Genomic DNA, 48995 nt, shown 5'->3' with positions numbered 1-48995 from the left:
CCGTACTGCTGATCGAGCCCACGACTCTCCCGTCGACCCATTTGGTCGGGGAAAGCGATGGCACTGTGCGCAAGTAATGAATCGTTTCCTGCCCAATCCCCGCCACGACCGTGACGCGGATGTTGCGCTCGTAAATCAGCGACATCGTGCTGTTGAGCAGATCCATATAATGATTTTTGACAACCATGCTGTCGTATGGAACAAAGCTCTCCGCCCCGTTTTTCTTCTCCAGCAAGTAATCTCCGTAGTCAGCGGCCGGCACCAGGTCAAGCAGGCTTGGAAAATGTCTCTGGATCGCCTGGACACGCTTGAACGGCCTGCCCTGCTCCAAATAGGCGAGGTATACATTCATGTAAATTTCCAGCACATTTCTTTTGCCCGGAACCGAGCGCGGGAGCTTCCCGCCTGCCCAGTAGCAGTAGCTGATCGGCGAGCCTGCGTTCGGCGTGGCAAAAACAAGCAGTTGGTCCACGTCGTTTTGGTACGAATCGCCTTGCACGTACGCTCTGGCTACCAGACCGCCCATGCTGTGGCAGACGAGATTGACACGGCTTGCACCCGCCACCTGCTTCGCCCATTGAATGACGGGCAGAAGAGACTGCTCCGCGGAAATGCCAATCGGCCTGCGCCAGTCATAAAAAGCGATGAACAACAGTTCATTCCGTCGGTACCCCATCTTTTCCAGCATGTGAACAAACGGCTCGTATGCGGTTCGCGCAAGACCAAAACTCCATTCCCCCGTCCCCGGTATAATCTGATCGTTCATCGACCCAAACAGCCCCGGTACAAACACAATCGGCACCTTTTGCAGAAAAGAACTCATGCAGCAATTCCTCTCCCTGAAAATGGCCTATGTCTTTGCCTATTCCCCGTCGGCTTGTGTGGTTCCAATTAACCTTTTTTGTTCAAATGAACGAAAATCGTGTTCATTCTCCTCCCACGCCGCCGTAACAAACGATATAATAAGACGTCTAACGATTAGCGAGAGTTTTGCAGCAAATAATACGTGTCGGAGGATTCCCAAAATGAAGTTACGCAAGTGGTTTATGCTGTTGCTGATGTTCGTGCTGTGCATGCCAGCGATGGGGACATCTGTGCAGGCTGCGCAGACAACTCCTGCGATCAGCATTTTTCTGGACGGGCAACAAGTCAGAAGCGACGTCGCTCCGTACATCATCCCCAAAGTCAATGTCACGATGGTCCCGCTTCGGGTCATCAGCGAAAATCTCGGTGCAGAAGTGTACTGGGATCAAAATTTGCAGACGGCTACCATCTTGAAAGACGATACCGTGCTGTCCATGACGGTGAACCAGTCTTACGCGCTCGTAAACGACAGCACCGTGCCGCTCGATGCTTCTGTTCAGAACAAGCAAGGCCGGGTCATGGTTCCGCTGCGGTTTGTTTCCGAGCAGCTTGGCCTGCAAGTGGGCTGGACACAGGAAACGAGAACGATCACGCTGTCGACGGGAAGCCCCGTAGCCGTCACACCGCCTCCACAGGACATTCCAGGTGAAAACAACAGCTCGCAGCCTGCTGTGCCAACAGCTCCCGTTTCCAGCAACGGTTCGCTGCGCGGCGTATGGGTATCGACCGTGTACAATCTGGACTGGCCTTCGACCGGCTCCTACGGCAACCAGGCCAAACAGCAGCAGGAATACATACAGCTTTTGGACGAGCTGCAAGCGATGGGCATGAATGCCGTGTTCGTGCAGGTGCGCCCTTCGGCAGATGCCTTGTACCCGTCCTCGCTCGTGCCGTGGTCCAAATATTTGACGGGCACCCAGGGAAAAAATCCCGGTTACGACCCGCTCGCCTTCATGGTCGCAGAAACACATCGACGCGGCATGCAGTTCCACGCCTGGTTCAATCCGTTCCGCGCCAACGTGGATGCGAAAACGGACCAACTGGCGGCCAATCACGTCGTGAAAAAGCATCCGGAATGGATCGTCAATTCCAGCAACAAGCTGTACATCAATCCGGGCATCCCGCAAGCCCGCCAGCAAATCATTGCCGAGATCATGGAAGTCGTGCAACGTTACGACATCGACGGCGTACATCTGGACGATTACTTCTATCCGTCCAACGGCACCTTTAACGACGATGCGACCTTCAAAAGCTACAACAGCAAAAAAATCGCAACAAAAGCAGACTGGCGACGCGACAATATCAACCAGTTCGTGCAGCAGCTCAACCAGGCGATCAAAAGCGCCAAGCCGCATGTCCAGTTCGGCATCAGCCCGTTTGGCGTCTGGCGCAACATCGCCGTCGATCCGACCGGGTCTGATACAAAAGCAGGCGTAACGGCTTATGACCATATGTACGCCGATGTCCGCACCTGGATCAAGCAAGGCTGGATGGACTATGTCACTCCGCAAATTTACTGGAGTCTCTCCTTTGCCCCTGCCCAGTACGACAAGCTCGTTACCTGGTGGGCCAACGAGGTGCGCGGCACCAACGTCAAACTGTTCATCGGCCATTCGCCTTACAAGCTAGGCACAGCCGAAGCAGGGTGGCAAAGTTCTCAGGAAATTATCAATCAACTGAATTTCAATGCGACGATCCCTGAAGTCCAGGGCAGCGTCTTCTTCAGCGCCAAAGATTTGCGCAAAAACCCGCTGGGCCTGCTGCAAGCACTCAGCAGCTACTACAGCCGTTAGGCAACAGCAAAAACCCCCGAGCCAAAAGCAGCGTACAATCGCCGTTTTGCTCGGGGGTTTTCCCTTGCATGAGCTTAGTTTTGCGTCAGTTTTTCTACAATGAAATCGAGCTGGGCCTCCAGGGAGACCGGATCGTTAAAGTAAGAGCCGTCGCGGTCGATGCGGAACACCTTGTTGTTTTTCACGGCCGGAAGTCCCTTCCAGACTGCGGAGCCGTACACACTCTCCGGATCGGCATCATCGCCGCTCCAGGCGCTTGTGAAAATGTAATCGCCAGCGAAGTCCGGCAATGTTTCCAGCGAGACTTGCGCCCAGCCGGTGCCGCTGTCGATGGCAGCCTTTTGCAGAGCAGCAGGCGCCTTCAACTGAAATTCGCCGTAAATGATTTCGCCGCCGCGGCCGTAGTTGTGCCCGAATGCGTAAATGCCTTTGGCGTAAGGCTGCAAAATGGCAACGGTTTTGTCCCCTACTGCCGCCTGTACTTTTGGCTTCACCTCAGCGATCTTTTTGTCCCAGGCAGCAATCCACTCTTTGGCTTTGTCTTCCCTGCCCGTCATTTTGCCAAACTCCAACAATTGCTCACGGAATGTTTTCTTGCCGTACGGAATCGCAACAGTCGGCGCGATTTTGGAGAATTCCGCGAGATTTTTGTCACCATCGAACACAACGATCAAGTCTGGATTCATCGAGAGCACCTTCTCCACGGAAGAGCCGTCGCCAACGCTTTCAATGCCGTCCAGCTTGCCTTTCATGTACGGGTTCTTCATTACATGATCGGTAATCCCGATCGGCTTGATGCCCAAAGCGAGAAAATCGCCGACGTAGCTGTCTGCCAGCACGACCACTCGTTTTAGGTCATTCGGAATTTTCACCTCTCCGTTAACGGCCTGATAGGTGATAAATTCGTCGCTGCTCTCGGTTTGGGCTGGAGCAGCCGATTGCTCTTGCGCCGGTTGGGCGGCATTATTGGCCGGAGCTTGTCCGCATGCCGCCAAAGCCCCGACGAGAACCAGCATCACTGCCAGTAAGATGACTTTCAAAGATCCTGCCTGGTGCAAAATGAATCTCCCCCAAAACTTCAACAATGATAATCATTATCGACTAATTTTATCACAAATTCCCGATGCCGCAAACCAGCGTCTGCGACATTTCCCTTGCTTTTTCCCTATGTTTGGGGCAAATCCGGCTTCGCCTGATAGTGGAAGTTCGGCGACTCCATCTTGTTGTCGTACATCCTGTGAAAAATGTGTGTGGCCGCAGGAGAAATCGGCGGAATCAGCCACGTCCAGTCCCCTGTGATCTTCCGGCCACTTTTGGCCTCTCTTTCCTCAAAGCGTTTGAACTGTTGACTGGCTGTGTGATGGTCGACAATCGAAACGCCTTTTTCCTTGAAGGAGTGCAGCACGGCCACGTTCAGCTCCACCAGCGCCTTGTCTTTCCAGAGCGTCGCTTCCCGGCTCGTGTCCAGGCCCATGACCTCCGCGACTTTTGGCAGCATGTTGTAGCGCTGTTCGTCTGCCAGATTGCGCGCCCCGATCTCAGTCCCCATGTACCACCCGTTAAAAGGAGCCGCCACATAATCCAGGCCGCCGATTTCCAGGCGCATGTCCGCGACGATTGGCACGCCGTACCATTGCAGGCCAAGGTCTGCGAAGCCCGCGATTTCCGGGTGCGTGATCGGCACTTCGATGACCAGCTCCTTTGGTATCTCGAAAAATTGCGGCTTGCGATCCCCAATTTGCACGACGAGCGGCAAGATGTCGTAGGGCGTGCCAGCCCCTTGCCACCCCAGGCTCAAACAAAGCTTCGTCAGCTCAAGTGAAGCCGGATCGCCCAGGATGCCGTACTCCGTCTCGTACCCGGCGTAGCGAATTAACTGATGGTTCCAGATGCGCATCTGCGGCTGCCCCGGTATGGCAGGGGCAAAAACGGTAATGGTCGGACGCACTTTCCCACCGTTCGTCGCAAACTCAATGTGCCGCAGCAACGCCTGGGCCATCTCCTCCTCTGTCCGGACACCACGCTCATCCATCACAATGAGCGATTCCCAGAAAAAACGTCCGATGCATCGATTGCTGTTGCGCCAGGCCATCCTCGCCCCGTGGCGCAGTTCTTCCTCTGTGTGCTCGTAATAGCCTTGTGACTCGATCTGGTACCGGACTTCCTGCAAACGCTGCTCTGTCTCGGCCGCAGTCTTGTTCAGCTCGCTGTAGCAGATGCGGATAAAGCGATAAGCTGCTTCCATCAATTGATTTTGTTTCATAGTACCCTCTTTCCCGCTGAAAGGCGCTTGCCCGCATTGTATGTAGCTTCATTATAATTTTCCCCAACCTGCATTACCAATCTCCCGGGCGTTTCGCCACATAACTGTAAAACCTCGTGCCATCTTTGTGACAACAACAGCCAGCGCCACCTGATGTGACCCTGGCTGTTTCCCCTGATTCGGCAGCCTTTTTCCGCCCGCCCCTGCCCCGCTTGCAAAATGAACCAGCGGCAAAGATTCAAAAATAGATTGCAAATCGCAAGAGAAAGGTTTACATTCTTTTTGAATGATAATGATTTTTATTATCAACTAATAATAATCTACTTATATGGTAAGTAAGGGGATGTGTTTTTACATGATGAAAAAATGGGGTTATCCGCTGTCCGCCGTTGTGCTCGGATCTTCTCTCTTGCTGTCTGCTTGCGGCAGCGCGGAGACGGCAAAGGAAGAGAAAAAGCCTGAGGCCGCCCAACCGGACAAGCCAGCCGCTACCGAAACCACCGCGAACACCGCTGCCGTAGACCTGCAAGCTCCAATCGATGCCTACCGCAAATGGGTCATTGAACAGACAGACCAGCTGGTAAAAGCGACGGAAAGCTTTACGGCCGCCGTCAAGGCTGGCGACATGGAAAAAGCGAAAAGCGAGTACGCGCCGGCTCGCGCCTACTTTGAACGAATCGAGCCGATCGCTGAATCGCTCGGCGACTTCGACCCGTGGATTGATGCCCGCGAAGGCGATGTACCCGATAACGAATGGCGCGGCTATCACAAATTGGAAAAAGCGCTCTGGGAAACCAAATCTGTCGCTGACCAAGGCCCGGTGGCAGACCAGCTTCTGCAAGACGTCAAGCAGCTGCGCGTGAAGGTCGAAAGCGTGGAGATCGACGTGAAAATGCTCGTAACAGGCGCAGTAGAGCTTTTGAACGAAGTTTCGACCAGCAAGGTGACAGGCGAGGAAGAGCGCTACTCCCATACCGACCTGTACGATTTCGCAGCAAACGTAGAAGGCGCACACGAGATTTTCAAAGTGCTCAAGCCTGCTCTCGACGCCAAGGACGAAGCGTTGTCCAAAGAGATCGAAACCCGTTTTGCCGAGCTTGACGCAGCACTCGCGCCTTACCGCAAGGGCAACGGCTACGTGCTGTACACCGAATTGAAGGAAGACCAGGTGAAAAAACTGAGCCAGTCTCTCGATGCCCTGGCTGAACCACTCTCCAAAATGGGCACGATCATTGGAGGCTAACCTGATGGAAAACAAGCATCCCGCAAGCGACAACACGAAGCTGACACGTCGCGAGGCGCTGAAGCTGGCAGGTGTCGGCGGACTCGGGCTGATTCTCGGCGCTACTGGCATGAAATCGCTGCTGCCGTCCGCTTCCACCAGCGAAAAAGCCGCTGCAACGCCTGTGCTTGCCGACGGCATCATTCCTTTTTACGGCAAGCATCAGGCCGGGATCATTACACCTATGCAGGATTTTATCTGCATGGGTGCTTTTGATTTGACGACGACCTCGCTCGACGATGTGCGCAAGCTGTTCCAGAGCTGGACCGCCGCTGCAGCCCGTTTGACCGCCGGACAAACCGTGGACGAAGAAAGCGGCAGCCCTCACCTCCCGCCTGCCGATACAGGCGAGAGCGCGGGGCTGAATCCGATGCGCCTGACGATTACGTTTGGACTCGGCTCTTCCTTTTTCGACGGACGCTTCGGACTGGCTGGCAAACGCCCTGCTGCTCTCGTCGACCTGCCCCGCTTCAACAGTGACGAAATACGCAAGGAATGGTCTGACGGCGACATCGTCGTCCAGGTGTGTGCCAACGATCCGCAGGTGGCTTTTCACGCGCTGCGCAACCTGGCCCGCATCGCGCGCGGCAAAGCGGTCCTCCACTGGGTTCAGGAGGGCTTCCAGCGCACAGGCGCGGCCGATCCGAGCGGTTCCACGCCCCGCAATTTGATGGGCTTCAAGGACGGCACCAACAACCCGCAGGTCAGCGACCCGGCTGTAGCGAATGAAATCGTCTGGGTACAGCCTTCGGACGAGCCGGCCTGGATGGCTGGCGGCAGCTACATGGTCATGCGCAGAATCCGCATGCGGATTGAGGTCTGGGACCGCTCTGCCCTGGACGACCAGGAAAATACGTTTGGCCGACACCGCGACTCCGGTGCGCCGCTCGGAAAAACAAACGAGTTCGACGATCTGGAGCTGGATCGCAAGGACGCTAACGGCAATCCGGTCATTCCGGCCAACTCCCACGTCGCTCTCGCCCACATGGACGGCAAAGTCAAAATACTGCGCCGCGGCTACTCTTATTCCAGCGGACTGGATGCGCGAACCGGGCAGTTGGACGCCGGACTGCTGTTCATCTGCTTTAACCGCGACCCGCGCAAGCAGTTTATCCCGATGCAGCAAAAGCTCGCATCTGTCGATTTGCTCAACGAATACATCACCCACGTCGGCAGCGGTCTGTACGCCTGTCTGCCCGGGGCCAGCGAAGGCGGCTACATCGGAGACACACTGTTTTAACCAACTAGCAAGGATGGAGTGAACCCTTTGAAACGATACCTTTTTTCTGTTTTCCTCTGCCTGCTGCTGCTTTTCTCCGGGCTGTCGGCTGCCTTCGCAGCGCCACTTGCTTCCGAACAGCTCAAACAGTTGATCGCTCTCTCCAGCGACGCGCTCATCAGCAGCGGCGATAAAAACTGGGACGAAGCGACAAAAGCCGTTGCCAGCATGAAGACGATCTGGGCTGCGAACGCAGCGGATTCTTCCGCAGACGCACAGGCGCTGTCGGCGGCCATCGCGCAAGCCGAGCAAGCCCTCGCCCAGGCACAAGCCAAGCCGGAGGACGCAGCCGCAGCCATCTCCAACCTGGCCAAAGCTGCCGATCGCTACGTCACGGCCCAGGAAGCACCGGCACAGCCAAAAGAAAAGGCGCACAAGCAAATCGCTGCCCTGCTGCCTTTTCTGGAAAAAAGCCTGGCTGCTGTCGAAAAAAGCGACTGGACACAAGCCAAGCAGCAGTACAACAGCTTCGTTGAAGGCTGGTACAAGGCCGAAAGCCTCGTTCGCTCGGAAAACGCCGCTATTTACGGCGATATGGAAGTGAAAATAAGCGGCGCGCGCATCGCCCTGAACACCGAGCCGCCCCATCCGCAAAAAAGTACGGAAAAACTGCAAACACTGCTGCAGGCGGTCCAAGACTACGTGGCGGGAAAAGCCGGACAGCAGGCTGCGGGGGCGGCAGGCTCGGCAGAGCAGCCGTCCATCTCCTCCCTGCTGGGACTCATCGGCGCTGTGGAGGCGGACATCGCCAGCCAGAACGCGGAGGAAGCGGCCGGAAAGATGGATACCTTTATCGCCACCTGGCCTCTGGTGGAAGGCGTGGTCATGACCAAATCGCCCGCGACCTACAGCAGCATAGAAGCGAAAATGGTCGCCGTACCGACGCTGATCTTGTCCAGTCCGCCACAGTGGGACAAAGCAGCCGCCCTGCTCGCCGAGATGAAGGCAGAGCTGGAGCCGTTTTCCACTGCTTCCTCCTACACCGCCTGGGATGCGGGACTGATTTTGTTCCGCGAAGGATTGGAAGCGATTCTGATTATCGTCTCGCTGCTTACCTTCCTGCAAAAATCAGGAAATGCGGACAAGCGCAAATGGATCTGGTCTGGCGCGGCGCTCGGAGTAGCGGCTTCGGCAATCCTCGCCGTCGTGCTCAGCATCGTCTTTTCCAACCTCGCGACAGGCAGCTCCCGCGAGACAATCGAAGGCATTACCGGACTGATTGCCGTATTCTTCATGCTGACCATCGGCGCCTGGCTGCATAAAAAGTCGAACTTGCAGGCGTGGAACGATTTTGTGCAAAAATCAATCGGTACCTCGCTGGCAAAAGGCGCGCTCTGGTCGCTTGCCTTTACTGCGTTTCTCGCTGTCGTCCGCGAAGGCGCAGAAACGATCATTTTTTACATGGGGATGGCCGCGACGATTTCCATGACCGACCTGATGCTCGGCATCGTCGGAGCGCTAGTCGTGCTCGCCGTCATCAGCTTCGGCTTCATCCGGCTTAGTGCGCGGATTCCGGTCCGTCCGTTCTTTCTCATCGCCAGCCTGCTGCTTTACTACATGGCCTTCAAGTTTATCGGGGTCAGCATCCACGCGCTGCAGGTCACAGGCACTCTGCCTGCGCACGGCGAGGACTTCCTGCTCCACCTGCCGGACCTTGGCATTTATGCGAACTGGGAGACGACGATTCCGCAGCTTGTCATTCTGGCCGTCATTTTGCTTAACCTGTCGATTTACTCGTGGAAACGGCCAACCAAAGCGGTCAACGCGTAAACTGGCCGAACGAAAGACAAACGCAGCTTTCTGGCACTACACTCTGCCAGAAGCTGCGTTTTTATTTGCCCCGCCGTCTCCAACCGGAAAATCCAGACCTTTACACAATCGACAAAATATATTCAATTATTACAAATTTTGATGAAAAAGGAACATCATATACAATAGGTGTAACCTTCCATTTACATTTTTCGTCATTAGGAGGATAGAAATATTTTTGGATTGGAGAGAAACATGGAGGTAACATCTAATTCTGTAAAAGTTGACGTGAAAACGGCTCCCCGCGTCCGGCAAAATATCGTCCGTCTGCTGATTCTTCAATTGCGGCCGCACCAGTGGACGAAAAATTTGCTCGTCTTCGCGGCACTGCTGTTTTCCTTGCACAAAGTGAGTACCGATGTCATTAGCAAATCGCTGTTCGCGTTTTTGTTGTTCTGCTTCGTATCCGGCTGCGTCTACATCCTGAACGACTTCGTGGACATCAAAAACGACCGGAACCACCCGGAAAAGCAATTTCGGCCCATGGCCTCCGGCGCCCTGCCGCCTGCGCTCGCCCTGACGTTTGGTGCGTTGCTGTTGGCTGGCTCGCTTTTTTCCGCTTTTTACTTTGATCGGTTGTTCGGAGTTGTCCTCGCTGTTTATTTTGTGCTCAATGTCGCCTATTCGCTCAAGCTCAAGCACGTCGTCATTCTCGACGTGATGATTATTTCCGCAGGCTTTGTCCTGCGGGCGATCGGCGGCAGCCTGATGATTAACACGCCGTTCACGCCGTGGTTTTTGCTCTGCACCATGCTGCTTGCCCTGTTTTTGGCGATCAGCAAGCGCCGTCATGAGCTGCTGCTGCTGCAAGCAGACAAAGGGACGCATCGCAAAGTATTGGACAGCTATTCGTCCGAATTGTTGAATCAGTTGAATACGATTGTCACTACGGCGACGATTATCAGCTACAGCTTGTTCACCTTTACTTCGGGACGCACGATTCATCTGATGTGGACGATCCCTTTTGTGATTTTCGGCATTTTCCGCTACCTGTACCTGATTACGATTACCGACAAAGGCGGCAGTCCGGAAAAAGTGCTGGTGCAGGACAAGCCGATTCTCATCACCGTCGTCCTCTACGCCATCACCGTAGCGGGCATCATTTACACCTTTGAATTTTAATTACACAGACAGGTTGTGGATCACCTTATGCCATCTATCGTTCTGATTCTCATCTCGGTGCTGCTTGGCGCATGCGGTCAGATTGCCATGAAAATGGGGGCGTCTTCGCTGTCCAGCAGCAATGACATGCTGCTGTTGAAGTTTCTGCATTATTTCACCAACCTGCCGATCATGGTGGGGCTTGCGCTTTACGGGCTGTCTGCGTTCATCTGGATCGCTGCGCTGGAAAAGGTGCAGCTTTCCTACGCGTATCCGATGGCGGCTCTCGGGTACGTGCTGGTAGCGGGACTGTCCTTTTTGATCTTTCACGAGCCGCTTTCGCTCACACGTATCGTCGGGCTTGCGATCATCGTCGTTGGCGTGGTTGTCATTTCCCAATCGTAATCACCATGAAAGAGGAGCTTGCCCATGTTGTATGCCATCGCGCCATTTATTGGCTGGTTTGTGTCTGGAGTAACCAAATTTCTCATCAACTACCTTCGCTTTGGACCGGAAGCGAAAAGGATGGTCGGAAACGGCGGCTTTCCCAGCACGCACACGACCGTCATGGTCACTACCGTGTTTTTGATCGGCTTGCAGGAGGGCTTCACTCATCCTGTTTTCGGTCTGGGGGTGGCGGTGACGTTTATTGTCATCATTGACGCCACAGGGCTGCGCCGAGCTGTAGGCAAGCACGCCGCCGCACTCAACGAGCTGGCAAAGGAGCACCCTGACAAGCCCTTGCCCACACCGCTGCGCGAGAGCATGGGCCATACCAGATGGGAAATTGCCGGAGGGCTGGTGCTGGGAATCATGCTCGCCACGCTGTTGCACCTGTTGGCTGGTGCCTTCCCTGTCCTTTCGTAGATTGCAAAACAGGAGACATACAGATGAATAACCGTACTGCAACGTATTCGTTTTTGCTCGGGGCTACTTTGCTGTTTTTTATGACCGCAATCATGCTTTGCACCTCGATTTACTTTTTGTTGGGCATCCCGGTCACTGCATTCAGCTTCTGGCTTGCTGTCTTCGTCGCTTTGACCTGCATGCTCGCCATGATCGCCGTATTTGTGCCGCGGCACCGTCGTATCTGGCTGCTCGCCCTGCTCGCGGGACTCGGGCTCGTCGTCGGAAGCAGCTGGGTCATCAGCGCCAATACGTTCGACCTTTCCTTTGACGGGCAAACCTATCATCAGGAAGCGATCATTTTGCTGAAAAACGGCTGGAATCCGGTCCACGATGCGCCCGTGTCGAAGCCGCTCCCCCAAACAATCGAGACAATGGACAGCAAGGAGATTTTGTCTGCGTTCCACCTTTGGATCAATCATTACGCTAAAGGGCCGTGGATGCTGGATGCTGTCATGTACAAGCTGACAGACCAGATTGAAGTCGGGAAAATATTCAACTTGCTGCTCATCGCCGCTTCCTTTTTCTTCAGTCTGGCCGCCCTGCGCGTCGCCTTTCCCGCGAAAAAACGGCTGGGGATCGTCCTGGCGCTGCTTTTGGCCGGCAATCCGGTCAGCGTCACGCAGGCTACGTCCTACTACATTGACGGACAGCTTGGCTCGCTCGTACTCATCATCTGCGCGCTCGGGTACTTGCTGCTCAAGCGCTATCACATCTGGATCGTGCTGGCTCTCTGCTCGGCTCTCATGCTCCTGGCCCAGATTAAATTCACGGCGCTGGTGTACGCTGTGCTGCTCGGCTGTGCCTTGCTTGTGCTTTTCTTTTTCTACGATCGGCAAAAACGCTGGAAAAGCCTTCTGGCGTGGCTCGCGGCGAGTCTGGTCGTCACCGTCCTGGTCGTGGGTTACAATCCTTACGTCACCAACACGCTTGGCAAAGGGCATCCGTTTTATCCGCTGGCGGGCAAGGGAGCGGTCGATATTATGACCTCGAACAGCCCGCGTGATTTCAAAGACATAGGCTCGCTGAGCAAGCTTGCGATTTCGCTGTTCGCCAAGTCGGAAAACATCGCCAGGCCAAACGAAACGACGTTGAAATGGCCTTTTACCGTCTCACTTTCTGAGTTGGCAGCATTTGTCTCACCCGACGTCCGCGTAGCAGGCTTCGGGCCGTGGTTCGGGGGAGCTGTGCTGATCGCCCTCCTGCTCGCACTCGGCTTGCTTGTTGGCGCGGAGCGGAAGAAAGCCGTGCCGTTTTTTATCGCGAGCGGCATCCTGCTCGTCACGGTGCTCGTCAACCCGGAAAGCTGGTGGGCGCGGTATGTGCCCCAGCTCTGGCTGATTCCCGTGATCGTGGCATTGGCAGGCTGGGAGACACGCTCTACCTGGTTGCGCCGCGGAAGCACCATTCTGATCGGCGTCCTGTTCGTCAACATGCTGCTGGTTGGCAGTGCGCATCTGCTGTCGCAAGCATTCATCAATGCCATGGCGCGACAGCAGTTGCAAGACATCCAAGCCACAGACAAGACGATGGTCGTCGATTTCCGCCACTTCAACGCCAACCGCGTGCGGCTGCAGGAAGCCGGAATTTTGTTCGTGGAGAAAAAAATTGCTGACGGGCAAAATGTCGAAACCATTGTCGGCTCACGGGCGGTTTACTACTTGCAGTAGCCAACCTGCTTGGTGATTCGCCGCCCGCTCTGTATGCCCGAACGGAATGGCTCAAAGCAGCCAGGGGCGTCTCAAAGTCGAAAGCACGACTTTTGAGACGCCCCTTTTTCGCATAGCGCTGCATCACAACTACAGCTTGATCGCAATCAGCTTCAACTCTGTCATCTCTTCGACAGCGTACTTGATGCCTTCGCGGCCAAAGCCGCTGTCCTTCACGCCGCCGTACGGCATGTTGTCAACACGGAAGGTCGGGATGTCGTTAATCATCACGCCGCCCACTTCCAGCTCATCTGCCGCGCGCATGGCTGCGTGAATATCGTTGGTGTAAATCCCTGCCTGCAGGCCGTAGCGGGAGTCGTTTACTGCCGCAATCGCCTCGTCCATCGTCGCAAACGGCGTGACGACAACGATTGGCCCAAACACCTCCTGGCAAGACACGGAGCTGTGGCTGCTCACATCGGTCAGGATCGTAGGAGCAAAAAGTCGGTCGCTCACAGCTTTGCCGCCTGTCACGACGCGCGCTCCGGCGTCAACCGCTTCCTGTACCCACGCTCCCATCCGCTCATGATCTTTGGCGGAAATGACGGAGGACATGTCGGTTTCTTCCTGCAACGGATCACCCAACACCAGCTTCTCTGTCGCCGCCTTGAACTTTTCCAAAAACTCCTCGTACTTGCTCTGGTGAACGTAGACGCGCTGCAGCGAGATGCACACCTGGCCGCTAAAGGAGAACGCCCCTGTCACGCAGCGATCCACCAACGCTGGCGTGATCTCTACGTTATGGTCGATAATGACCGCGGAGTTGGAGCCAAGCTCCAATGTCACGCGTTTCAGACCTGCCTTGTTTTTCATGGCAATCCCGACTGCCGGGCTGCCCGTAAACGTAATCGCGGCGATCCGATTGTCGCTGACGAGCTTTTCGCCAACGACGGCGCCTTTTCCCGGCAAAATGTTCAGCGCTCCGGCTGGCAACCCCGCCTCGGCAAAAATATCAGCCAAAACCAGCGAGCTGAGCGGAGTCTGACTGGCTGGCTTCAGCACGACCGTATTTCCTGCCGCAATCGCCGGGCCTACTTTGTGGGCCACCAGGTTAAACGGAAAGTTGAATGGCGTAATCGCCCCGACCACGCCAATCGGCTTGCGCACGGTAAAGGCGAGTCGTCCCTCGCCGCCCGGAGCCGCATCGAGCGGTACGGTTTCCCCGTGAATCCGCTTGGCTTCCTCTGCCGCGAATTTGTACGTCTGAATCGTGCGGGCGATCTCGACCCGTCCCGTGCGCAGCGGCTTAGCAGCTTCCTTGGCGAGAATAACTGCCAGCTCCTCCTTGCGCGCTTCCATAATCGCCACCGCTTTTTCCAAAATCAGCGCCCGCTGGCTCGCTGGCAGCTTCGCCATCACTTTTGCTGCGGCGCTGGCCGCGCGGATGGCCTCATCGACATCCGCCTCGTTCGCCTGGGCGACTTCTGCCAGCAGCTCGCCGGAATAGGGCGAGTACAGCGGCGCGTATTCTGTTGCTTCTTTCCATTGACCGTTGATATACAGATGCTTTTTCATGCGTACCTCCCCGATGAGTTAGTGGGTCACGTATTGGCTTTTCAGCACATCGGTCATGATGTCCAGCGCTTCTTGCAGCTGCTCGTCGGTAATGACCAGCGGCGACAGGAAACGCAGCACGTTGCTGTGCACGCCTGCGGAAAGCACAATGACGCCAAACTCGTAGCAGCCTTTGGTCAACGCCGCCACAAGCTCCTTGGCAGGCTGCTTCGTTTGCGGGTCGACGAACTCTACCGCGCACATTGCCCCCAGTCCGCGAACTTCCGCAATGACAGGGAACTCGGCTTGCAGCGCCTGGAAATGCGCCTTGATTGCCTTGCCAATCTCATTTGCACGCCCAGGCAAGTTTTCGCGCTCCATTTTTTCAATAACAGCGAGCGCCGCCACGCATCCGAGCGGGCTTCCGCCGTAAGTGCCGCCGATTTCCCCCGGATTGGGCGCGTCCATGATCTCTGCACGACCTGTCACAGCAGAGATGGGCAAGCCAGCCGCAAGCGACTTCGACATCGTTATGAGATCAGGCTCGATTCCGAAGTGGGTCGACGCGAACATCGCCCCGGTTCGGCCGAAGCCTGTTTGAATTTCATCGGAAATGAACAGGATATTGTGCTTTTTGCAAATCTGGAAAACGCCTTGTACGAATGCTACCGGCGGTACGATGAAGCCGCCTTCGCCCTGAACCGGTTCCATAATGACAGCCGCTACTTCTTCCGGCGCGACTTCTGTCAGGAGGAAGTCTTCAAATTGGCGCAGGCAAAATTGTGCGTACTCATCCTCTGTCATGGAAGCCGGCTTGTGCAGCGGATACGGGAATTGCGCCTTGTAGGTAGCTGGCGCGAACGGCCCCATCTCGAATTTGTACGGCTTTACCTTGGAGGTTAGCGACATGCCGAGCAGTGTGCGACCATGGAAGCCGCGGCTAAACGATACGATGCCGGGACGTCCGGTGTATTTGCGGGCGATCTTCACGGCGTTTTCCACCGCTTCTGCTCCGCTGTTGGCAAACATCGTTTTCTTTTCGAAGCTGCCTGGGGTGATTGCGGCGAGCTTTTCGGCCAGCGCCACATACGGCTCGTACATGCCGACATGGAAGCAAGGATGAATGTATTTGTCCAGTTGCTCTTTGACCGCGTCGACGACCTCCTGCGGACAATGCCCGGCGTTAAGCGTACCGATTGCGCCTGCCAAATCAATGAACGTGTTGCCGTCTACGTCTGTCACGAGCGCTCCGGAAGCTGTCTCTACAAAAACCGGGGTGTTGTTCCCGACGCCTTTTGGCACGTACTGCTTTCTTTTCTCAATCAGGGCGGCCCCCTTCGGACCAGGGACACCAGCGGCTACATTGACGAATTTGCGTTGTTTGGACATATCGTGATCTCTCCTTGTATGAGATGGATAACAGCAAGGTGATGCTTTCGCTGACGATATGTAGCAATACTCGTGCCAAACAAAAAAGCTTGCCGCAAGCGCATTTGCCAAACGCGTACAGTGTACATTTATGCAAAAGTGAATCAAATATCCCAATATTGCCGATTCATTTTTGAATCAAAAATTCATTTTTGAATCAAGTGGCGCGGATGCGGTATTTTTTCAGCTTGCGCACCACGGACGGCTGGCTGATGCCCAAAAACTCTGCCATCTCCGCTGTCGTCCGGCAGCGCTCTGCTGCATGGCGCAGCCATTTTTCCTCCACCTGCTCCAGCGCATCCCGCAGCGACATTTTAGATGCTGTCACCCCCGGCTCCATCGCTGCCTGGTCCTCTCCGACCGCCCGGATTTCCGCAGGCAGGTGCTGCGGCGTAATCACGTCTTCGTCGGCCGTCACGACCATCCGCTCCAGCACGTTTTCCAGCTCCCGCACGTTCCCCGGCCAGGCGTACTGCATCAAGGCATGTGTCGCCGCCGGGTCCAGCCGCTTGTTCATGCCGTACCGCTCATTGAGCGAGCGCACAACGAGCTTCAACAGCGCGGCAATATCCTCTGGCCGATTGCGCAAGGCGGGCACATGAATCGGCACGACGTTCAGCCGGAAATACAGGTCCTGGCGAAACTTCCCTTCCCTGACCATCTTCTCCAGGTCGCGGTTGGTCGCGGCAATCAGGCGAAAATCCACGTCCCGGTACTGCATGCTGCCCACGCGCTGCAGCCGTTTTTCCTGAATTACCTTCAACAGCTTGGCCTGCAACGTCAGCGGCAGTTCTCCCAGCTCATCCAACAGCAGCGTTCCCTGGTTCGCCAGCTCGATAATCCCTTGCTTGCCCTGCTTGCCTGCGCCCGTGAACGCGCCCGCCTCGTAGCCGAACAGCTCCGACTCCAGCAGCCCCTCCGGAATCGACCCGCAGTTGATTTCCACAAACTGTCCGCCTGCGCGACGGCTGTTGCGGTGAATTTCGCGCGCGATTACGTTTTTCCCGACGCCCGATTCCCCCAAAATGAGCACAGTGGAGTCGACCATCGCGACCTTTTTGATGAGGCGGTCAATGTCGCGCATCGGCTGACTGACCGCGACAAAGCCATCCTGGTTTTTCTCGCGCAGCTCCTCGATTTCTGATTCAAACTGCTTCAATTGCTCCGTCAGACTCTCATAGCGCCGCTTCAATTCCAAAATTTCCGTCAAATCGTGCGAATAGCTGATAACCGAATGCATGCTGCCATCTGCATTCCACAACGGATAGGCCGTCACCATCAGCTTGCGGCCACCGGGAATTTCCTGCATCATCGTCTGCGGCGTCTTCGTATCCATCACCTTGCGCGTGACGGAAGGCGAAAATACTTTTTCTTTTTCCAGCTCGATGACGTTTTTGCCCAAGAGCTCGTCTTTGCTGATCCCGTACATCTCGTAGGACGAATCCCCGACCAGTTGAATGTAGCCTTCCGGGTCGGTGATGAGCAAATGATCGCGCGACGTCTCCACGATGCCTTCCAGCACGCGGCTCATCCAGCGTTCCCGGCTCTCTGCATTCTTCATTCGTCCGCCTCCTTTTGGCTTCAGGCTGGTGTCGCCGCTTCTGCTTGCGATCCTGTTTTTTACTTTCATTATAGAAAATCAAGCTTGCCAGAACAACGAATGTCCAGGAAGCTGCACAGCCTCTCACGCTGTCTTTTTCTCACGCGTACGAATCCCAGTCTCTCCAGTTAAAATACTGCTTCGCCAGCTCCTTGAACCTCGCGCTGTCGATGCTTTCTTTTGTCACGACGCCATCGACCCATTGGGTAAAAGACGTATTCGTCAGCGTGACGCTTCCATTTGCCGTAAGCTGTGTGAGCAGCGGAGTTTTGTTGAAGGGAGACTCCTCGTGGGAAACGATGATCGTCTGAATCTCGTCGCATGCGGACAGGTCTGCGATCGGTTTGTTTTCATAAAAAGCATAGCCGATACGCCAGTCGGTATCCTTGTGCTTCAATTTCATCTCGAATACATGATCGCCGTATTCGCTGTTTTCCTTGCGTATCCGAAACTCGCCGTTAGAAGAGCTTACCACCTCGCCGTTGAGCGGAACAGGCTTCATCGGCAGATTGCCGCCAAACCCGGTATCCACCAGGTACGTCTGCCCCGCATGGACAAGCAGGATCGTCAGGTGTGTCTCGCCGATTGCCAAATACTGCTGCTCCGCAGGTTTATAGACGACACCTCGGGTCAGCACGGCGTCAAAGCCGTTTTCGATCAGGAAAAAGTAGAGCAGGGAATTCAACTCGTAGCACAGCCCGCCTTCCTGATGAAGCAAAATTTTGTCGACGACGTTTTCCTTGGTGATTGCTTTTGTCTTCCCCTCAATCACGCGCAAGTTTTCAAACGGGATGCGCAGTGCCGCCTTTTCCAGCAAGGTGTCCAGCTTGTCAAACGTAATCGCTTCGTGTTCGGACATACCGATTCTTTTTCGAAACAACGCATTCAACTCGCTCATGCTTTTTCCTCCAGACCGTTTTCTTTCAAATTTTCCAAGTACCAGCGCCCTGGCCGCGCTATCAAAACTAACTGTGCGACAGGCTCTCTATTTTGTTATCATTGGAAATTCTTGCTTTCACAATCGTAACGCTTCATGATTGCCACTTTTGATCTCCCCGGGTTTTAAACGGGCTACATTTCCTGTATATACTCCACCTACAATATGTATGCGTTTAAATTTGCTTCCAAGGTAAGTTAAGAGTGTTGACAAGAGTATTGTACTGATAATGAGTGCAAGCAATCCCATTGTACCGCGCCAATGATTCGGAAAAGCCAATACCAACCAACTGATGATGAGTGGATGAATCAAGTAAATAAAGAATGAATGGGTAGAGTACCAAAGGAAAAGAGCGGACATCTTAGGCCTGGCGTAAGCTACGTAACGAAGTCCTTTAAAAAGGAACACGAGACTCGACAGCGTATACAGGATCGTACTTGGTTTGGTAGAAGAAGCAAAAGTATTTGTATACTTGCTATCCAAAAGTAACAGCACGAACGTTAACAACCATACGAATGTCATTTGGGCGAAGGTTATCTTTTCGGTCAATCTTATGAAACGTTCCCTTTCCATAGAGACGTATATCCCTAACACAAAATAAAAGACCCAAACAGGAGAAAGTATGACATACGGAACGCCTAAACTTGGCAGCACGATCACACCAACTGCATGTAAATATATAGCCGCGTGCATGCATAACGAAATAAAAAATGAGCCAACAAGCGTATGGTACCGCTTTTCTATAAGCCACTTTTGAAGTACAGGAAACACCAGATACAACTGAATCATGATAATCAAAAAGTAAAGATGTACATAAGCAGTTCCAGTGTATAATTGCTTGATGAACAAGGAAAAAAGCTCTGTAACATCTGCATCTGTGGAGCCAATTCGGTATCGATTGGAAAAAACAAAATAGAAGATGCTCCATAAAAAGTACGGAAGCAGTATCTTGTTGTACCTTTTCTTTAGAAACTCGAGATAAGTGGTGTTCTTTTTCCTCTCCGAAAAACCAAGCCCAAATCCGGAAAGTAAAATAAACAACGGAACCGCATAACGAGCAATCTGATTGAATACGTAAGCAGTCGATTCTTGATCGATATACCCAGCAGTTACATGAATGACTATAACCGAAAATGCACAAAAGGCCCGCAAATAATCAATCTCTTTAATTCGCATCGTTCATCTCTTTTCTATGGCCGGAATGGATAATCTTGCATGCATCCATTTTTCAATGAAAGAAAATAGATACACATCCATAATATAACAATCATACAAAAACTGGATATAAAATTTTTGCGTATATGATGAACAAATGCCGCCCCTGTTTCGCTTATATCTGCCTTCGTAAAAAAGCAAAAAAGTGTCCCGACGAGACACATATCTGTTCGCCGGAACACTCCCCTGTTTTATGTGATCGCCACCAACAAGCTTACCCAATAATTTTCGTCTTCTTCGCATTCTCCATCGATTTTCGGATCAGACCGCTCAACGGACGCTTCAAGGCGAGCGCGATGAACAGGCTGATGCCGATGAAACCGAACAGAAAGAGAATATCCCGGATCGCCGTCTCCCACAGCACCCCGCCTACGCCCTCCCGCAGCAGGCTGATCGCGTAGGTGAACGGCATGAACGGATTCAATGCCTGGAAAAAGGGCGCGGTCATGCTGATCGGGAACGTCCCGCCCGAGCTGGAAAACTGGAACACCATGAAAATGATTGCGATGCCTTTGCCCACGTTGCCGAATACGGACAGCAACGTGTACGTGATCGTGACGAAGACCATGCTGACGAGCATCGCAAAAAGCACAAACGGAACTTTATCCGCGACATGAGCCTCCAGAATGTAAATGTCTCCAAGCGTAATGCACAGTGCCTGAAGCAGGCCAATCGTGACAAATGTGCCCAAACGCCCCAAATAAAGCTGGTACGGCTTGTAGCGGCCGTCCGGATTTTCCGCATCCGGCTTGAGCAGGGAAATCAGCAGCGTGGCCCCGACCCACAGCGACAGGACACCGTAAAACGGCGACATCGCCGAGCCGTAGTTCGGGATCGAATATTTGCGGTTTTCCTTGATCTGCACCGGGCTGGCGAGAAATTCGCTCTCCTTTTGAATATCCCCGCGCAAAAGCTTGGCGAGATCAGCGAAGTTGTTGTTCGCCTCGACCTCTCTCAGCTTGTCTGCCGCCTGTCCAATCGCGCTCTCCAGCTTGGGCAGATCGTCGCGGACGAGCGCCGCCACTCTGTGGACGCCTTCCTCTACCTCCGGCAGCTTGTTGCGCACAAAATCAGCCAGCTTCACAAGTTCTGCCTCCGCCTGCGGCAAATCGTTGCGAATGAATGCCGCCGCCTGGTCGAGCTTTTGCCCGATGGCTGGCAAGTTTTCCTTCAAGAACGGAGCCACCGTGCGAATCGCCTGGGCAAAAGCGTCCGACTTCACCTGCAGCGTTTGCGCCAGCTCGTGAACCCGCGCCTGAATTTGCGGCAGCTCCTGCTCGATTCGTTTCAGCTCTGCCAGGCCAAGCTCCAGCCCGGCCTTTGCATCTTGGAGGATCGCCTCAATATCCGGGAGCTTTTGCTGTGCTGTATGCAAAAGCTCGGCGGACGTTCCCGTGATCGTCTTTAGCTTTTCAATACCCTCCTCGATTTTCGGAACGATTTCGCTATCGTAGCGCGAGAGAATATCGCCAAGCTCCGCGCTCACGTTTTTCGACAGCTCGTTCAGGCTCTCGACCAAGTCTCGCGTTGGCTTTTTCCCGTTGGCCAGCGCGTCTGCAATCGTGCCCAAAATATCGATTTGCCGATTCACCCTGTCCTCTAGCCTGTGCAGCCGCTCTGACAAACGAGTCAACGGCTGTCCAGGGATGTAGCCGTTTAGTCTATCGACCAGCGCTGCGGTATGCTCCAGCACGCGCACTGCTCTGGACAGCCTGTCCTCTACGGCATGAACCTCTTCTGCTGTCGGCAAGCGCTCCGGATTCAGTTGCAAAAGCCTGTCTGTAAGCTGCGCAAGCGCATCGGTTGCCTGTTTGGCCAGCAGGAGATTTTGCTTCATCAGCGGCGCGATTGTGTCCCAAGCCCCGTCGTGATTGGCAAAAAACTGATTTAGCTGATCGGCCAAATCAGCCCCTTTGTCCGTCAGCTCGGCGATGCGCGGCAAGGCGTTTTGCGCCGCCGAAACAATCTCCAGTGCCTTATTGGCCTTCTCTGTGGCCGTAGTAACCGCGCCTGCGACTTTGCCGAAGTTTTGATCGAGCTCGGTAATGCGCCCGACCGCTTGCTCGATGGTCGGCAGCTTGTCTTCCATGCCGATGATGAACGATGCTGATTCGTTGATTCGCGGCCAGCTTTGCTGGACTTTCAGCACCGCATCGGCTGCCCGGTTGATTTCCGGGAGCCGCTTTTCCACTTCCGGAATGATTTGCGCCTTCTCATGAATATCCGGCAGCTTTTTTTCCATCTCCAGCACCTTTTGCCCCGCTGCGCGAATCTCGGGCAGCTTTTTCTCCAGTTCAAAAACGCCGCTCTCGATCCGGCGAATGGTCGGCAGTTGCTCTTCCAGTTTCACACCGATTTCCCTCAGCTTTGTCAGCAGAGCCTCGCTGACCTCTTTCGTGAAGCTTTCATTGATTTGCCTGGCGATGGCCGAGACGCCGGAAGAGGTGATTTTGGGAGCCACGGCGTTGACCTTTTCGTTGACGGTATAGATCACTTCGGGCTTGTCCAGCCTGCCGTTGACAATCCCGGTAATTTTCTCGGAAAAGTCGGCCGGAATCAGGATGCTGGCGTAGTAATCGCCCCGATCCACGCCGCGCTCGGCCTCCTCCTTCGTCACGAAGGTCCAGCCCAGCTTATCGTTGTGCTGCAAGCTTTTTAACAGCTCGTCCCCGATGTTGATCTGCTTGTCCATGACCGTCGCACCCTGGTCTTCGCTCGTTACCGCCACTTTTACGCCTTGCGTATTGGCGTACGGGTCCCAGACAGACTTGATGTTGACCCAATCGTACAGGCAAGGGAGCAAGATAATCGCGACGATGAGGAAAATCCCCGTCGGTACTTTAAATATGTTCAGCCAGTCCGTTTTGTAAATCTGCCATATGGAACGCATGCATGTACCACCTGATTTTTTATAGGAATGAAGGCCATCTGATACTTCCATGTCAGTCTACCATAAAAGGGAAATAGCGAGAAGGAAGCTGCCAGTAGTAACATGAGCCGCTGCCTGCCATTTTATGTTTTGCCTGTCCACCTGGACTGCTCATGAAAAGGGCGCTGCCCTGGTGAGCAACGCCCTTTGTTTTTCGCGTACATGTAGCCTTATTGGTCGCTTTGTGTACTGATTGCTTCTTTTTCCTGTTGAAATTGTGCCAGCAACTGTTCTGCTTCTTCTTTGGCATCTTCAGACTGCCTTGCCATCTTTGCTCTATTTTTTAAAGAAGCCAATTTCTCTTCAAATTTTGCAACGAGTTGTTTCTGCTGTTCGATTTGCGCTAACATTTTCGTTACCTCGGGGTCGTTTGCATCTGCATCGCTGTTTTTGTAGCTTGATTCATGAATGAGTGTCATTTCTTTGAAACCAGCTAGCTTACGTGCCAATACATCCTCGGGGTTTTCGGGGTACAGCTCTTTTTTCAGCTTGCCTATCTCCCACCCCAGATCTTTTATTTTTTGTCTTTCTTCACTTGGCGCATTTGGATCATCTTGCTCGGCCAGCTTTTGATACTCTTCTTCCATTTGCTTAAGCATTTCTGTTTTGGATGCATCATTCGCATATGCTTGATACCCCAAAAAACTTGCAACGCCTAAAATGGCAAGACCACCTATTGATGCAGCGATAAGTTTTTTGGTTCGCTGTATAAACATGGTATCACCCCTTTAGTGTTTTATGCTCCGCCATAATCGAGCCATTCACTTAGCGGAAGGTCTGTCCCCCATGTATAATCATTCAATGCGACGGGCCACAAAAACCTGCTGTCTGGGGGAAGCGTATGCAAGATGAGAAAAAAAACCAGCCTCTCTACAGAAGCTGGCCTGACGTTGCTACACCTTTTTCACAAACTCCGACTTCAATTTCATCGCACCGAACCCGTCAATCTTGCAGTCGATATCGTGGTCGCCGTCCACCAGACGAATGTTTTTTACCTTCGTCCCGATTTTCAAAATCGACGAGCTCCCTTTTACTTTCAGATCCTTGATGACGGTTACGGTATCGCCGTCTTGCAGGATGTTGCCGTTCGCGTCCCGGACAACTTTTTCACCGCTGTCCTCGGCTTCTGCCTGCAGTGTCCACTCGTGACTGCATTCCGGGCAGATCAGCAAGCTTCCATCCTCGTACGTGTACTCGGAATTACATTTTGGGCAATTTGGCAATGTACTCATGCATTTCATACCTCCATCCAATTACGGCTCATTTTAACACAAATGCGCCCTGGATACATGTCTTGCCGCCCAATTTTCTTATCGGTTAGAGGTACAGAGGTTCTCTGTATTTGTTTGCTTCTGCTTGGCGAACTCGATGAACAGTTTAAACAGCTTGAGCTGTTCCTCGTCTGTCTGAAACATCATCTCGGGATGCCACTGAACAGCCAGCAAAAATGGATACTGGGTATGAACAATCGCCTCAATGATGCCATCCTCAGCGGTTGCGATCGCTTCCAGACCTTCTCCGAGTCTATCGATCACCTGATGATGGAAGCTGTTGACGTCCAGTTCTTCCTTGCCAAAGCAACGATACAGAATATGCTCTTTGGAAAGCTTTACCTTGTGGGCAATACTGGATTTTGGCCCGATATACCCGGCGTGGTTGATCTCCGTGGAGTAGCCGCGCTCAATGTCTTGCACGAGGGTCCCGCCGAAATACACATTCAGAAGTTGCAGTCCGCGACATATCCCGAATATCGGCAACTTTCTTTTGACCGCCTTGTCCAGCAGCTTCCATTCAAACTTGTCTCTGGCCGGATTGATCTGACCAAGCCCTTTTTTATACGGCTGTCCGTAAAAGCTGGGGCTAATGTCGCTCCCGCCAATAAACATCAGGCCATCGAGCCGATCCAGCAGCGAATCCAGATAACTGTCATCATCAATGAGTGGAATCGGTACAGGTATTCCGCCCGCACGATGAATGCTCTCAGGATCGTCTATCGCTGACGTATAGTGGTCCTGCGCAATCGCAAATCGGTGCTTGCTTTCCTCAAAGGCACTGACGTAATAGGTTGTACAACCAATGAGAGGCTTCGTCACGGTCCATTTCTCCTTCATCTGATGATCTTATGTGACTGATTTTAGGGAAAAAATTCTGGAGAAAAATCAAAAAATTATGTGATCGCTCCCTCAATTGTCTTTGCGGCGGTGGCCATTTCCCGTTTCTTCGTAAAACAGCCGGACATCTTCGTCAATCTGCCCGATGTTCAAATATCTGGCTTTGTAATCTTGCACCAGCTTTTTGAACTGATGGCTGAGAACCAGCAGGAAAAATATATTAATAAAGGTAGGTACAGCCGTCATGATGCCTGTCATCAACCATACGTCCTTGTCGGGATACTGAAAGGTGACGACATAGACGACAAAAAGAAATTCGGGAAGTGCGCAAAGCACCTTCAAATATTTCAGTACATGTTTTTTGACGACCTTGTTTTTATTCAGCAGGTGTCGAGCTATGATTTCCCTGTTTACATACCAGCCGCTTGCCGACGTCAGGGCAAACAGGAAAATGATGACCGTCACGATGTATTTCCCCGCTAACCCCAATGTTTGTTCAAACGAATGCAGAGCCAGCTCAACCCCCGTTTGTCCGGAAACCCAATCACCAGACAAAATCACCACGAAAGCGGTAATGCCACAAATCACAATGCTTGTAAAAAACACTTCAAAACCGCCCCACAGCCCTTGCTTGACCGGATGGTCGACGTTGGACATCGAATGAACGGTCGGTGTCGTGCCCCAGCCGAATTCGCTTGTATACACGGCCTGGGATACCCCGATTGTAATCACCTGGGCCAGGGTTGCTCCCGTGAAACCCCCGATGGCGGCTGAGCCATGAAAGGCGTGCCGAATAATCAATTCCAGGGTCGGGATGACTTTTTCCACGTTCATCACAATAATCAGGAAGCCTAGCGCAAGATAAGCCACAATCATGAACGGCACAATGAATAAAAAAATCTTTGCCAAATGCGAAATGCCGCGCACGATGATGAAATAAACCAAAAGCGCAAACACAAAGGATACAACCAGAATGTTCATATGAAACGTAGTGCTGACCGCGACGGAAGCCACGTAGTTTTGGATCGAGAGAAAAACGGGTGCGCTCATGCCGATCACAAACAGCACGACCAAAAACATCCAGTTTTTTACATTCATTTCTTTCCCGATGCCTTTTTCGATGTAAACCGTCGCGCCCCCGATGATTTGCCCGTCCTCGTCCCGCGTCCTGTAGTAGACGGATAAGGTGACTTCTACCATCTTAATAATCATCCCGACTGCGGAGGCGACCCACATCCAAAATACCGCTCCCGGACCGCCGACGGCGATGGCTGTAGCCACCCCGCCGATACAGCCAACTCCTACCAGACAGCCAATGGCAATATTTCCGGTGATGGCAGAGGGCAGTCCTCCTTGCTTGTTTGCTTTTTCTCTTTTTTGCGAAATAGACCCCCAAATATGGCGAAATATATGCAAAAGATAACGAAGTTGAAAAAACCGATTCTCCACCGTAAAAAAGAAGCCTGCGAAAAGAATAGCAAAGGGCACAGGAATATCCCAAAGGATGTTGACGATGGAGTATGCCATATTCTCTAACAAGGCAACCAGACCTTTCACGAATTTTCACATATTTCTTTGAAATTTATTTTACATTACTTTTTTATGATAGAGGCAGAAAGAACGTATCTTTTTTCAAAGAGGAGGGTTTTTCATGATTCGTCGTAAACATTGGATTTCTTTTGTAGTAAGCTGTTTGACAGCCATTAGCCTCGTAGGGTGCGGATCCCAGGAAACCGGAGGCAGCACAAACGATACGCTCATTTTTGCTGTCGCTCCAGATGGAGGCGCTTTCAGCTCCCGAGACAGCTCCGGCAAACTGACCGGATTTGATATTGAGCTTGTTGAGTCCATCGCTGCAAAAGAAAACCTCAAGGTCGAATGGAAAGAGATGAAATTCAACGGCATCATCCCTGCCCTGCAAGCGAAACAGGTTGATGGCGCTGCCGCTTCCATCACCATTCGCGAAGATCGTAAGGCCGTGACGAATTTTACCGACCCTTACTTTGATTCCGGTCTGGTGATGGTCGTAAAAAAAGATAGCCCGATCAGCTCCATCGATGACCTGAAGGACAAGACAATCGTTGCCAAGCAAGGAACATCCGGCCTTGAAAAAGCAAACGAGCTGGCCAAAGAAAAAGGCGCCAAAGTAAAGATTTTGGAAGATGAAGCTACTCTTTATATGGACGTGGAAGCAGGCGGCTCCGACGTGCTGATTAACGACTTCCCGTTTGTTGCCAATAAAATCAAATCCGGTACAGCTGCCAACCTGAAAATCGTTGGAGACAAATTGACCGGGGAAGAATACGGAATCGCTATCGCCAAAGGAAAAGAAGACCTCCTGGAAAAATTCAACAAACACCTGAAAGAAATGAAAGAAAACGGCGAGTACCAAAAATTATACGATAAATATTTCGGTTCAAACTAATGGGTGCATATTGCACCTTATTTCTTTCAGGAAAGGAAGCGAAGCATGGACACATTCAACCTGATTGCAGACGCATCTCCCCTTTTGCTGAAAGGGCTTGAGAGTACGATCAAAGTAGCGTTTCTTTCTTTGCTTTTCGCCACTGTTCTCGGACTTTTCTTCGGTCTCTTGCGTGTATCGAAGCGCAAGTGGCTGCAAATGATTGCGAAAGTCTATGTTAGCATCATTCGGGGTACCCCGCTGTACGTGCAAGTTATTTTCTTTTACTTCGGCGTATTTCCACTGCTGTTTGGACGGGCTACCGATGCGGTGTCTGCCGGTATCTTCGTGCTTAGTCTGAACGCAGGCGCGTATTTGGTTGAAATTTTCCGCGCCGGCATTGAGTCCATCGACAAAGGCCAAATGGAGGCTGGCCGAGCCATCGGCTTTACCCACGGCCAAACCATGGCATACATTATTTTGCCACAAGCCATCAAGCGGATGATCCCCGCCATCGTCAACCAGTTCATCATCAGCATCAAAGATACGTCACTGCTTGCCACCATCGGTATTGCAGAGCTTACATTTACGGCTCAGACCATTTATGCCGTAAACTTCAAAGCTTTTGAGTTTTTGGGTACAATCGCCGTCATTTACTGGGTTCTGATCTATGTCCTCACATGGTTCTCTCATTGGCTTGAAAGGAGGCTGGCGGCACAATGATTCAGGTAAAACAGCTGGCAAAATCATTCGGAAATCTCCACGTCCTCAAGAACATCAACGCCCATATCAAGCGCAAAGAGGTCGTATGTGTCATCGGTCCCTCCGGCTCCGGGAAATCTACTTTCCTGCGATGCCTCAATCTCCTTGAAGAGCCGACAGCCGGTGAGATCATCATCGACGGAATCAACATTATGGACAAGGGGACAAACATTAATACCCTTCGGCAAAAAGCCGGAATGGTGTTTCAGCAATTTAACCTCTTCCCGCACAAGACAGCCTTGGAAAACATTACACTGGGCCTGATTAAAATCAAAAAATACAATACAGCCACTGCCGTTGAAAAAGGAAAAGCCCTGCTGGCGAAAGTAGGCCTTCTGGAAAAAGCAGATGTCTACCCGCGAAATCTGTCTGGCGGTCAGCAGCAACGGGTGGCGATTGCAAGAGCTTTGGCGATGGAACCGGAAATCATGCTGTTTGATGAACCTACATCAGCACTCGATCCTGAAATGGTCGGGGAGGTTTTGCAGGTCATGAAAGACTTGGCCCAGGAAGGAATGACGATGGTGATCGTCACCCACGAGATGGGTTTTGCCAGAGAAGTAGCCGATCGCATCTTGTTTATGGATCAAGGATTTGTTGTAGAAGAAGGCACTCCAGAACAACTGTTTTTCCATACGCAGCAAGAAAGAACGCGGGAGTTCCTGAACAAGGTTCTGTAGTTCGTTTCTTTCTTTTTCAACCTCTGGATTCTCTTGAGTTCAGAGGTTTGCTCCTTTCCGGTATAATAATAAGTATTACATCGTGAGGGGAGTTTTTGCAGATGGCGTACACCGTATTTTTAGTTGAGGATAATCAGGATTTAAACTCCATCTTGCAGAAGTATCTGGAAAACGCAGGCTATGCCGTGGAAGCATTTCTGGACGGCTTCAGTGCCCAGCAAAAAATCCGGGAAACACCCGACCTCTGGATCCTGGACATTATGCTGCCCGATACGACCGGGTACACCTTATTTAAAGAGATCAAAGCCATCCATCCGGATATTCCCGTGATCTTTATCTCTGCCAAGAACCAGGAAATTGACCGAGTGATCGGTCTGGAACTGGGCTGCGACGACTACATCTCCAAACCATTTTTACCGCGAGAACTGATCTTGAAAACGCAAAAGCTGCTGGAACGCAAAAACGGCACAAAACCTCAGCAGCACGCGATCACCAAAATAAACGACTATACCATTCACCGCGAAAATCACACCATTCTTCACGACGGTGTTTCCATATCGCTGACCAGCAAAGAGTTTGAGCTATTGCTGTTTTTCATTGACCATCCCAATCGCGTGTTCTCCCGGGAACAAATTTTGGAACGACTGTGGGACAAAAACTATTACGGCTCGGATCGTGTAGTTGACGATACCGTGCGGCGCATACGCAAGAAAATGCCGAAGCTGTCCATAGAAACAGTCTATGGCTACGGTTACAGGTACAGGTTGGTGAATGGATGAGAGACAAACCGTTTGGACTCCAAATATGGGTAATCATGACCGCTTTTCTCATTTTTATTACGGGGATTATCTCGCTTGTCCTCGTCTCCTATGTCTCGGTCGATGTCCTAATCAATCTCGTGCGGCTTCTCGTCATTCTCTCGATCATCAACATTTGTCTCGCCAAGTTTATCGCGAATAAAATTACCGAGCCGCTGCGCTACCTGGAAAAGAAGGTTCGCAAAATTGCCAACAAGGAGTGGGAAGAACCGATTGACCTCAATCGCGGAGACGAATTTGGCAAACTGGCTTCCTCTATCAACATGATGCAAGAATCGCTCAAGAAGATGGAGATGGAGGAAGAAATTTTTTTGCAAAGTGTTTCCCATGATTTGAAAACACCGATCATGGTCATCCACAGCTATTCCCAGGCGCTTTTGGATCGAGTCTATTTGAACGACTCTTTTGACGAGACGGTTGCGGTCATTATCAAGGAAGCCAAGCACCTCGAAAAAAAGGTGGAAAAACTGCTGTACCTCAACAGTCTCGACTATATCTTAAAAAGAAAAAGCGAATGCAAGCCCACGAACGTCCAAGCCATTGTCCACAATCTCATCGACAGATTTTCGCTGGTGCAAAACCACATCGTCATTCACCCCCAACTGGAACATGTGTACGTCTGGGGAAACGAGGAAGAGCTTACGGTAGCACTGGAGAACATTTTGGAAAACAATATGCGCTTTGCCCAATCTTCTATCTGGATAACCGTAAAACGCGTTTTCGCCCAGGGAAAAGAATGCGTGAAAATCATCCTGGAAAACGACGGTCCTCCAATCGAAGCTGAACAGCTCGATCAGTTGTTCAACCATTTTTACAAAGGCATGAACGGAAAATTCGGCCTTGGCTTGTTCATTACAAAAAAAGTCATCCAGTTCCATCACGGAGAAGTATACGCAGAAAACAGGGGAAAGCGCGTGAGGTTTACGATTTTGCTGCCAATCACGAACCACTGATGCTGCTTCTTTTCGATAAAAAAACAGACAGCCCTCCCCTTGGCTTGACAGGCTTGGGGGAGGGCTGTCTGTTTTGCCTTTTTGCATCGCTTGCAAGTCGTCCGCTTTTGTTTCTGCTATCCGTGAATCGCATGTCCAAGCGCCCCGCGAACGGCCTCGTTCAGCGCCTCTGAAAGCGTCGGATGCGGGGCGATAAAGCTCTCCATGGCATCTGCCGTCATTTCGGTATGCAAAAGAAGTGCCGCCTGCCCGATCAGCTCTGTTGCCAGCGGACCGACCAACGTCACGCCGACGATCTCGTGGTACTCTGGCTCCACCAGCACTTTTACTTTGCCTGATCCTTCCTGCAAAACCAGAGCCTTGCCGTTGGCCGAAAAAGGAAACTCGCCGACGAGCAGCCCCGCGTATCGCTCTCTGGCCTGACGCTCCGTCAATCCGACGGAAGCCACCTCCGGCGATGTATACATGCAACGGGGAACCGCGCGCAGGTTGAGCGTCGCTTCCTCCCCGCATGCGTTGCGAGCAGCAATCTCGCCTTCGTGAAAAGCGACGTGGGCAAGCTGAATCGTTCCGCGTGCATCTCCTGCGGCATAAATATGCGGCTGGCTCGTCTGCAAGCGCTCGTTTACCTCAATTCCGCGCGCCGTCGCCTTTACCCCGGCTCGATCGAGCGCAAGTCCGTCCAGACGCGGCTTTCTTCCAATCGCTACAAGAACGGCATCTGCCTTGAGTTCCTTTACCCCCTCCGGAGTCCGGATGCGCGCCAGCCTGTTCGTGCGATCCAGTGCTTCCACGCTGCTGGCCAAATGCAGCTGTACGCCCTCCTGCTTCAGGCTGCGCTCCAGAAATGCCGCGATGTCAGCGTCTTCTCCCGGCAAAAGCTGCTCCGCCATCTCCACGATGACGACCTGGCTGCCCATTCTGCTGTACACAGAAGCAAATTCGCAGCCGATCACTCCCCCGCCCACGATGAGCAGCACGGGCGGAGCCTTTTCCAACGACAGGCAGTGACTGCTGTGCAAAATCCACTCCCCGTCGAATGGCGCAAAAGGAAGGGCAATTGGCTCCGCTCCGGTCGCTACAATAAATTTCTCTGCCTCTACGCTGCTCGTGCTGTCTGCCGTTTCCACCCGCAAAGAGCGCTCGTTGTGAAACGTCGCGCGTCCGCGCATGACCTGCACCTGGTTGCGCTTCATCAAGTATTGCACGCCGCCAGTCAGCTTTTGAACGATGCCCTGCTTGTAGGCGTGCACCTTCTCCCATTGGACGCGCGTCTGGTTCACAGGGATGTCGATGCCAAAGCGTCCTGCATGCAAGACGTGCTGATACGTGTCCGCACAGGCAAGCAGCGCTTTGGTCGGCATGCAGCCTTCGTTCAGGCAGGTGCCGCCCAGCTCCTTTTGTTCGATCAGCACAACCTGCTTTCCCGCGCGCGCCGCTGTAATCGCCGCCACGTAGCCCGCTGGCCCTCCGCCGATAATCGCAATATCGTACATGCTTTTCCCTCCCTAGACCAGCAGGCTGTGCGGGTCTTCCAGATAAGACCGGACTGTCGCCAAAAACGAAGCAGCCGGGGCACCATCCAGCACCCGATGGTCAAATGTCAGAGAGAGCGGCAATAACGTGCGGCGCTGCAGCTCGTCGCCGACAAATACAGGCGTGTCCTTCGCCGCTCCCACGCCCAGTATCCCGGCTTCCGGCGGATTCAGCACAGGGGTAAAGGTGTCTACGCCATAACTGCCCAGGTTGGTGATCGTAAAAGTAGAGCCTTTCATTTCTTCTGGCGCGAGCTGATTTTGTCTGGCCCTCGCGCTGACGGATTTCAGTTCGCTCGCCAGCTCGGCAAGCGTCTTCTGCTCGGCCCGACGAATAACGGGGACGACCAGACCTTTTTCCAGCGCGACGGCGATTCCGAGATGAACCTCTTCGTACAGCTCGATCCGGTCTTCCACATACGCGCTGTTCATCTGCTTGTGGCGCAAAAGCGACAGAACGACCGCCCTCGCGATCCAATCCGTAACCGACAGCTTGAGCTGATAGCGGCGCTCCATTTCTGGCGAGAGCTTTTCTTTCAGTTGCAAAAGCTCGGTGATGTCCGCCTGCATCGTGATCGTCAGCTGGGCGCTTTGCTGCAAGCTCTGGTACATGCGCTCGGCAATCACTTTGCGCATGCCAGATACTGGAATGCGCTCCGGTTGCTTTTCGCCGGTATTCGCTGCCGCTGCCACGCGATTGCCGCCGCCTGCGACTGGTACAGCGTTCGCTTGCGCTTCTGCTCTTTGTGCCGCCATATCCGGCTGTAGTTGCCCGCCAGCCTGGAGGTAGCGCTCCACGTCTTCCTTGGTGATTCTTCCCTGTGGTCCCGTGCCCGTCAGCTTAGTGTAGTCAATCCCCGCTTCCTCGGCCATCTTGCGCGCGACAGGGGAGATTTTGATCCCATCCCGCGGACGATCCAGTACGGCCGTTGCCGTTGTGGCCGCTGGCGCTCCTGCTGCTGTCCGCTGCTCATCCGAAGCCGCCAGCGCAGCGGCCGACTCGGAAGTCGCTTTTGCCGACGCGGCGACAGAGGCCGTCTCTGCCAGCTCCCCTGGCTGTCCGATCACGCCAAGCACGGTGCCGTAGGGGACGACGCCGCCTTCGGGAACCTCGATTTTCAAAAGTACGCCGTCGGAAGCCGCCTCCACTTCCATTTCAATTTTTTCCGAGCTGATGTCGACGATGCCTTCTCCTTTTTTGACCGCCTCTCCCTCCCGTTTCTTCCAGGCGATCACCGTCCCTTCCACCATTGCCATTCCCAGCTTGGGCATGATGATATTTTCTGCCATTTCTGCTCTCTCCTCTCCTGCCTTGTCTGTGCGCTTGTCTTTTCGCTGCAAAAGCACCCGGCTTCCCCTTGTTGCCGACAGCCGGGTGCTGCCCGGTCGATCAGGAAACGGCTGTAATCGAAGCGTCTCCGATCATTTCCGACACGACCTGAATGACCTTTTGCGGCGATGGCAAATACAGGTCTTCCAGCACAGGCGAAAACGGAACGGGGGTGTGCGGCGCTGTGATTCGCTTGATCGGCGCATCCAGATAGTCAAAGCCTTTATCGGCGACAAGCGCTGCAATATCAGTGGCGACGCTGCAGCGAGGATTCGCCTCGTCAATCACGATCAGCCGATTTGTTTTCGCGACAGAAGCCAATATCGTATCCTCATCCAGCGGCGACAGCGTGCGCGGATCGACCACCTCAACCTCGATCCCTTTTTTTGCCAACTGGTCAGCTGCCGCAAGCGCTGTCTGCACCTGCTTGCCGATGGCAACAATCGTCAGGTCGCTGCCTGTGCGCTTGATGTCCGCTACGCCGAGCGGGATCGTGTAGTAGTCTTCCGGAACTTCTCCTGTGGTGTTGTACAGCGTCTTGTCCTCGAAAAAAATGACCGGATCGTTGTCCTCGATGGAAGCGAGCAGCAAGCCTTTTGCTTCATACGGCGTAGACGGCACGACTACCTTGATGCCAGGAATATGCGTGAACATGGCGTACAAACTCTGCGAGTGCTGCGCTGCCGCCCGGAATCCGGCACCGTGCATCGTGCGAATCGTGATCGGCACCTGCGCCTTGCCGCCGAACATGTAGCGGAATTTCGCCCCCTGATTCATCACCATGTCCAGGCAGCTGCCGATAAAATCGTTGAACATCAGCTCGGCAATCGGCCGCATCCCTGTTGCCGCAGCCGCCATGGCCGCCCCGATGTAGCCCGCCTCGGTAATCGGCGTATCCAGCACGCGCTCGCGGCCGAACTCCTGCACAAGCCCTTTGGTCACGCCAAGCACGCCGCCCCACGCTTCATCGTCCTGCAAATGGTCTACCTGCGCGCCGCCAGCCACGTCCTCGCCCAGCAAAATCACGTTCTCGTCGGCTCTCATCGCCAGCTTCATCGCTTCGTTTACAGCGGCAGAAAAGCTGATTTTTCTCGTCATGTTCTCCATCCCCCTCTCTTAGTACGACACGTACACGTCAGTCAGCAGCTCTTCGGCGTTCGGATACGGGCTTTCCTCGGCAAAGCGGATGGCCTCCTGAATCGCCGCTTCCACCGACTGCTCGATTTCCGTCAATTCCGCCTCCGCGAGCGTTTGCGATGCGGTCAAATGGTTGCGGAACATCGCAATCGCATCCTTTTCGTTTAGATGCTCCTGCTTGTCGGTCTCTTTTTTGTACTTCTGCGCATCCCCTTCGAAATGCCCGTAGTTGCGGTAAGTCACACATTCAATCAGAGTAGGGCCTTCGCCGCGCCGCGCACGGGCCACTGCTTCCTCTGCCGCCCGGTAAACAGCGAGCACGTCCTTGCCGTCCACTCGCACGCCCGGCATATTGTAACCGCTTGCACGATCAGCGATATGCGTGCAGCTGGAGGCGTATGCAAACGGCGTCGCCTCTGCGTACCCGTTGTTTTCAGCCACAAACACGACAGGCAGCTTCCAGATCGCCGCCAGATTCATGCCCTCGTGGAAGGTTCCCTGGTTGTTGGCGCCATCTCCGAAGAAACATACGCTGACCGCACTGGTCTTTTTCAGCTTGGCTGTCAGCGCCGAGCCGCACGCCAGCGGGAATCCGCCGCCGACGATGCCGTTTGCCCCGAGCATTCCTTTGTCGAGGTCCGCAATGTGCATCGAGCCGCCCTTGCCTTTGCACAGCCCTGTCGCCTTGCCGTAAATCTCCGCCATCATTCCATTCAAGTCGCACTCTTTGGCAATGCAGTGGCCGTGCCCCCGGTGCGTGCTGGTAATACTGTCCTGCTGGTTCAGATGTACGCCCAGCCCAACCGCAATCGCCTCTTCTCCCGCATACAAGTGAACAAAGCCCGGCAGCTTGCCCTGTCCGAACAATACGTGAACTGCGTCCTCGAATTTGCGGATCTCCAGCATCTTGCGGTACATCCATTTCGCCTGTTCACGGGACAGCACCTGTTCTTCCGCCTGGATTACTTTCATCTGATACGCCTCCTTCATCGTGACTTGTCTGGAACAATCGGTTGATTGCCCTTGCCCTTTTCCTAAGTGCAATCCTTGTGCCAGCATGGGTCTGTCCGAAAAGAGCGGCTATTTGCGCCATTTTTCCGACGATTTCCATCTGAACAAGCTGCTCGCAGGTGAGACAATCTGAGACGGTGTACCATTTTGTCTCATTTTTTCTCACTTTCTCACTGGGCCTCGCCTTCCTCTCTTGCCTTCCTCCTCTGCTTTGGACTGGTTCTTCCCCGAAACAAAAAAAGGCCGGCTCATGATGAACCGACCAGATGACGCTGCCTTCCTTTTAACATCTGCAACGCGCTCTCTGCCTCCTGAACAAGCCACGGCGGACAGGCTTCCAGCAGCGAAAAGGAGGCTTCCCCCTCTGTTTGCAGAAGCTCGCGCAGGCGCGTGGCCACCCCTGCTACTCCTCCGGGTACGCCGAGCTCAGACAGGCTTGCCATTCGCTCCGGCTGCACCTCGGGAAACTGCTCCGCCAATGCTCCTTGGGCAGCCGTCTCGTAAAAGGATTGGATGATCTCACCGTACGCACGCCCACAGCCTTCTGCATTGATAAACGCCTGCACAGCGACGGCGCGCGTCAAACGCCGCTGGGCAATCCCGCAAAATTTATAGCCGTCAATCGCCAGGTCGTACGTTCCCGGACAATAGGAGCCTGCAACCTCCCCGCTGCTCATGTGTCCCCCCGCTTCGCCCAATACTGCGCGAATCAGCTCGACCATCTGCGCAAAAAATGGCTCGGGATTCAGGTCGCCCGCTCCCACGGGCATCACCAGCGACAAATTGACCACGCCCGGAGCGAGCGGAACGGCCGCACCTCCCGATTGCCGGACAGCCGTGCGATACCCTTTTGCCTCCAGCTCACGCACTGCTTTTGCCGCCTGTGGCAGCCTGGCGTCGCGCGAGCCGAGCACCACTGCCTTTTCGTGCCGCCAGAGATGAACCAGCGGCGCGATCGTCGCATCTTTCGCACACCGACGTGCGTATGCTTCGTCGATGCCAAACGGGACAAGCACGTCCCCCGTATGCATCCGGGAGGTCGTGTCGAGCAGTTGCAGCGTCGTATGTCGCCATGTTGGTTGCATGCGTGCGTCCCTCCCTGTTGTTTTCGTCGTCAGCGGCTCAGAGCCGATACTTTTTCAGCTTGCGGTAAAAAGTGCTGCGCGGAATGCCCAACAGCTCTGCCGCTACAGATGCGCTGCCGCCGCTCTTTTCCAGCGCCTGGATGATCGTTTGCCGTTCCAGCTGCTCGCGGTAGCGCAAGGAGTCCGGCTCGTAAAAAGCAGGCTTGTTCGCCGCGTGACCTGCGCCAAGCCGCAAATCTGTTCCTGACTGGCCGGAGTGCGTGGAGACGGAAAAATCCTCGATCCAATCAGGCTGGGTCAGCCCAAAAAGAAAACGCTTCCAATCTTCTCTCGGAATCACCCTGAGCCGCTCTACCACGTTGTACAGCTCGCGAATGTTTCCCGGCCAGTCGTAGGCCAAAAGCTCCTTTTGCAAAACGTCTGGCAGCTCCAGCTCGGCGTAGCCGTTTTTGCGGCAATAATGCAAAATGAGCAGCGGAATGTCCTCCTTGCGCGCACGCAGCGGCGGCAGCGAGACGGGCAGCACGTGCAGCCGATAGTACAAATCCTCGCGAAAAGTGCCTTCGCTCACCTGCTGGCGCAAATTGCGGTGCGTAGCCGCGATGACGCGAATATCCAGCGACTGTTCTTCCGTACTGCCAATCGGCGTGACTTTTCGCTCCTGGAGAACGCGCAGCAAGGCTACCTGCATCGCCGCCGGAATTTCTCCGATCTCGTCGAGAAACAGCGTTCCTCCGTTGGCCTGCGCCAGCTTGCCCTTGTACCCGCGGCGGCGCGCTCCAGTGAAGGCACCCTCGACGTAGCCAAACAGCTCGCTTTCCATCAGCTCGCGCGGAATCGCCCCGCAGTTGACCGCGACAAACGGCCCTTCCCGACGCGGGCTGTTGTCGTGAATCGCTTGCGCCACCAGCTCTTTTCCCGTGCCGCTCTCGCCGTAAATCACGACATTGCTGTCCGTTGGCGCGATTCTCTCCAGCTCCCGCAGCACACTGGCAAAAGCGGCACTGGTTCCCTTCTCACCTTTGAACTGAAAGGCGGGACTGCCGCTTAAAAAAATGCGCGGAGCCCGCGTGCTGCCGGGAGCCACTTCGACCAGCCAGCCAATCAAGCCGTTATGGCGAACGGAGAACACCGGAGCTTGTCTGACCTCCATCAGTCCGTATTCGGCCAGCTCGCGCCGCGTCCGGCCCGACCAGCCAGCGATTAGCCTGCGTATGTCCGCACTCGCGTACACTACCCGCTCTTCCTTGTTGTAGACGACGAGCTGCCGTTCCGGTTCATCGGCCAAAAGCACGGAGCGCTGCAGCAATTCCAGCTCGTCCTGCTGCCGCTGCTTCATCCACGCCTGCTCGATGGAGTACGCCAATGTCATGACAATCGCCATCGCCTGGGGATGGCTCCGCTCAAGCGGGCTGGATACGTCTATGACCCCGAGCAGGCCGCCTGCTTCGTCGCGAATCGGCGCAGCAAAGCAGCTCCAATGATGCGAGGCAACAGAATAATGCTCCGTCCCGTTGACCATGATCGCCTCTTTTGCCATGAGCGCGGTCCCGATTGCGTTCGTCCCTACCTCTTCTTCCGTCCAGCGCACGCCCTCGACGAAGTTGATCTCGTTTGCAGCCAAAAGCGCCCGTTTTTCGCCGCGCATGCTTAGCACGTAGCCTTCGGGATCAATGACGAGCGCGATCATTCCCACGTCGTGGATAAAGGGCGACAGCCGATCAATCTGCGGCAAGGCAAGCTCCAGCAAATGTCGGCTGCTCTCCTTCTGTCTTTTCAATGCGTCTCCTGACAACACAACCTGTCCCGTTCCTGCATACGGATTCACCTGATTTCTTTTGCACCGATGCCACGACTCTGTAATTCGTTTGTTGATTCGTGCTGAGTCAATTACACCTTCTTGAACAAAACGTTTCCACACCCGCAACGAAACGCTTTCCTCGAACATGCATCAACCACCCTCCGCTTTACGAATCAATCCTTTCCTCAAGATTATCCCGAATGTTCAGAAGTTTCAAGCTTTGTCTGTTTTTGACTTTGTGTGCAAGACGGACGGCTGCTCGCCAAAATCATTGTCTGCACTTGACACGAACATCAAAAAGAGACGATGGCCCTGCCCTATCAGCAGCCATCGTCTCTCTTTTCCTTTTTCCGCATCCTCATGCGCCAACTACCAAAAGCGTCCATGTGTCACGGACTTGTCGTCGTGCTGTTTGTGTGCAAATTCCAGGCGTTCTTGAGCAACTCGATCAGCTTCTCTTGTCTTTTCTGTAAAATTTCAGGCGTCCACTCTTTCTCCTGAATCACTTGTGTCGTAAGCGCAAACGAGCTGATTCCGTTGCTCGTTTGAAAATAAGAAGCTTTCTTCTTTTGAAAATCGTAGTTTTTGGCCTGGGCATTTTTGGCCCGTGTCAGCAACACGAGATTCCCCAGTTTATGAACATACTCGGCAGGGTTGGGAAAATGCTGCAGCCAGTCGCTGTTCGGTTTGGGCGTTTGCGGCAAGACGTGCTCGACGGTAATAACCGAATAGTCGTAGTAAGGCTGTCCCGTCGTCAAAAGCGAGTCGAGGCGCAAGAGCAAATACCGCTTCGCTGTATCCTTGAGATCCGTATACACATCTCCATTCAGCATACGAATGACTTCCTTCTTGTCCTCTTCCGTCACCTCAAGGGCCGACTCGTCCGAAAACATGTCGACGCCTTTATCCATCTCTCTTAAAATTTGCGAGTAACGGGACATGCGCCAGTTGAAATTTTTTCTGAGAATCATGCTCGTGCCAGCGAGCACCTCCAGACGATTGAGAAAAGCCTCTACCTTTTGATTGTGATGACGCATGTAATACATGGCAGGCGGAATCCAGTCGCTGTTGTCGATGCGGTTTAACAAGCTCAAAATCTTCATGAGCTGTGGCTGCTGGCTGAAAAATGAATTGTAGTTTACCAGCTGTAAATAAATCTCTCCATACGGGATCAAGTATTCATCAATAAACTTGCTCCCGCTGATCGTGGAGAAAATCTCGTTGTACTCGTCCTTGTAATTCGCGCTGCCTTTTCGCTTCTGGATAATCATCCGCATGTGATCGAACAGCTTGTTAAAGCGATCCCTGCCGAGAGAAACCTCGACATCCTCCCACTTGCTGGTGTACTGATCCTGCTGGTCTTTGGGTATATCGCCAATGACCTGTGCCTTGAAAATATCACTCGTCATCAGATCCAGCCCGCGATCATTCAGCACGGTAAAAATGCGGAACGCCGAATCAAAATTGGGAGTCGACACCACGACAATGTAGCAAAGCGTTGCGATCACGCCAGGCAGCGTCTTGACCGTCTGCGGCTCCAAATCGTTCAACCGCTCCAAAAAGTACAAGGCGTTATCCCGAATCGCTTTTTGACTATCGGTTTTCACCGTCGTGTCCGCATTCAGCTTTTGCGTAGCGCCCCGCTCCTGAATGTTCACTCTGAAAAAGTCGCTGTCCCGATTGCGCAGACAGAGACGGTATGTATCGGCGATGTTCCGGATTTTGCTGCCTCTTTGCACGATCATGCTATCAATCTCGCTCGCGTAGTCATCTCCCAAGTAATCGCGCAATACCGCAAGCAAAATCGTCAATGTCGTAAGCCGCTGCTGGCCGTCCAGCACTTCGGCCTGAGGGCCGTCTTTTTTAACCAGTACAATGCTGCCGAGAAAATAAGGCTCCTCTACATCGCCAATATTTTTTTCCGTAATCCTGTGATGCTCGATAAAGTCGAGCAAATCATCCAGCAGCTCCCCGGCCTCGTTGGTTGTCCATGAGTACGGACGCTGAACGGAAGGAATCGTAAACAGGTAATCATCGGAAAAGACTTTTTTGCAAAGGAGTCTCCTGCGCAAATAACGTCGTCTTCAAAATGCTGCCTCCCCGAACGCTTGATAATAGGTCATCCAACTACAGAAATAGGTATTTATGCTCATCTAGGAATATACCCTACCTTCCAGTTCTTTGAAACCGTTAATTCATCCCATTCCGGAAAAAGCGTTCATTCGCCTGAGCATTCTGTCTTGTCCCATCCAAAGTGAAAAAGGCGGAGCATCTGCCTGCTTCCGCCTCATCCAACTTGCCTTTCTGCTGTCACGCGGAACTTCCCCGGACAGAGCAGACTATGCTTCTGACGACTGGCTCACTCCGCCGCTTCCCACTTCGCTACCTCTTCGCGCACGCGCGGCGCCACCTCGGTGCCCAAGAGCCGAATGGCCTGCATGACCTGATCGTGCGGCATCGTTCCTACAGGGACGTGCAGCATGAAGCGGGTAATCCCGACCTGTTTGCGCAGGTGAACGATCTTCGCCGCTACCGTTTCCGGGTCGCCGACATACAGAGCGCCTTCAAAGCTTCTGGCCGCATCAAAGCTTGCGCGGTCGTAATGCCCCCAGCCGCGCTCCCGTCCCAGGACGTTCATGACATACTGGGTAGACGGGAAAAACTTGTCGGCTGCCGTCTCCGTATCCCAATCAATGAAACCGTGCGAGTGGGAAGCCACCTTCAGCTTGCGGGGATCGTGACCGCCTTGGATCGCCGCGCGCTTGTACAATTCGACCAGCGGCGCAAACTGCACCGGACGGCCGCCAATAATGGCGAGAACGAGCGGAAGCCCCAGCAGTCCGGCGCGAATAACCGATTGTGTGTTGCCGCCGCTGCCAATCCAGACAGGCAGCGGGTCCTGGACAGGCCGAGGATAAATCCCGAGATTATGGATGGCAGGCCGATGCTTGCCGCTCCAGGTCACTTTTTCCGACGCGCAGATTTTCAGCAGCAATTCCAGCTTTTCTTCGAACAGTTCATCGTAATCGTTCAAATCATAGCCGAACAGCGGAAACGACTCGATAAAAGACCCTCTCCCGGCCATGATTTCCGCCCGTCCGTTCGAGAGCGCATCGAGCGTTGCAAAATCCTGAAAGACACGCACCGGATCGTCCGAGGACAGCACGGTAACGGCACTCGTCAATCGGATCCGCCTGGTCTGCGGCGCAGCCGCTGCCAGCACCATCGCAGGAGAAGATGCCGCGAAGTCTTTCCGGTGATGCTCGCCAACGCCAAACACATCAAGTCCTACCTGGTCCGCCAACACAATTTCCTCGACCACTTCGCGCAAACGCTGCGCATGGCTGATGACCTCGCCGGTTTGTGGGTCCGGCGTCGTTTCTACAAAGGTGCTTACCCCGATTTCCACGCAAAAAGCCTCCTCACTGTTTCGCATCATTATTTTTATTTTAAGATTCTCGAAATTAAATTTCAAGCCTGCAAGTGTTCTGCCCCATTTTTTCCGCACAAAAATAAAACGATAGGGACACCGTCGCCAATGTCCCTATCGTTGATGCATGTAAATGATTATTTTCGCTTGCCTTCCCCAGCCTGTTCATCAAGCGGAGCCGCCTTGCCAATGCCAAAAGCGTAAAAGGTGATCGTCATGATGCCCAGGAACACAATACCCGCAATCAGCGAGACGCGTGTTTCATCGTTGATCCACATACCGACCAGTACCATCAGCAAAAAGGCAATCGTGATGTAGTTGGTCAGTGGAGCCAGCGGCATCTTGAACGGATGATTGCTAAGCTCTGCCGCTCTTTGTTTGCGGAAGCGGATTTGGCTGATAAGAATGACAAACCACGGAACCATTCCTGGCAGCACGCTTGCGCTGTACACATATACAAACAGATTTTCCGGCGCGATATAGCTCAAAATAACGCCGACACCCAAACCGATCAGCACGCCAATCGTACCCAAAAGCGGCACACCGTTATGGGACAGTTTGGTGAAAATTTTCGGAGCTTGTCCGTTAACACCCAGCGTATACAGCATGCGTCCCGCACTGTAAATACCGCTGTTGCAGCCGGACATCGCTGCCGTGATAACGACAAAGTTGATGAATCCTGCTGCCGCTGTAATCCCGATTTTCGCGAACGTTGCCACGAACGGGCTGCCAATTGTCTGCAATTGATCCCAAGGGTAAACGGTTACAATTACAAAAATGGCACCGATGTAGAAAATGAGAATACGCCAAATGATGCTTTGAATGGCACTCGTCAATGTTTTCTTCGGATCTTTTGCCTCACCAGCCGTAATCCCGATCAATTCAACACCTTGATAAGCCCCGATTACCAATGACAAAGCGAAGAAAAAGCCTGTCCAGCCTCCAGCAAAAAAGCCGCCATGTTCCCACAGATTCGACAACCCGATGGCATTGCCGCCGTTGCCAAAACCGAAGAAAATCAGGCCAATTCCGGCAACAATCATCAAGACGATCGTCACAATTTTAATCATGGCAAACCAAAACTCAAATTCACCAAACGACTTCACAGAGAACAAGTTCGCTGCCCCGAGAATCAGCATGGCAATAATCCCTGGAATCCATGCTGGCAAATCCGGGAACCAGTATTTCATGTACGCCCCGACAGCGATAATCTCCGACATCCCCACGACGACCCACTGGAACCAGTTGCTCCAGGCCGTCAAGTAACCAGCCAATGGATGAATGTACTTGTAGCCAAACGTCGCGAACGACCCGGTGCTCGGCTCAACATACAGCATTTCCCCCATGGCGCGCATGATAAAAAATATAAAGATTCCTACTATTGCATAAGCAAGCATGACGGATGGACCTGTCCATTGAATGGTGCTTGCCGAGCCCATAAAGAGTCCTACGCCAATTGTGCCGCCCAAAGCGATCATTTGAATGTGACGCGTTTCCAGACCCCTGTTTAATTCTTTCTTTTCCACTTCGGTTCTTCTTCCTCTCTGCTATCACTAGCTGTAATTTAGGAAAGCTATGAACACTACCTAATCTACACATCATGAGCAGGCGATCAGTTTTTCTTGATAAAAAAACGTTCCGCTACATCCTGTAGTGCTTCTAATAAAGCATTCCCAATAGTTGGTAAGATTATTCTCTCCCCCTTTTAGCGCTTTACTCCAGAAACACTTGTTTATTGTAATATGTTTTTCTGATAATAACAATTGTATTCACAAGAAAAACTGTTGGTAAATCAATATATTCAGATTATATTAAATTAAAAAATATATGACAGATAAAATATATTTCTCGTATCCTGCCATTCCACCCTCGCCATGCCCGCAAAGAGCACGACCGAAATCCGGCCAGGTATGGGAAAAACAAACGGCCTTCCCCCTACAGATCGCAGGGAAAAGACCGCTTCGCTCTTATATGGATTACTGGCTGGCTACCGGGCGACAGCCACTTTTTTGTCGAGTCCCAGCGCCTTTGCTGTGTAGGAGTGAATTTCATGCAACAGCTCTGGGTTGTCCATCAATGACACGCCATAAGAAGGAATCATTTCTTTGATTTTCGCTTCCCACTCGTTCATATGCTGCGGGAAGCATTTTTTAATGACCTCAAGCATGACGGACACGGCAGTGGAAGCTCCCGGAGAAGCACCCAACAGCGCCGCAATCGAGCCGTCCGCCGACGTAATGACTTCTGTACCAAACTGCAGTGTTCCTTTTCCGCCTGCCTCGGTGTCCTTGATAACCTGCACGCGCTGTCCGGCCACGACCAAATCCCAGTCCTCGCTCTTCGCGTTCGGGATAAACTCGCGCAGCTCTGCCATACGCTGCTCTTTGGACAGCATGACTTGCTGAATCAGGTACTTTGTAAGCGCCATCTCTTTTGCGCCTGCTGCCAACATCGTCAGCACGTTGTTCGGTTTGACCGAAGTAATCAAATCGAACATGGAGCCGGTTTTCAAAAACTTCGGCGAGAACCCGGCAAAAGGTCCAAACAGCAACGATTTCTTGCCATCGATATAACGTGTGTCCAAGTGCGGCACAGACATCGGCGGAGCGCCAACCTTGGCTTTTCCGTATACTTTTGCATGATGCTTCGCCACAATTTCCGGGTTTTTACAAACCATGAAGATACCGCTTACCGGGAATCCGCCAATGCGCTTCCCTTCCGGAATGCCGGATTTTTGCAGCAAATGCAGACTTCCGCCACCGCCACCGATAAAGACAAACTTCGCCTTGTGGCGTTGCACGATGCCGTTTTTCAGGTTTTTCACTTTCAATTCCCACGAGCCGTCGCTGGCACGTTTAATATCTTCAACGCTATGCTCATAATTTACTTCAACGTTTTGCGCCTTCAGGTGGTCAAACAACATCCGCGTCAAAGCCCCGAAGTTGACGTCTGTTCCTGTGTCGATCTTCGTGGCTGCGATTGGCTCATTCGAAGTACGGCCTTCCATCACGAGCGGAATCCATTCCTTCAGTTTTTCCGGGTCATCGGAAAACTCCATGCCTTGGAACAGCGGATTTTGGGACATCGCTTCGAAACGCTTCTTCAAAAACGCTACGTTTTTCTCGCCTTGCACCATGCTCATGTGCGGCAATGGCATAATGAAGTCTTGCGGATTGCGAATCAGCTTGCTGTTTACGAGATGAGCCCAAAACTGCATGGAAACCTGGAACTGCTCGTTGATCTTGATCGCCTTGCTAATGTCGATCGATCCGTCTTTCTTTTCACTTGTGTAGTTCAGCTCACAAAGTGCGGCATGTCCGGTTCCGGCATTGTTCCATTCGTTGGAGCTTTCCTCTCCTGCTTTGGAGAGCTTTTCAAACACTGTAATTTTCCAGTCTGGTACTAATTCTTTCAGCAGTGAACCTAGAGTCGCACTCATGATGCCGGCACCAATTAAGATAACGTCTGTTTGCATTTGTCTGTTACTCATTTTTACCGTCCTAACTCGCTCGTATTTGGAGAAAAGATGCAGGCGGCTCCTGATCTGGCCCCGTTGCAAGTCAGGGTGCTACCTAGTACACACCTTTTCTGGAATAATTACAACCTGTTATATAGTGTATCACTTTTGTCTTTAGAATAAAATATTTGCTATATATTGATAGTTATATGCTATTAAAGATACAGTAAATTTTAGTAATGGCATACTTTTTGTAGGGAGAGCTAAAAAACATCGCAAAAAACCTTGTAATTACGCAAAAACCAATGCCTTTACCCGGTTTGGCGTACCGACGTTGCTTTGGTTTTTGGCGGGTTTTTTGCGAGGTTTATTCCATTTTTTAACATAAATTACAATATAGAAAAATTCGCTTTTTGGGCGTTATGGGTGGGTTTGCCTTGGGAAATGGAATTGGGTTGCCTGTTTCGGCTGCACGATTTGGTTCCTTATTTATTCGCTATTTATTCTTTCTTCATTCGCTATTGCAAGCCTTTATTGCGAAACAACTCAAAAGAACATCATAGACCTATGATATACTGGTAGCAACGAATATGTAGCACGAGGGAAGTGATCCATTTGAAAGTCGGCAGAAACGATCCCTGCCCATGCGGAAGCGGGAAAAAGTACAAAAAATGTTGTCTACCTCAAGACGAACTCAGAAGTTATTCACTATCAGCGCCTCAAGATTCCAAAGCCCTTCTTTTTTTATTCATGGAAGAGGAATTTGATTGGGATCATGAGCAATATGAGCTGATAGCCCGAAACATCGTCCATTCCATGTATCCCCAGTATGAACCCAGTGTTATTGCTTTCGCCATTCAACTTTGGAATCTGTTCGCAAACAATATTCGTCCCATTGTAAAGAAAACTGGTGCCATGGAAGCTGCCGTTGAATACTGTGTTGCCCAAATACTGGACCTTCCTGTGACACAATCTGCGTTATCGGAAAAATACGGTGTCTCGGTAGCAACGATCTCCAAACGTGCGCAGGAAATTTTCAATGAGGAATGGTTGTTCGATACCATTTTTCAAGAAAACAACAGCCAGCAAGCACATACCCATACACCTCTTCTTTCTGCAGAAAGGGCTATGTACGAGATTACAAACATGGTTAAGGGAAAAGAGTTTGAATCAACGGAACAACTGCATGAGTTTATCAACGCTCATCTCTCTGGCCAGGCTCGTCAGACTAAAAACGCATCCCTCGATCCAAAAGAGATGGCACAAAATCTCCTCTATGATGCGTGGGAAGAACCTTCTGCTTCAAAACGAGTGGAACTGGCCATACAAGCGATTCAACTCTATCCAGACAGTCCGGATGCCTATAACATCCTCGCTGAATCAAGTGGTGATCTGGAGGAGGCTATTCAATTTTACAAACAAGGAAAAGAAGCCGGGGAGCGAGAGCTTGGCTTGAGAAGTTTTCATGAAGATCGCGGCCATTTTTGGGGACTGATTCACACCCGCCCGTATATGCGTTCAAAGGAAGGCTACGCCAATTGCCTTTTGGTGGCAGGACAATTAGAGCTAGCTGAAAAAGAATTTGCAGAAATGCTCGATCTTAACCCTAACGATAACCAAGGAGTCCGCTACTCTTTGCTGTCCATCTACATTGAGTTGAACAAGTTTGAAAAAGCATCGCGACTATTAGAAACCTATGAAGAAAACAGTGCTTACATGAATTACAGTCGTCTGCTGCTTGCGTACAAGAAAAATGGGCTTTCTGCAAAACTGGATCATTTACTGGATAAGGCCGTTCAGCAGAATCCCCACGTCATTGATTTTCTCTTGGGTCGAAAAAAATTGCCTGGCCAGGCGCCAGATTATTATGGTCATGGCGATACAAACGAAGCCATTATGTATGTTGATGCCAACTACCATCTTTGGCGGCGCGAGGGGAAATTGCTTCAGTGGTTGAAGAAGCATACGGCGGTTGGCAGGAGATGATGACCTGCTTAACTCAGTTCCCATCATTTTACTTTGGAAAATGAATAGGGCAGCTTCGATAGCTGTCCTTGTTTTTCACCAATCTCCTTGCTTGGGGGAGATCGAGCAAGCAGCAAAAAACAGCCCTTGTAACGGACCTTCATCCGTTACAAGGGCTGTCTTGCACCACTCTTTACGCAAGAGGACTAGTCTAGCCTCTTCATCGTTTGGTATAAATGTCGTAACTGAAACAATAAGCTTTCTTTATCCTCCCGAGTCCAATCTGCCAAAGCTTCTTGCATCATGCGCTCACGGGTGTGATTGATCTTTGCAATGATTTCCTCCCCGTGTTTCGTCAATTCAGACACGCGTATGCGCGAATCTGAACTTGATGGATATGTTCGAACCAACCCGGCATTCTCTAACTTATCAATTTGCCGACTGACACTCGAATAACTTTTCCCCATCATGGCAGCCAACTCACCAACACTCGTTGATGGGAGATGCGCGATCCCAACCAAGACGCGGAAGGCAGCCGCTTCCAAATTCACACCTGCCTTGGCAATCATTTTCAAATCACGGTCTGGCCGATTGAGAAGGGAAACCAAGTCAATTAGCGCTCTGAAAATTTCATGTTCCATGCATTTATTATACCTTAATCACCGGGCGCGGCGTCAATGGAGCGTTCCACGCAGCTTCGATAGCCTCCAAAGCAAACTCCGTTGTGGAAATGGCTAGTTGACCATTGGCGGCCATCTCAAAAACCCCTTTCACCGCGGATAACATATCTGCTTTTGAAACACTCTTCCCCCCGCTGCCTACCAGTTCAATGGTTGATGCCCGGAGAATGGATGAAGGCAATGGAATGCTTTCTTGGCCAGCTGCAGTCCCAATGCTCACAAAGCGGGTTGCACGATCCGTATTTATTTTAGCAAGAGCGGACATGATGGCGATTGCGCTATCGCCCCAAAGATAATCCAATACAACATCAACGCCTTCAGCAAACACTGGCATTAGGGCATGTTCAAAGCTGGTCTGTCCGTTCTCTGCCGTCATATCAAATGAAATTGCTTTATCGGCTTCAAGCGCTTGTAATTTCGATTCGTTGCGCCCGGTGACAATAATTTTCTTGGCTCCCAGACCCTTAGCGATCTGAACCGCCAAACTCCCCGATGCTCCAGTGGCCCCATTAATCAAAACAGTTTGGCCGGGCTTGAAGCCCGCTTTAAATACCAACGCCGCCCATGAAGACATCGCCGGGTTCGCTATCGCGGCCGCGGTTACGTCATCAATGCCGTCTGGCAAAGGGACAAGCAGCTTTTCACTCACCATAGTTTGTTCAGCCAAGCTGCCATAAGGCCAAGCAGGCAGCGCAAAGTAAACACGAGTCCCATCTTCCAAAGTTCCAACACCATCCATGCCGGCCACCATTGGAAAGTTGCCTTCAGATGAGTAATGCATACCAAGTGAACGGAACTTACTCACTCGACTCAAGGCTGTCGCCGAAACGTTAACGATAACGTGCCCCTCTGTCACAACAGGGGGATCAAATTGGCCCAGTACAGGGGGGGTTCCCTTTTCCTTCACAATAGCTGCCATCATCGTAATTGTTCCCTTCTTTCACTCAAAATATGTGCGTTTTGCACATAATTGAGTATAACATGATATATGTGCGAAATGCACATATTTTTTCCTGTTTGGTTTGAAGACAGCTCTTGGTATATTGGAAAAACTTCGCCCTGCTTGTGATACGGCTCTCTCCGCGCTGTTTGTAACGGCAAGTTTTAGGGACTGTCCAGAAATCTCCAATCAGTTAAAATCCACAAAATGGGAATATTGATTATCAAGGTTTTTGAAATGCAAAGGGGGCATCTCTAAGTCGCAAAGTCGACTTTTTATACGAAAAT

40 protein-coding genes are annotated in these 48995 nt (G+C 52.5%); 14 read left to right on the top strand and 26 right to left on the bottom strand.

Features of this window, described 5'->3' with window-relative positions; genetic code table 11:
- A partial coding sequence (locus tag EDM57_RS09730; protein ID WP_122904573.1) for a PGAP1-like alpha/beta domain-containing protein occupies nucleotides 1–823 on the bottom strand: 823 nt, incomplete at its 3' end.
- Nucleotides 824–1025: 202 nt separating this feature from the next.
- Here EDM57_RS09730 and EDM57_RS09725 point away from each other — a divergent pair.
- Nucleotides 1026–2657, top strand: a complete 1632-nt coding sequence (locus EDM57_RS09725; RefSeq protein ID WP_122904572.1) for a family 10 glycosylhydrolase — start codon at nucleotides 1026–1028, stop codon at nucleotides 2655–2657.
- Between the two features lie 74 nt (nucleotides 2658–2731).
- Here EDM57_RS09725 and EDM57_RS09720 read toward each other — a convergent pair whose 3' ends face one another.
- The 3 genes from EDM57_RS09720 to EDM57_RS22980 all read right to left on the bottom strand — a co-directional run bounded on the left by EDM57_RS09720 (nucleotide 2732) and on the right by EDM57_RS22980 (nucleotide 5229).
- Nucleotides 2732–3673, bottom strand: coding sequence for an iron-hydroxamate ABC transporter substrate-binding protein (locus EDM57_RS09720; protein ID WP_425455793.1), 942 nt, complete (start codon nucleotides 3671–3673; stop codon nucleotides 2732–2734).
- A 149-nt stretch (nucleotides 3674–3822) separates the two neighbouring features.
- Complete coding sequence (locus EDM57_RS09715) at nucleotides 3823–4920, bottom strand: nitric oxide synthase oxygenase (RefSeq protein WP_122904570.1); 1098 nt, start codon at nucleotides 4918–4920, stop codon at nucleotides 3823–3825.
- Between the two features lie 51 nt (nucleotides 4921–4971).
- Nucleotides 4972–5229 (bottom strand): hypothetical protein, encoded by a 258-nt coding sequence (locus EDM57_RS22980; protein WP_148039104.1) that lies wholly within the window; start codon nucleotides 5227–5229, stop codon nucleotides 4972–4974.
- Between the two features lie 46 nt (nucleotides 5230–5275).
- Between EDM57_RS22980 and efeO the strand changes: the two genes are divergently transcribed.
- The 7 genes from efeO to EDM57_RS09680 all read left to right on the top strand — a co-directional run bounded on the left by efeO (nucleotide 5276) and on the right by EDM57_RS09680 (nucleotide 12967).
- On the top strand, nucleotides 5276–6163 hold the full coding sequence (gene efeO, locus EDM57_RS09710; RefSeq protein ID WP_122904569.1) for an iron uptake system protein EfeO: 888 nt from the start codon (nucleotides 5276–5278) through the stop codon (nucleotides 6161–6163).
- Nucleotides 6164–6167: 4 nt separating this feature from the next.
- Nucleotides 6168–7442 carry an iron uptake transporter deferrochelatase/peroxidase subunit gene (efeB, locus tag EDM57_RS09705; RefSeq protein ID WP_122904568.1) on the top strand — a complete coding sequence of 425 codons (1275 nt, stop codon included), beginning with the start codon at nucleotides 6168–6170 and terminating at the stop codon, nucleotides 7440–7442.
- Nucleotides 7443–7469: 27 nt separating this feature from the next.
- A complete protein-coding gene (locus EDM57_RS09700; RefSeq protein WP_122904567.1) occupies nucleotides 7470–9251 on the top strand; it encodes an FTR1 family iron permease in 1782 nt (593 codons plus the stop codon).
- 234 nt (nucleotides 9252–9485) lie between these two features.
- On the top strand, nucleotides 9486–10412 hold the full coding sequence (locus EDM57_RS09695; protein WP_122904566.1) for a decaprenyl-phosphate phosphoribosyltransferase: 927 nt from the start codon (nucleotides 9486–9488) through the stop codon (nucleotides 10410–10412).
- Between the two features lie 27 nt (nucleotides 10413–10439).
- Nucleotides 10440–10796, top strand: a complete 357-nt coding sequence (locus EDM57_RS09690; protein ID WP_122904565.1) for an SMR family transporter — start codon at nucleotides 10440–10442, stop codon at nucleotides 10794–10796.
- Nucleotides 10797–10820: 24 nt separating this feature from the next.
- Nucleotides 10821–11258 (top strand): divergent PAP2 family protein, encoded by a 438-nt coding sequence (locus tag EDM57_RS09685; protein WP_122904564.1) that lies wholly within the window; start codon nucleotides 10821–10823, stop codon nucleotides 11256–11258.
- Nucleotides 11259–11281: 23 nt separating this feature from the next.
- Nucleotides 11282–12967 carry a hypothetical protein gene (locus tag EDM57_RS09680; RefSeq protein ID WP_122904563.1) on the top strand — a complete coding sequence of 562 codons (1686 nt, stop codon included), beginning with the start codon at nucleotides 11282–11284 and terminating at the stop codon, nucleotides 12965–12967.
- A 129-nt stretch (nucleotides 12968–13096) separates the two neighbouring features.
- On the opposite strand, the gene EDM57_RS09675 is transcribed toward EDM57_RS09680, so the two are convergent.
- The 10 genes from EDM57_RS09675 to EDM57_RS09630 form a co-directional block, all read right to left on the bottom strand.
- Nucleotides 13097–14521 (bottom strand): aldehyde dehydrogenase family protein, encoded by a 1425-nt coding sequence (locus tag EDM57_RS09675; RefSeq protein ID WP_122904562.1) that lies wholly within the window; start codon nucleotides 14519–14521, stop codon nucleotides 13097–13099.
- Nucleotides 14522–14539: 18 nt separating this feature from the next.
- Nucleotides 14540–15889: a 4-aminobutyrate--2-oxoglutarate transaminase gene (gabT, locus tag EDM57_RS09670; RefSeq protein ID WP_122904561.1), complete on the bottom strand. Its 1350-nt coding sequence runs from the start codon at nucleotides 15887–15889 to the stop codon at nucleotides 14540–14542.
- A 196-nt stretch (nucleotides 15890–16085) separates the two neighbouring features.
- Complete coding sequence (locus tag EDM57_RS09665; protein ID WP_122904560.1) at nucleotides 16086–17489, bottom strand: sigma-54 interaction domain-containing protein; 1404 nt, start codon at nucleotides 17487–17489, stop codon at nucleotides 16086–16088.
- Between the two features lie 139 nt (nucleotides 17490–17628).
- Entirely contained in the window at nucleotides 17629–18426 is a 798-nt protein-coding gene (locus EDM57_RS09660; RefSeq protein WP_122904559.1) for an arylamine N-acetyltransferase family protein, read from the bottom strand.
- A gap of 117 nt (nucleotides 18427–18543) precedes the next feature.
- A complete protein-coding gene (locus EDM57_RS09655) occupies nucleotides 18544–19641 on the bottom strand; it encodes an acyltransferase (RefSeq protein WP_122904558.1) in 1098 nt (365 codons plus the stop codon).
- 253 nt (nucleotides 19642–19894) lie between these two features.
- The gene (locus EDM57_RS09650) at nucleotides 19895–22570 is read right to left on the bottom strand and encodes a YhgE/Pip domain-containing protein (RefSeq protein ID WP_122904557.1); all 2676 of its coding nucleotides are present in this window, start codon (nucleotides 22568–22570) and stop codon (nucleotides 19895–19897) included.
- A 209-nt stretch (nucleotides 22571–22779) separates the two neighbouring features.
- Nucleotides 22780–23325 carry a hypothetical protein gene (locus tag EDM57_RS09645; protein ID WP_122904556.1) on the bottom strand — a complete coding sequence of 182 codons (546 nt, stop codon included), beginning with the start codon at nucleotides 23323–23325 and terminating at the stop codon, nucleotides 22780–22782.
- Nucleotides 23326–23502: 177 nt separating this feature from the next.
- Complete coding sequence (locus EDM57_RS09640; RefSeq protein ID WP_122904555.1) at nucleotides 23503–23841, bottom strand: zinc ribbon domain-containing protein YjdM; 339 nt, start codon at nucleotides 23839–23841, stop codon at nucleotides 23503–23505.
- Nucleotides 23842–23919: 78 nt separating this feature from the next.
- Nucleotides 23920–24702, bottom strand: a complete 783-nt coding sequence (locus EDM57_RS09635) for a gamma-glutamyl-gamma-aminobutyrate hydrolase family protein (protein WP_122904554.1) — start codon at nucleotides 24700–24702, stop codon at nucleotides 23920–23922.
- Nucleotides 24703–24792: 90 nt separating this feature from the next.
- Nucleotides 24793–26247: an alanine/glycine:cation symporter family protein gene (locus tag EDM57_RS09630; protein ID WP_246005782.1), complete on the bottom strand. Its 1455-nt coding sequence runs from the start codon at nucleotides 26245–26247 to the stop codon at nucleotides 24793–24795.
- Between the two features lie 124 nt (nucleotides 26248–26371).
- On the opposite strand from EDM57_RS09630, the gene EDM57_RS09625 reads away from it, so the two are divergent.
- The 5 genes from EDM57_RS09625 (at nucleotide 26372) to EDM57_RS09605 (ending at nucleotide 30337) form a co-directional block, all read left to right on the top strand.
- A complete protein-coding gene (locus EDM57_RS09625) occupies nucleotides 26372–27145 on the top strand; it encodes a basic amino acid ABC transporter substrate-binding protein (protein ID WP_122904553.1) in 774 nt (257 codons plus the stop codon).
- Between the two features lie 45 nt (nucleotides 27146–27190).
- Nucleotides 27191–27847, top strand: a complete 657-nt coding sequence (locus tag EDM57_RS09620; RefSeq protein WP_122904552.1) for an amino acid ABC transporter permease — start codon at nucleotides 27191–27193, stop codon at nucleotides 27845–27847.
- A complete protein-coding gene (locus EDM57_RS09615; RefSeq protein ID WP_122904551.1) occupies nucleotides 27844–28566 on the top strand; it encodes an amino acid ABC transporter ATP-binding protein in 723 nt (240 codons plus the stop codon). Before EDM57_RS09620 ends, EDM57_RS09615 begins: the two co-directional genes overlap by 4 nt.
- A gap of 101 nt (nucleotides 28567–28667) precedes the next feature.
- Nucleotides 28668–29345, top strand: coding sequence for a response regulator transcription factor (locus tag EDM57_RS09610; RefSeq protein ID WP_122904550.1), 678 nt, complete (start codon nucleotides 28668–28670; stop codon nucleotides 29343–29345).
- A complete protein-coding gene (locus EDM57_RS09605) occupies nucleotides 29342–30337 on the top strand; it encodes a sensor histidine kinase (protein WP_122904549.1) in 996 nt (331 codons plus the stop codon). Before EDM57_RS09610 ends, EDM57_RS09605 begins: the two co-directional genes overlap by 4 nt.
- A 116-nt stretch (nucleotides 30338–30453) precedes the next feature.
- On the opposite strand, the gene lpdA is transcribed toward EDM57_RS09605, so the two are convergent.
- From lpdA to EDM57_RS09555, 10 genes are all read right to left on the bottom strand, one after another.
- Nucleotides 30454–31833 (bottom strand): dihydrolipoyl dehydrogenase, encoded by a 1380-nt coding sequence (gene lpdA / locus EDM57_RS09600; RefSeq protein WP_122904548.1) that lies wholly within the window; start codon nucleotides 31831–31833, stop codon nucleotides 30454–30456.
- Between the two features lie 12 nt (nucleotides 31834–31845).
- A complete protein-coding gene (locus EDM57_RS09595; protein WP_122904574.1) occupies nucleotides 31846–33162 on the bottom strand; it encodes a dihydrolipoamide acetyltransferase family protein in 1317 nt (438 codons plus the stop codon).
- 100 nt (nucleotides 33163–33262) lie between these two features.
- Nucleotides 33263–34300: an alpha-ketoacid dehydrogenase subunit beta gene (locus EDM57_RS09590; protein ID WP_122904547.1), complete on the bottom strand. Its 1038-nt coding sequence runs from the start codon at nucleotides 34298–34300 to the stop codon at nucleotides 33263–33265.
- A gap of 18 nt (nucleotides 34301–34318) precedes the next feature.
- Nucleotides 34319–35311 (bottom strand): thiamine pyrophosphate-dependent dehydrogenase E1 component subunit alpha, encoded by a 993-nt coding sequence (locus tag EDM57_RS09585; RefSeq protein WP_122904546.1) that lies wholly within the window; start codon nucleotides 35309–35311, stop codon nucleotides 34319–34321.
- A gap of 287 nt (nucleotides 35312–35598) precedes the next feature.
- Nucleotides 35599–36435 carry a lipoate--protein ligase family protein gene (locus EDM57_RS09580; protein ID WP_122904545.1) on the bottom strand — a complete coding sequence of 279 codons (837 nt, stop codon included), beginning with the start codon at nucleotides 36433–36435 and terminating at the stop codon, nucleotides 35599–35601.
- A gap of 37 nt (nucleotides 36436–36472) precedes the next feature.
- Nucleotides 36473–38383, bottom strand: a complete 1911-nt coding sequence (locus EDM57_RS09575; protein ID WP_122904544.1) for a sigma-54-dependent Fis family transcriptional regulator — start codon at nucleotides 38381–38383, stop codon at nucleotides 36473–36475.
- Nucleotides 38384–38625: 242 nt separating this feature from the next.
- A complete protein-coding gene (locus tag EDM57_RS09570) occupies nucleotides 38626–40308 on the bottom strand; it encodes a DUF262 domain-containing protein (RefSeq protein WP_246005781.1) in 1683 nt (560 codons plus the stop codon).
- Between the two features lie 287 nt (nucleotides 40309–40595).
- Nucleotides 40596–41645 (bottom strand): LLM class flavin-dependent oxidoreductase, encoded by a 1050-nt coding sequence (locus EDM57_RS09565; protein ID WP_122904543.1) that lies wholly within the window; start codon nucleotides 41643–41645, stop codon nucleotides 40596–40598.
- 158 nt (nucleotides 41646–41803) lie between these two features.
- Entirely contained in the window at nucleotides 41804–43192 is a 1389-nt protein-coding gene (locus EDM57_RS09560; protein WP_122904542.1) for an amino acid permease, read from the bottom strand.
- A gap of 461 nt (nucleotides 43193–43653) precedes the next feature.
- The gene (locus EDM57_RS09555) at nucleotides 43654–45198 is read right to left on the bottom strand and encodes a malate:quinone oxidoreductase (RefSeq protein ID WP_281274230.1); all 1545 of its coding nucleotides are present in this window, start codon (nucleotides 45196–45198) and stop codon (nucleotides 43654–43656) included.
- Between the two features lie 540 nt (nucleotides 45199–45738).
- Between EDM57_RS09555 and EDM57_RS09550 the strand changes: the two genes are divergently transcribed.
- Nucleotides 45739–47109, top strand: coding sequence for an SEC-C metal-binding domain-containing protein (locus EDM57_RS09550; RefSeq protein ID WP_148039103.1), 1371 nt, complete (start codon nucleotides 45739–45741; stop codon nucleotides 47107–47109).
- Nucleotides 47110–47294: 185 nt separating this feature from the next.
- Here EDM57_RS09550 and EDM57_RS09545 read toward each other — a convergent pair whose 3' ends face one another.
- Together EDM57_RS09545 and EDM57_RS09540 are read right to left on the bottom strand one after the other, a co-directional pair.
- A complete protein-coding gene (locus EDM57_RS09545; protein WP_122904539.1) occupies nucleotides 47295–47729 on the bottom strand; it encodes a MarR family winged helix-turn-helix transcriptional regulator in 435 nt (144 codons plus the stop codon).
- A 7-nt stretch (nucleotides 47730–47736) separates the two neighbouring features.
- Nucleotides 47737–48690 (bottom strand): quinone oxidoreductase family protein, encoded by a 954-nt coding sequence (locus EDM57_RS09540; RefSeq protein WP_122904538.1) that lies wholly within the window; start codon nucleotides 48688–48690, stop codon nucleotides 47737–47739.
- Between the last annotated feature and the right edge of the window lie 305 nt (nucleotides 48691–48995).

It is taken from the genome of Brevibacillus gelatini, from assembly GCF_003710935.1.
Lineage (GTDB): Bacteria > Bacillota > Bacilli > Brevibacillales > Brevibacillaceae > Brevibacillus > Brevibacillus gelatini.
Note: the sequence above shows the minus strand (reverse complement) of the source record. Positions and strands in the feature narration are given on the sequence as shown.

Coding starts and splice junctions, on each gene's coding strand:
- EDM57_RS09630 (WP_246005782.1), bottom strand. CDS start 26,247: ATGGCATACTCCATCGTCAACATCCTTTGGGATATTCCTGTGCCCTTT.
- EDM57_RS09640 (WP_122904555.1), bottom strand. CDS start 23,841: ATGAGTACATTGCCAAATTGCCCAAAATGTAATTCCGAGTACACGTAC.
- EDM57_RS09690 (WP_122904565.1), top strand. CDS start 10,440: ATGCCATCTATCGTTCTGATTCTCATCTCGGTGCTGCTTGGCGCATGC.
- lpdA (WP_122904548.1), bottom strand. CDS start 31,833: ATGTACGATATTGCGATTATCGGCGGAGGGCCAGCGGGCTACGTGGCG.
- EDM57_RS09585 (WP_122904546.1), bottom strand. CDS start 35,311: ATGAAAGTAATCCAGGCGGAAGAACAGGTGCTGTCCCGTGAACAGGCG.
- EDM57_RS09660 (WP_122904559.1), bottom strand. CDS start 18,426: ATGAGCGAGTTGAATGCGTTGTTTCGAAAAAGAATCGGTATGTCCGAA.
- EDM57_RS09625 (WP_122904553.1), top strand. CDS start 26,372: ATGATTCGTCGTAAACATTGGATTTCTTTTGTAGTAAGCTGTTTGACA.
- EDM57_RS09695 (WP_122904566.1), top strand. CDS start 9,486: ATGGAGGTAACATCTAATTCTGTAAAAGTTGACGTGAAAACGGCTCCC.
- efeB (WP_122904568.1), top strand. CDS start 6,168: ATGGAAAACAAGCATCCCGCAAGCGACAACACGAAGCTGACACGTCGC.
- EDM57_RS09715 (WP_122904570.1), bottom strand. CDS start 4,920: ATGAAACAAAATCAATTGATGGAAGCAGCTTATCGCTTTATCCGCATC.
- EDM57_RS09540 (WP_122904538.1), bottom strand. CDS start 48,690: ATGATGGCAGCTATTGTGAAGGAAAAGGGAACCCCCCCTGTACTGGGC.
- EDM57_RS09665 (WP_122904560.1), bottom strand. CDS start 17,489: ATGAAGAATGCAGAGAGCCGGGAACGCTGGATGAGCCGCGTGCTGGAA.
- EDM57_RS09685 (WP_122904564.1), top strand. CDS start 10,821: ATGTTGTATGCCATCGCGCCATTTATTGGCTGGTTTGTGTCTGGAGTA.
- EDM57_RS09545 (WP_122904539.1), bottom strand. CDS start 47,729: ATGGAACATGAAATTTTCAGAGCGCTAATTGACTTGGTTTCCCTTCTC.
- gabT (WP_122904561.1), bottom strand. CDS start 15,889: ATGTCCAAACAACGCAAATTCGTCAATGTAGCCGCTGGTGTCCCTGGT.
- EDM57_RS09580 (WP_122904545.1), bottom strand. CDS start 36,435: ATGCAACCAACATGGCGACATACGACGCTGCAACTGCTCGACACGACC.
- EDM57_RS09610 (WP_122904550.1), top strand. CDS start 28,668: ATGGCGTACACCGTATTTTTAGTTGAGGATAATCAGGATTTAAACTCC.
- EDM57_RS09655 (WP_122904558.1), bottom strand. CDS start 19,641: ATGCGAATTAAAGAGATTGATTATTTGCGGGCCTTTTGTGCATTTTCG.
- EDM57_RS09595 (WP_122904574.1), bottom strand. CDS start 33,162: ATGGCAGAAAATATCATCATGCCCAAGCTGGGAATGGCAATGGTGGAA.
- EDM57_RS09605 (WP_122904549.1), top strand. CDS start 29,342: ATGAGAGACAAACCGTTTGGACTCCAAATATGGGTAATCATGACCGCT.
- EDM57_RS09615 (WP_122904551.1), top strand. CDS start 27,844: ATGATTCAGGTAAAACAGCTGGCAAAATCATTCGGAAATCTCCACGTC.
- EDM57_RS09720 (WP_425455793.1), bottom strand. CDS start 3,673: ATGCTGGTTCTCGTCGGGGCTTTGGCGGCATGCGGACAAGCTCCGGCC.
- EDM57_RS09680 (WP_122904563.1), top strand. CDS start 11,282: ATGAATAACCGTACTGCAACGTATTCGTTTTTGCTCGGGGCTACTTTG.
- EDM57_RS09650 (WP_122904557.1), bottom strand. CDS start 22,570: ATGCGTTCCATATGGCAGATTTACAAAACGGACTGGCTGAACATATTT.
- EDM57_RS09590 (WP_122904547.1), bottom strand. CDS start 34,300: ATGACGAGAAAAATCAGCTTTTCTGCCGCTGTAAACGAAGCGATGAAG.
- efeO (WP_122904569.1), top strand. CDS start 5,276: ATGATGAAAAAATGGGGTTATCCGCTGTCCGCCGTTGTGCTCGGATCT.
- EDM57_RS09725 (WP_122904572.1), top strand. CDS start 1,026: ATGAAGTTACGCAAGTGGTTTATGCTGTTGCTGATGTTCGTGCTGTGC.
- EDM57_RS09675 (WP_122904562.1), bottom strand. CDS start 14,521: ATGAAAAAGCATCTGTATATCAACGGTCAATGGAAAGAAGCAACAGAA.
- EDM57_RS09645 (WP_122904556.1), bottom strand. CDS start 23,325: ATGTTTATACAGCGAACCAAAAAACTTATCGCTGCATCAATAGGTGGT.
- EDM57_RS09620 (WP_122904552.1), top strand. CDS start 27,191: ATGGACACATTCAACCTGATTGCAGACGCATCTCCCCTTTTGCTGAAA.
- EDM57_RS09575 (WP_122904544.1), bottom strand. CDS start 38,383: ATGTTCGAGGAAAGCGTTTCGTTGCGGGTGTGGAAACGTTTTGTTCAA.